This is a genomic window from Parabacteroides sp. Marseille-P3160, assembly GCF_900162725.1.
GTDB lineage: Bacteria > Bacteroidota > Bacteroidia > Bacteroidales > Tannerellaceae > Marseille-P3160.
This window is the reverse complement of the sequence record NZ_LT799418.1, coordinates 3241019-3298689: the sequence shown is the minus strand read 5'-3', so window position 1 is coordinate 3298689 and position 57671 is coordinate 3241019. Positions and strand designations below refer to the sequence as shown.

Here is a 57671-nt window from a genome sequence, read left to right as displayed (position 1 = left end):
TAATCTTTACCTCCATCAGGAGCACCGTACAAAGCAAAGTGTTTCATACATGCCAATATATTAGTATTTTGAGTTAAGTCTCCTTGATATCCTCGCACATAGGCTTTTGCTACTTCACTTCCTAAGTACGGATCTTCGCCTGCACCTTCGGCAACGCGTCCCCAACGAGCATCGCGACTGATATCTATCATCGGACTAAATGTCCAACAAATACCCATTGCACTCGCTTCCACCGCAGATATACGAGCCATCTCTTCGATGCAATTCATATCCCAAGTGGCAGCTAGAGCTAGCGGAATAGGGAAAATAGTTTTGTAGCCATGAATAACATCCATTCCAAAGATTAGAGGGATTTTGTTTGGACTATTATCTAATGCTAACTGTTGCACTTCTCTAATCTTTTTGGCATCCTGAATATTCAGGAATGCTCCAACTTGATTGTTTCTTATTCGTTCGCCTGTATGGGTATCTTTCGCAGGTCCAGTCAATACGGCACCTTCTATATTAGGCATATTTAGCTGACCTATTTTTTCTTCAATAGTCATTTTATTCATTAAATCGTCAATGAAGTGACTCATCTCTTTGTCTTCTTTGTTCTTCTGATATTTTATATCCGATTTGCAACTACTCAGTATTAGAGTAGAGAATAGGAGTACTAAAATAAAGCTTATTTTCTTATTCATAGTTCTTTGTTATTAATTAATAATTATTGATTTTCTTTTCCAAATATCAATTTTCCATTTGCATCATATACTCTATTTGATTTGTCAAATACGATTGGAGCACATTCTATTGTTTGCTCGTTTGTTAGTAAATGAATTTCACAGTTTTTTATGACACCTTCGTTTGCGGGTTTTCCTACACCAAAAACTTTATTTACATAGTCGCCATCTGTGCTCCAATTGTTTCCGAAGATATAGCAACTGTCCACTACATTGCCCGTATTAGCTCCTTTCCAGCTGTCACCATAATAAAGTATAGCGGGTCCTTCGTTGTCTAAGAATTTGCACCTGCGGACTGTTACATTATGAACATCAGCTTCGAAATCGAATCCTTGTCCGTCCGGACTGGTTCCTTTTATTGTGTTCTTAAACACACAGTCTTCAACGATGTAATTGCTTACTCTGGCGCATTGGAAGGCTGCAACTCCCCACCACATACCAACACCTTCATATCCGGTTTCGCTAATGACTATATTCTTAGCAATACCACCAGTTATACAATAGAGCATTACTCCTCCTGTTCTATATGATCGTAAAACTTCACAATCCGAAATATGTACATTTCTAAATGCTTTAGCCGAGATTTTATCATGTAAGTGGCGTTTCCATTCTCCTGTTTCATCATGGTCGCGTCCTATAATCTCAATTCCAACGTCACACCTATCAAATTTACATTTCCTAATTGTTATGTCTGATAAGAGTGTTCGTCCCCCAAATGCGTCCGATCCTGCAATGCTTATTCCCATAGCGTAAATAAGGTCTGGAGTTGCAGGACGTTTCTTTTCTCCTCCATGTATAGGCTCATCTTTATCTGTAATATTGTGTAAATAGCAATCATCTATTACCAAATATTTGCAATCATAAATATTCTCAAGCCAAACAACAATACCACCATAACAATCAGAAACCTCAATTCCACGAATTTCATAGCCATCATTATTAACGATTCTTATTCCATAAATAAGATCTTTTCCCGGTTTAATATGAGGTTTTTCTCCTTTTCCATATGAGGAAATAGTTATTGGCTTCTCCGGTGTTCCATTTCCTTGAGGAAGAAATGTTTCTGCTTCCCAGATATCTCCAGACATAAGTAAAACTTTATCTCCAGCTTCTAGTCTTAGCTCAGACGCTTTAGCTAATGATCTAAGAGCTTTTTTTTCACTTAGTCCATCATTTTTGTCATTTCCTTGGCTTGAACTTATATAATAGATTTTTCCTTTTGAAGATAAGTTGCATGAGTAACCCATTAAGGAGTGGACTACGACCCATATTGTTAGTATATATTTTAGTTTCATTACGATATTTTGTTATTTTATTTTTATCTCTAGCTGGGCTTCTCTTAACGACTCTGACTTGGCCTTTAACCGGATTACTCCTTTTTTATTTGTACTTTGAACGACAACCAGAGCTTTACCATTAAATAAATTTCGCTCAGGTTTTTTCAAGGATACATGATTGGTTGCGTCGCCATTGTCAGTTCCGGCAATGATGCCTTCTCCTTCAATTTCAAATTTGATAAGGTTATTTGCTATCGGTACAGGATTTCCTTCTGCATCCAGAACCTCTACGGTAATGAACGATAAATCTTTTCTGTCGGCTGTTATAATATTTCTGTCGGCAGTCATCCTTATAGATGCAGGTTTCCCGGCTGTTTGTATTTGTTGGGAGAGTACCTCTTGTCCATTTCTTCTTAATATTGCTCTCAATGTTCCTTTTTCGAATCGAATTTGCCAAAACACATGTTGTTGGTCTCCTTGTTTAGATTTCACACCTAACGACTTGTTATTCAGAATCAATTCCACTTCATCGGCATTGTTGTAGTAAGCCCAGACGTCAACAATTTCTCCTTCAGTCCAATTCCAGTGAGGGAAAAGGTGGAGAACAGGTTTATCTGTCCACATGCTTTGATATAAATAATATGCATCCTTTGGAAATCCAGCCATGTCAACTATACCAAAATAGGCACTGCGAGTTGGCCACCAATAAGGTGTCGGTTCTCCGAAATAGTCGAATCCCGTCCAAACATAGATACCGGATATATGGTCTAATTTTTCACTCAAGACCAAAGATGTTTCATGGCTAGATCCCCATGGCACAAAGCTGTTGTCGTATGCCGAACATTGATTTAGTCCATCTTTCGATGTATTATAAGAAGTTACCGGACGAATAAACATGCTATCTGAAGGCATTTCATAAAAACCGCGTGACATAATAGATGACGTCGACTCTGTAATTATTATCCTTTTGCCCGGATACATTTCCGGCAATTTTGCCCAAGAACTGTGACTATAATTGAACCCCAATATATCAAGGGCTCCAGAACGTATCAGATGATTGTTATTTTTGATTTCATTGCTGCCAGCAGTTACTAGACGTGTTGTGTCTAATGATTTTATAATATCGACAAGTCTTATGGTCAATAATGAATTGAAGTGTAAATTATCAGTTTTAGCTTTGTCTCTGTTGAGCGTACTGGCAAAATTGAACATTATATTTGCATCTTTTGCCGACAATGTATCCGTATTTATATCGGTCCATTGTTCTAACACTTCGTTTCCTATGCTCCACATGAATATGGATGGATGATTCCGATCTCTTAATATCATATCTCTCAGATCTGTTTCATGCCATTCGGGAAAATCCCACGAATAATCATAATCAGTCTTTCGTTTACGCCACATATCAAATGCCTCATCCTGTACAATAAATCCCATTTTATCACATAAATCCAATAATTCGGGAGCCGGAGGATTATGGGCCGTGCGGATACCATTACATCCCATATCTTTTAGTATCTGGAGCTGTCTTTCTATGGCTCTGGTGTTAATAGCAGAGCCCAAGCACCCCAAATCATGATGTAGACAAACTCCTCTTATTTTTAGATGTTTTCCGTTCAAGAAAAATCCTTTCTCTGAATTGAATTCAAAAAATCTGACTCCTAATGGGGTTTCATAACTATCGATTGTTTTCCCATTACTTTTGACTTCAGTCAGTACTTTGTACAGATAAGGATTATCAACAGACCAAAGAATAGGGTCAGATAACTGTATATTTTGTTTTATCTCTGATACTTTATCTGCTTCTATACTTAGCATACCTTTTGTTGAGGCCTGTTCTTTTCCCGTTGCATCTATTATTTTTGATACTAATTGTATTTGAATTGGCGCCGATGTTTTATTCTCCACTTTGGTTTCAACTAATACCATAGCAGACTTTTCTGTTATATCTGAGGTAGTTATATATGTACCCCAATGTGCTACATGCACTTTGTTTAAGGTAACTAACCACACATTGCGATAAATCCCCGATCCGGAATACCATCGAGAATTAGGTTGTTTTGAATTGTCGACACGTACAGCAATGGTATTTATTTCTCCAAATTTGAGATAAGGTGTAAGATCATACCGGAATGAACTATACCCATAAGGTCTTTTACCTATATATTGTCCATTAATCCAAACTTCACTGTTTCTGTACACACCATCAAAATCTATGTAGATATCCTTATTTTCATTTTCCTTGGGTACTATAAAGGATTTTCGATACCAACCTATTCCGCCGGGTAAAGCTCCACCCAAAGCTGTTGCTGGAACGTTTTCTGCAAAATCAAACTCTATGCTCCAATCATGAGGAAGATTTAATTGTCTCCATTTAGAATCGTCATATTCAATATTCGAAGCAAGGCTGTCATCATTGTTGGTAAATCTCCAATCTGTGGTGAAATCTTCTCTAAGTCTTGCATGTTCATTTTGTGAACAAGTTGCTGTAGTAAATAATCCTAAAATTGCTATTGAGAGTTTTAATATATTTATTTTCATTATGCATTCACTTTATGATTAATGTTTGAAGGCCTCCTTTTAATTCATATTCTTTGCCTTTCCATACAAATAATCCATTAATGGAGGAAGGGATTACTATAGTTGCTTTCAATACACCTTTTTTGTCAATGTTGTAATCTACTGATATTTCTCCTAAGGGATGCGGCATTGATCCTGAGATTTTTTTTATCCCATTTAATGAAGGCTTAATCCTTATTTTTTTAAATCCAGGAGCATCGGTGTCTATTCCTAATAATATACGGTAGAACTCAATATTAGGGCTTGCTCCCCATGCATGACAATCAGATCGAGATGGCTCAGGACGCTCAGCCCATGTGGTCAGTCCTAATGCCATCTGATCTTTCCATATCTGTAGATTATCTAACAGTTGATCGCCCATATCGGCTTTTTTTAAAGCCTGATTTACATAATACCTAAAATAGATAGTTGCTTGAATCAAATCCTTATCATTCAGTATATTATTCATAATCGATCGAGTTTCTTCTCTTTCTGTGAGGTCTGCAAGAATGGCAAGAGCATTTACATGTTGGGAGAAACTTCTTTTGTCAAAAGTGTCAGCAAAAAGCCTTCGATCAGAATCCCAATATTTTGCTTTGAATGATCCACGTATTTTATTAGCTATCGCTTTGTAATGGTTTGCCATAGCGGGTAGCCCAAACGCTTCTTCCATTTTGGCAGCATTTTCTAAAGAAAGGAGATATATGACATCCTGCATTGCTGAATTTCCGTCTTCGTCTCGTATGGGAGCTCCATTAGTTGCAGCAAAGCCATCTGCCCAATCGATAAAGAACCAATATGGTATATAATCAAGACTATTATTGGGTTTCAAGAATTGCTCATACCAGGCCAATATACTGCGATGAGCAGGTAACAGGCTCTTTACATACTCTTCATCACCTCTATACATCCAATAATCGTAGCTGATTCCAATCCACCAGAGAGAAAATGAAGGAATAAATTGGCGTGAATTGGTAGGATAACGAGCCATCGTGATTCCATCGGGACTCATCGATTGCCTTCCATGCTCGATCGCATTTTTCACCATATAATTGTCTGAAGTATTATACATCGATACCATTGTCTGGATTCTTGTATCGCCAAAATATTGAAGTTGTTCGTAATAAGGACAGTCCATATATGTTTCGTTAGCACAAAGTCGGGCAGTGCGCCAACCTATTTCAAGAATGTCTTTCAGGTAATTATATTCTTTTGTAACCTCAAATTTCGTTTTATTTTCGAAGGGATAGGCGGAATATATGCCATGCACATTTTTGAGTATTAACTCTTCGTTTTTTGTCTCGATGATAACTCTTATATATCTCCACGTGCGCCACCATAGGCTGTTGTATGTGCGATTGAGTCCACCATCTGCTATTATTTTATCTTCGTATCCGGCAAATAGTTTACCTTCTATTTCGTTTCTGTTTCCTTTTTCGCCAGTCCATTTGTCTGTATAATAGGCTTCTGCATAGCCTATTTTGATTTTAGCCCCTTTCCCTTTTCCGTACTCCAAAGCCATATAGGCAGTTGTGAGATACCCTTGATCCAAAACTAGTTCAACTTTCAAGTTTGCAGGAATGATGAGTTGTTCTTTCCCTTCAATAAAGTTTTGTGAGCATTTTATGTTTTCGGATTTTTTTACAGATGCAAAATATTCTTTCTTATTTTCCATTGGTGGAATCGGAGTCGGGACAAGTAAACGTCCGGGATAATCTACTCTGCCTTTTATTGATCCGGGCATACCTTGATTCGCTTTTGTCCATTTAGAATCATTATAATCTGTGGTTTCCCAATTCCAAAGATATTTTTGGGAATCAAATAATTCTCCGGGACCTGCCACGTAATATCCAAGTACGGGCGAATCGGAATTCCACGGACTGTAAGCTTGACTTTTTTCACAGAGCCATGTGTCGTTTGTATTTACGATTTCCTCGATGGGGCTATTCCCTTGAACAATCAGTTCCGTTTGCTCGAAGCTTATTTGTGCCAGTGGTTTCAAGTCAGCATAGTTCCATACTAATGCAGCCAGAACATTTTTCCCTTCTTTGAGGTACGGAGCTATATTGACAGTTTCGAAATTCCAATTTAGGATGTCGCCTCTTGCCGGTCCCAAAGATACTTGTTCTCCGTTTATAAATAATTTATACCGATTATCAGCAGATACATGTATGACGAATTTGTCCGGAACAGATTCCAAATTGAACGATTTTCGAAAATGATATACTCCATAAGCACCTTTTAGCTCATTGGGCAATGATATCCATCGGGCATTCCATAATTTTCTAAATAAATCAGGATTTATTTCTTTAGATTGATAACCCTCTAATCTTATTTGTGCTATAAGCGGAATGTTTAGAGTTACAATTATAGCGAATATTATAGACTTCAGTTTCATATCAGTATCGCTTTGAGTTTTATTGGATGTTGTAGAGTAATGTGGCTAGGTCAAAGAACTTGTTATGAGCTTCTCCACTTTTGGGCAATCCTGCTTCTTGAATAAAGTACATTACCACGTAACCCGATCTATATACACGAGTATCAGTGCCATAAGCACCCCCATGTCCATACCAGCTATTATTTTCTGTACAACACAATCCATAAGAATCGGGTACATTATCGGGTGTTTGTCTTCTAGATATTTCTGCTACAGATGCTTCGCTCAAATAGCGTATGCCATTGTATACACCTTTGTTTGCAAACATTTGATAAAATTTGACCAAATCGGAAGGAGTACAGAATAAGCCTCCGGCAGCTTCGGCAAAACGTTTATTCTTATCGCTCAATGGATATTGTAATTGATCGATTCGTATTTCCTCCAAGTTCTTATTTTCTCCCATCTTATAGGCCTTTGTCAGTTTTTCCAATTGTTTTTCCGTTGGATAAAATGTGGCACTTGGCATTCCTATAGGTTCAAAAAGTCTTTTTTGCAAGAAATCTTCAAATTTCATTCCTGATACACGTTCTACTATTGTTGCAGCCACATTTACTCCTTGATTAGAGTAGCTATACTTTTCTCCTGGTTCGAACCATAGTGGAGTCAAAGGGGTAGCATACAAGGCTAAGTTCATAGGAAGTATGTCGATTTTTCCTGCTTGTTGATTTACACTTGTGACCCATTGCATCCCACTGGTATGTGACAATAGATGACGCAATGTAATTGGTTTTGTAAGCTTCTCTTCAACTTGCCAGCCTTCACGCCAAACACGGGCTACTACCATACGGGTGAGCTCAGGAAGATAAGTTGTTATCGGTTCATCGAGATTAAGCTTACCTTCATCTACAAGCATCATTACGGCACAGGCTGTGATTGGCTTACTTTGAGATGCTATCCAAAACAGAGAATTCTCATCGATTTTTTTTGAGTTTTCTACATCCTGATATCCGGTTTTGGTGATCGAAAGAATTTTTTCACCATTGGCTACAATGCCAACTATGCCTCCTATGTCTCCATTTTCGATATAAGGATTCAATGCATTATAAATTTCTTTGTCGGCTTTTTGAGCATACAAACTACTGATTGTTGTAATGGATAAGAGGAAGAAGATAAATACTGTTTTTTTCATGTTAATTGTCAGTTCAAGAGTGCTTATTCAATTTGCGAAAGATGATATTATTCTAAAAACAAAGTAGCAAAGAGGCAAGAACTATCCTGAAAATAGGAGAGTACTGTCAAATAAAAACTCTTTTTTGTCAAGTGAAACGTCGATGAAATATTTAATCCCCAATAAGAACCTTTATTCGTTCATAAATGACAAAAAAGTTTAGATCATTTATTTTATTTATAAAGGGCAGACAAGAACATTATCGAATACAAAATCTCCATCCCCAACAGAGAATCCGGCAGAACCACCTGTCAGCGCAGAGTTTGTGTATGTTCCTAACAGATTGCCTATCAGATAGACGCTGACTACAGAATCTTTTATTTCGATACGAATCTTATAATCTGTGTTTTGTAACATACTTTGACATGAGAATTTTGCAAATGATGTACTTTCTGTACCATTTGTAACTTTGACAATATCAATATCGCTTCTATAGTTATCCCTTAAGTTGACTTTTGCCATATAATAGTTTTTGCCATCAGCACTGACATGGAAGATTATTCCTGCGACTCCTGTCTGTGTTGTACCTTTCAATTCAGTCTCAATAAAATAGTTTTTCCATGATGAACTATTCTTAGCATAAATATATTTGCCTTTATTTATACTAAGTTTTCCTCCCGACACTGAGGCATTGTTAGCATTCTCCCATTTTGAAAGATCCTTGGAAAAGTCATCACTCAACATAGGATTGTCTCTTGATGGACCTCCGGCATAAATCAATTGTCCATTAGCATTATACACTCGATTCGACTCGTCAAATGCAAGAGGGTAGGAGTAGAATGTTGTTGCCAGATTAGACATTTTTATTGTCGAATTCTTTACCGACCCATTATTAGCAGGTTTACCGATATTGAAGATTCGATTGTCTTCCACTCTGTTGTTTCCTTCAAAATAACAGCCATCTATAACATTGTTTGTATTTACTCCCGGCCAACTTTCACCGTAGCATAGTGTTCCGGAGCCATCGTTGTTGATGAATCGGCAATTTTTTACTGTTACGTTTGTACAATCGGCTTCGAAATCGAATCCTTGTCCATCAGGACTATTCCCTTTTATTGTATTGGAAAAAGTACTGTTTTCAACCAATACATTTTTTACCCGTGAAACTTGAAATGCAGCTACCCCCCAATACATCCCAACTCCGTTATATCCTGTTTCATCGACCAATACATCTGTGGCATGTACGTCAGAGACACAACTTAAACAGATACCTCCTGTGCGGAACGAACGGGTGACATTGCAATCCGAAATCTTGATATTGTTGAAATTGTTTGGCGAGGTCTTGTCCTTTCCATGATATTTCCATTCGCCCGAAGAATCATGGTCTCTGGAAATAATCATAATGCCTACATCGCAGCGATCGAATTTTGAATTTCGGATAGTGATATCTTCACAAATACGACTGTCTCCATAATTGTCCGAACCATTGATTATAATCCCTGTAGGCATAACCATATCCACCGGCATCACCTGGTCCCAGCCTCCGCCAAATCCTGTTGAAGTGCCTGAGATAAAGTTGAGGTAGCAATCTTCTATTAGAATATATTCGTGATTGTATGTATTCTCGAACCAAAAGACAATTCCCCCATAACAATTTCTTACTTCAATTCCTTTGATCTCGTATCCACTTCCATTAACAATTCTGATACCATATGTTTTGTCGAATGATGGGCTGATGATTGGTCTTGCTCCACTTCCATATGAGGCGATAATAATCGGGTTTTGCTTTGTTCCACTTCCCTCTAGTAGTAGATTGTCATTTGCCCATGCATCTCCGGCTTTTAGTAAGATTTTTGTCCCGGGTTTCAATGCGGTTTGTGATGCTTTGCTTAGAGTTTTGAATGGTTTTTCTTCACTCAGTCCATCATTCTGATCGTTACCTTTGCTCGAACTTACATAGTACGTTTTGTTGCCGACAGATGCAAAAACAAATTTGTCAGAATATTCAGCAGGAGTATCTTCATCATTTACAAACTCAATTTTGACCAGATAGCTGTCGTCAGCAATAGACTCGGGCAATGTAAGTGTTATATCTGCTTTATTCTTATTGATTGTACCTTCTTTTTTTATTGCATTTGGCAGTGGTTGCTTATCTGAATGCCGTATTAACTCTGCAACGAATCTTGTTCCGTCAGGTATTCTTTCTGTTTCGACAGCTACTTTTAAATCCATTGGTGCTTGGTCTGAAAAGTAGGTATTGAGTAAAATAGTTTTAACAGCTTGTGTCCGTCTGTATATCTCTATCTCGGATAATTGGACTATATATGAGTTATTCCAGTTTGTCCATTCGTTAGCAACAGCGGAGAGCTTTGTCATTTCTACCTTTACATACTTGGCCTTCGTGTTTTCAAATGAGCATTTGAGAGGTAGTGCGTTTTTGGGCGTTCCTTCCCCTTCTTTTGTAAAAACCTTTTTCCAACTAGAACCATCCTCCGAAACTTGTATATTATAATCTACTGGGAATCCATCGTGCGTGCCGTCATAACGCGGATATATCCATACCTCATTGATCTCATAGACTTTCTTCATATCTATTTGAATCCATTCCGTATGATTTTCGGATGTCCCGACACTGCTGTAATAGCCTTCGTTTACATTATTTTCTATTTTACCATCAATCAGAAATGAAGCCCCTCGTCCTTCATTGGCACTAGATGAACTTGCCTGGCCACCGATTGCAAGATTACCATCTTTTTGCTCAATAGGATTCTCCGGTTCAGGATCAAGGGGGGTACTTGGATCGTTGTTATCATCCGAACATTGGACGAATAAAAAGATTGATATCAAAATAACTAATAAAGTGTATGTTTTTTTTATCATATTTATTCGTTTGTTTTTTTACTCAGAATAATATTTCAGATTGCAATATATTCATCTGAGCAATAAATAAATTTGCTCAGATGAATATCAATATTATTATTTATTTTCACCACTAACTTGGTCTTTGAAGGCTTGGATCTCTGCTAATTGCATGAAGTATACTTCTTCCCAATTAGTCCACATGTTTGCGATGGACGAAAGTTTTGTTGCTGTCAGTTTTATATACTTAACATTGGTAGGAGTGAAGTTGAATATTTGCACATCGCACTCAGTTGGTACAGGATAATCTGTTTTATCAACTACTGTAGTCCAGTTTTCTCCATTTGTTGATATTTCTATCTTAAACTCTTTAGGGAAGCCTTCACCCGATGCATTACTACGCGGATATACCCATATAGAGCCAATTTCTGCTTGTTCTTTCATCACCAATTGTACCCACTCTTCGTGGTCGAATGTTTGTTGGAATGAACCATAATATTCATTTTCCCCGGTCAATACTCCATTTACAAGCATTGATGGTATAAATGTATCGCCTTGTTGGCTACTTGCTGTAACACTTGCTCCAAAGGCAAAGTTTGCAGGATTGGGATTTTGTTGTTCTACTTCTCCTTCATCATCATCATCTCCATCGCTTGGTCCATCTCCTTCTACTAGGTATACCTCTATTTCAGCCAATTGTATAAAGTATACTTCTTGCCAGTTAGTCCACATATTGGATGTATGAGACAGCTTAGTCGCAATTAATTTCACATAAGAAGCTTTTATTGCTTCAAAACTGAATTTCTGAATTTTAGTGTAATCTGCATCATAGTTAGTTTCTTCAACCACTGTAGTCCAGTCTTTCCCATTTTCAGATACTTGAAGTGTGAAATCGAATGGAAAACCTATGTCTGAATTACTTCGTGGATGAATCCAAATTGCATTGATCTTTTGTTTTTGCGACAATTTTATTTGCACCCACTCCTCATGATCAGATGTGGTTTGATTTGTTCCGAAGTATTCCTCTCCTCCAGAAACAACCCCATTAATAAGCAACTCGGGACCATGTGTATCATCTTGTTTACTGCTTGCAGTAATTGATCCTTCGATTGCTAGGTTCTCATTTACCTTTTCTGTAACGTCATCATCATTGTCATCGTTCAAATCTTCATCAGTATATATTTTCCCGGGAAAGTAACGTTCTTCGGAGCAACCGGTAGTCATATAATTAAATCCGACTGATAGGATTAAAACCAATGAGTAATTTATTATTTTACTTAATATATTGTGTTTCATCTTATTTGTTTTTTTTAGTTAACCAACATTTTACCAACCTGGGTTTTGAGTAAGATTTGGATTCAAATCTCTTTCTGCTTGAGGAATTGGCCATTTATAGAATTTTTCAGGAAATTTACGGGTAAATAATTTTTCGCCTGTAAATTGATAAACCGTTCCATTCAAGCCAAAAACAGGATCGGAAGTGTGTGCTGTTTTCCAACGGCGCACATCGAAGAATAAATGTCCTTCGCCTGGGAACTCATGAAATCTTTCTAAGCGGATAGCTTTTCTCATATTCTCTTTTGATAGAGAAGAAACAGGGTCTAGTCCGGCTCTGCCTCGAACATCATTTATTGCATCATACACACTTTGATCAGGAGCCGCTAATGCCTCGTTTTGTGCTTCTGCATACATCAATAATACATCAGCATATCGAATTAGAGGAATATCTGTCGGACCTTGATATGCCCAATATCCTTCATCACCTTCGCAAACAAATTTTCTCCATGAATATGTTGCGAAATTGTTGAACGTAACTTTTAGAGGTTCAGGGTTCTTGTCTAGATTACTTTCGTAAGGCCAGTACACTTTATAGTATTTATTGCCGTTTCCGAAGTATAGGGCAGAGGGCAAGATTAAATTAGCTCCAATACGTTTGTCTAATTGTTTTGGAGAAGAAATTACATCGGCATACCATTGAATAAGAGCATCGCCAAAAGATTCCTCTGTCGAATAATTCGACTTTTTAGGGCGCGATGATAAGTTGATTGTACTACCGTCTTTGTATGTTGATGTCTCGAAAGGAATATGCGACCCCAAAGCGTATGACTCTCCATTGATATAACATGAACGATTACCATACCAACTGTCATAGGCTGTTCCATATCCTAACTGAGCAATAAAGGTAACAGCATAGATATACTCAGAGTTGTTTTCACTTTTGTGATCAAATAATTTATTATATTCATTAAATAAGGCATATTTGAATGGGCTTTTTGTCAATTTTTCGAACTCTGTAGCAGCATTACTCCATTGTTCAGCATATAAATATGTTTTCCCTAGCATAGCTATGGCAGCTCCTTTGGTCGCTCTGCCTCGTTCACTTGCAGCATATTCAACAGGTAATAAATCTGCTGCATCTTTAAAATCTCCAATAATAAAGTTTTTTACTTCTTCTTCAGTATTTCTTGGTAAATAAGTTTCGGCCGGTGGAGTGGGTTTGTCTAATATGATCACACCGCCATATAATTGCCATAGGATGAAATAGGAGAAACCTCTCAGGAACTTAGCTTCGCCAATCATTCTATCTCTCAAATCTTCCGAAATATTAGTATTCCCAGTTAGATTGTAAATGGCTTCATTGCTTGCATGTATAATTCTATAATAATCGGTATATGCTACCTGAAAAATGCCATCACGTGTTGTTGCAGTAGCTAACTCTATTGATGAATTACGGAAATAGTCGTAACCATCGGGACCAAAGCAAGTGAAGTGATAAGCATAACCCTGCATTGTCCATCCATTTTTAGTCAATTTGTAAATTCCATTGATTTGCATCAATGCATTTTCGTCGGAAGTCCATATTGTGGATTCAGACAAATCATTATACGGGCTGCGATCCAAATCAATGCAATTCGATAATAGAAGAGAGACAGCCAGAATTATTATGGTATTTAATATTTTCTTCATGATATTTAAAACTTAATGTTAACACCTAATGATATTGTTTTTATGATTGGATAACCAAGGTCTCCATCCATCTCGGGATCCATTCCAGGATAATCTGTAATGGTGAAGAAGTTTTCCAGATTACAGTAAACTCTGATGCTATTTAGTTTGATGCGATCTCTAACACTGCTTGGTAGTGTATAACCTAACTGCATATTTTTTATACGTAAAAAACTGGCATCGTACAAGTAGTAATCAGAGATTTGATTATTCTTTTCATTTCCTGTATACAGTTTTGGAATGTTTGTATTTTTATTGGTTTCAGACCACTGATTTTTATATTTAGCTAATAACATACGTTCGTCAGAAGCATTGTTTAAGCTAAAGATACCCGAAGACAAATATCTATTCCAACCTGCAACTCCATTGAATAATAAGTTAAAGTCAAAGCCTTTGTACCCAACAGCAATAGTACCTCCATAGTTTACTAACGGAATAGGTTGTCCTTTGAGTACACGATCGTTGTCATCTATTTTTTTATCGTTGTTTAGGTCTTTGTACAAGAAGTCTCCAGGGCCGGGAGTTGATGGAGAGAAGCTATATCCCTCGCTGATCAGTTTGTCCACTTCGTCTTGACTTTGTATGATATGGTCAATCTCTCTGATATAGAATTTTCCTATTGGTTGTCCTTCTGTCCACACTGTTGCCCCACTTATTTCTAAGTAATCGCCTTTATAGCTAAGTATCTTGTTTTTGTTGTATGAACCATTAACTGTTGCTGAAATAGAAAAATCTCCAAATTGTTTGTTATATGATAGTTGACCTTCAAATCCTCTATTCTGCACTTTCGCACTATTCATCATCGGTGCCCCTAATCCACCATTCACTAGAGGAATAGGATTTCGGAACAAAATTCCATGAGTATTTTTATTATAAAAATCGAAAACCAGATTGAAGTCGTTTAAGAAGGTCAGGTCTAACCCAACATCCACAACATCAGTTTTTTCCCAAGATATATTTCTGTTTGCTATATTGTTAAGAACGATACCTTGTTGGATGTAGTCTCCAAACGATGTGTTTGCAGGGCTATAAACGCTCTGCCATTCATAATTTCCAATGCCATTATTCCCTAAGCGTCCCCACGATGCCCTTATCTTTAGATTGTTAATAATCCGTTTAGGATTTTCGAAGAATGATTCTTCAGAAATTCTCCATGCAGCTGAGAATGACGGGAAATTACCCCATCTGTTATTCTTGGCAAAACGAGATGAGCCGTCTCTCCTTATATTCATTTCCACTAAGTACTTGCCTGCATAGTCGTAGTTTAGTCGGCCAAAGTAAGATTGCATTGCAAAGTCATCTTTTCCTCCATCGGCAGACTGTAGCTCGGAAGCACCACTTAATACCGGAGTGTCGATGCTGATTAGCCCTGCCTTACGAGCATTGAACCACCAGCCTTTGTAATACTCTTGGTTATATCCCACTAGCACTCCGATAGTATGTTTTTGACTGAATGTTTTGTTATAATTGACAAATAGGTCGACAACTGTTCTTTCGGTGTTGCTATCTGTATTTGTAATAATTCCTTCTGATCCGTTTGTTGTTTGCTGATCAAGTTTAAAGTCCCATCGAGGAATATCTGTATTGATTATATTTTCTTTATAATTATACACATCTTTGAAATAACTGGCATTGATGGCTAAATCTTCGAAAGGAGTTACTATAGCATAAAACTTACCGGTAAAACGCTTTTTTCTCTTTTCTCCTTGTATGGACTTCAGTATCCAATACGGGTTGTTTTTACTTCCTGTGCTTGTTTGTCCGTCGCCATATCTCCCATCAGGAGAGATAGGAACCATAGCCGGAGAGGCAGACCATAACCAATTTAATGCTCCTCCTATGTCTCCAGGCTGATTCCTTCCTACCATTGCAGTTCCATTAACACCCAGTTTCAGCCATTTATAAGCTTGGTAGTCTGTATTCATTCTGATGTTCGTCGCTTCGTAAAGAGTGTTACTCATCAAACCATCATTTTTTTGATAGTTTATAGAAGCATAAGAAGAAATTGCTTTAGACCCTCCACGAACTGATACCTGATGACTTTGAATTATATTATTGTCTATCAAAGCATCCCACCAGTTTGTGTTTGGATATCGCAGACCGTCAGCCGAATTGTTTCTCCATTCAGTTATTTCAGTATCTGTATATAAAATAGTTCTATCCGAGTTGACTCCTATTTGATTCACCAACTCCATATAGTCCGCCGAGTTAGAAATAAATTTGGGTAACTTTGTCGCTTTGTTCCAACCCACATTTCCGGTATATTCTACATTAACCTTCCCATTCATGTCCGATCCGGTTTTTGTAGTTATCAATATAACACCATTAGAGGCACGTGAACCATAGATTGCAGCAGATGCAGCATCCTTCAGTGCAGTTATACTTGCAATGTCGTTGGCGCTTATTTGCCCGATTTCACCGGGCTGCCCGTCAATCAATATCAGCGGGTCTTGGCTGGAGTTGAGTGACCCTACTCCGCGTAGACGGAGTGATGCGCCATCAGCACCCGGAATGCCAGAACCTTGACGAACAGCTAAACCCGGCATTGTTCCGGCCAGTGCTGCTGACACATTTGTTATTGGGCGTGAAGCTATAACTTCATTGTCGAAATTGACACTGGCTACAGAACCGGTAAGATTGATTTTCTTTTGAACGCCATATCCGACTACTACTATCTCGTCTAACAGGTGATCATCTTTTTGAAGAATAATCTCAAGGTTGGTTTGATTTCCTACTTTAATATCAACAGGATGATAGCCAATGTAAGTAATGCTAAGGATGGCATCATCAGGAACAGCCAATGAAAAGGTGCCATCCATATCGCTAACTGCTCCTATAGTTGGTGCACCTTTTACTTGTATGGATGCACCAATGATCGATTCTCCATTCTCCTCTTTTATTATTCCATTGATTTGTTTTGTGCTTTGTTGTTCTGTTTTTGCTTTCTTCTGTGGAACTAGAAGGATTATACCTCCTTCTTGTTTTTCGAATGACACATTGCTTCCGTCCAATAGTTGTTGCATTGCAGCATCAATGGTTGCATTCGTAGTTTTAAGGGTAACAACTTTGTCTAAGCCTTTCAGGTCTTCGTTGTAGAAAAATTTAAAAGAACTCGCTTTTTCAATCTCTTTTAAAGCATCTTTTATTGGCATCTTTTTTATATCAACAGTTATCTGTGAAAATAAACTAGTCGATAGTAACGATAAGCAAAGAATGTATAAAATCCGCTTGAAGGAATTACACCTTTCTCTTTTCTGTGTTTTCTTTTTCATGGTCTAAATAATTTGTAATTAATCATGAGTATTGATTTTCTTTTTATCATACTATGTACAGCTGTCTCATTCTTTTTCGCTACTCACTTTTTAGATTTAACTTATTTTAATTGTTATATTCTTAAAAAAAAAGTGATACCTAAACTTAAGTATCACTTTTTAATATGTTGTGCAGAGACAAATTATTTATAATATTGGGTTTTGTCTTTATCTTTGTATAAGAATATTACACCATCTTTCACGTGATAATCTATAGGGGCTGTCAGTGATAATACTTTTAGAGCCGATTGGACACTCGTATTGTCTATAGTTCCGGTGAATTTTTGCTTAATCAGTTGAGCATCTTCAAAAACGATATCAGTATTGTGCATACGTGATATTGTCTTAATGATATTTTCTAAAGTTTCGTTTTCGAACCGAAGGCGATTATATCTCCATCCGATATAGTCTGACGCATCTACCTGTTCAGTATAGAGCTCTTTTGTGGTTCTATTATATGTTGCCTTTTCATTAGGGAGCATTGTGATAGTCTTATTAGGAGTTGTCAATTCTATTTTACCTGTATTGAGGACTATTGATATAGTATTATCGTCATCGTATGCATTTATGCCAAATGTTGTACCTAATACTTTTATTTTTATGTCGTTACATTGTACAATGAATGGTTTGGATGGATTAGGCTCTACCTCAAAATAGGCTTCTCCTTGCAATCGCAAAGTGCGTTCTTTTTTATTGTATGCAGTGCTGTATTCAATTTCAGAGGCGGCATTGATGGCAACTTTACTTCCATCAGGGAGGTCGATAGAGGCCTTTTCGCCCAATCCGGCAGAGACAATTAAATAATCCACCGGCTGAGGCTTGTAGTACATATAAATACTAATAGTCAATACAATAGGAAGTAAGATGGCCGCAATATTGGCAATCCAACGGATGTAGTGTTTATTTGTCTGTTTAAGCTTATTGTTATTAGGAATTTGATAATTCGTTTGTGAACGAATATTGTATAGTATTTCCATCTTCAGATCCATATCAATAGTTGAAGATGAGTTTGAAATCTGACTTTCTAACCAGTTATTCAAATGAGGGTCATTGTGAATGAAAGAGCACAAAGAGGCAATCTCTTCTGTCGAGGCTTGCTTTGATATGTATCGTTCAAATATGTCTAGACATTTGTCTTTATCCATTGTCCTTTATTGATTTCTAATATATAATTGTTCCCTGATACATCCTTTATACATTTAGCTATTGCTAATTCACTACCGGGACTCTCCCTTTTTGATTAATTAACAATATTGTGGAAAAGTATAATAAGCAATATGTCTTTATAATATAGTGACAGACGTTCTTTCATAAAAGCTAAGGCTTTCGAAAGCTGAGTCTGGATCGTGCTTTCGCTGATATTAAGTTTTTCTGCTATTTCTTTGTTCGATAACATTTCTTTCCTACTCATAACGAAAATTTGTTTACGGGCAGGAGGAAGCATTTCGGTCAATTGATCGATATATTCTTGCAGTAAATTTTTACTTAATACTTTCTCCGGAGTTACGTTGTCTTTGGTCGATAAATATTTAGACGCATATTCTTTATATAAAAATTCTGCTGTCTGATGTTGATATTCATTCATCAACATATTTCGTGCAATAGTACATAAATAGAAACCGAACGACTTGTTGGGATTGATCTGTGTATGAGTATCCCAGATTTTAATAAAAGTCCGTTGTACTATTTCTTCTGCAAGATATGTGTCTCCGGATGATAGCTTTAAGAGAAAATTATAAAGCTTTCCCGCGTATTGATGGAATAACCTTTCGAAAGCTTCGGCATGGCCTTGTTGAAGCAATTCTATATCATCTCTTTCGTTTACGACCACTTCACGAATATGTTTGGTTATACAAATATAACAGTAAATGTGCATAACAGATAAATCTGGCAATATGTTATAAAAGATCTTTTTTTGAAAAGCATTATATATTGACTAAACTGTTCATGTGAAATATCAGACAGATGTCCCATTAAAATCGGAAAATGATCTTTTAAATGTTTTAAATTTAGTTAGTTACATATTTTTTTCAAAAAACGGATTTCAATTCTGACCTTTGCAAATTCTAATAGACTTGCAATGCATAAGGATAAATTTGTTTTTGCTCAATTCACATCCTTTCTTGATAGGAATAAGTTCAATCGAATCGTTGCCAAGTATAGTGGGGACAAGTATGTGAAACACTTCACTTGTTGGAATCAATTGTTCGCGCTTATGTTCGGACAATTATCCAACAGGAAAAGTCTGCGAAATTTGATTATTACTCTGGGCACTCATCGCTCCCAATGTTATCATTTAGGGATGGATAAGAATGTGTCAAAATCATCTTTGGCTCGGGCGAATCAAAATAGAGATTACCTCATTTTTGAAGAGTTCGCTTACTTTCTCGTAAATGAAGCCGGGCAGAAACGTGCCACAGACATCTTCAAGTTGGGAGGAAACATATATGCTTTTGATTCCACAACAATTGACCTATGTTTAAATGTCTTCTGGAGGGCAAAGTTCCGAAAGAAGAAAGGAGGGGTGGTTGACAGATTTGATTCTGATTCCTTAAATAAATATTATATTTGCAGATAACATCTATCAGTAATAATCCAAATGGGAAAAAAAATCTGCATAATTCACAAATGGGCATCATCAAATCTGGTTAAGTACCTAAGAGACTTGTCAATAGTAATTGTTGGGGTATTTATAACACTTTGGGTTACTAACATTATATCAGACAGAACAAAGCAAAATGAAGTTAATAGAGTGATGGTGCTTGTCAAAACGGAGTTGGAGGAGAATTTGCAAAGTATTAAATGGGCTCAACAGAAATGGGAAACCGAACAACGTATATATAGTCTTGTCAGGAGAAATATTAATCATATTGATAAAATTCCTGCTGACACACTTGAAATATACAAAAAAGTGATTGGGGACAAACATTCTTTAGCCTTAAAAAATGATTCGTATGAAGTTTTCAAATCATCTTTATTAATGCAGTATATAAAAGATAAAGATTTTTTGCGTGAGTTATCTAAAATATACGGGTACCTTGAACTTATCAGCAGCAAACTGAATAATTATTCTAATCTGAAAGGAGCTGGAATAAATCATATGATGAATAATATCGATAAAAGAAGTATTGATACCTGGGCAAGCGGGAGCATTTATGATTATTACACAATACCATTGAAAGATAATGTTTTCAGGACGTTTGTTTATACAGGTGGCACGCTAATATCCTCGGATGAATTTGATGCGTGTGAAAAAGAAATTATTTCCATAATCAACAGGATTAATGAGAAGGGTGTTGATTTTAGCAATGATTAAATATGAAAAGGACTATAGTTTTCATTTTAATAATAGCGTCAACCTTTTCATATGGCTATTCTCAAAACCAAGCAGATTGTTTTAAGGAAGACTTAGAGTTTCTGAAAATAAATCTACCCCAAAAGCATGTAAACCTGTTCACGAAAATAAGCCAACGTGAATTTGAACAGCAAATAGCATCCATTGAATCTAAAATAGATTCGTTGGATGAAAAATCTTTTTTTTGCGAATTATTTCAGTTAATAACTGCTATTGGCGATGAACATACAAGAATTGAACCCCAACATCTTTTTAAGTACACCGTACCTATACGATTTACCCTATTTAAAGAAGGAATTTTTGTTACAGAAACAACACAGCCAAACATTATGTTAGCTAAATTGCTTGAAGTTAATGGAGTCGCAATTGAAGAAGTTATCAACCAATTTAGGAAAATCATTTACAATGAAAATCCCTCTTTTTTTGAAACAATGTTACTGTTTTACATGAACAATACATATATTCTCAAAGGGTTAGGGCTTACAAATTCAGCAGAAGAAGTATTATATACGTTTGAGACAAAGGATGCTGATACCATCAGCATCAAATTAAAACCATCTCAAAATCCCACAATGAAAAGAGCCGAAGCATTTTCATTATTAGAAGCCTATTCGGGAGAAGGTAATTACTGGTATCGGTATTATCCCGACAAAAACTGTTTATATTTTAACTATTTAAACTGCAAAGAGGATAAAAATTATTCATTTGAGAAATTTTGTTCACAGTTATTCGAATCAATTTCTATAAATAAACCGGAGAAATTAATTATAGACTTGAGATACAACGGAGGTGGTAATTCCAAAGTATTGAATCCCTTTTTAATCAGATTAAAAAATAATTATTTAAACGCAAATGGAAAACTGTATGTTTTAATCGGCCGAATGACTTTTTCCTCTGCATTATTAAATGCTCTTAACTTGAAACAGAATTTTAATTCGGTACTCCTTGGTCAACCCACTGCCGGAAGTATTAATCATTTCGGAGAAACGCTTACGTTCACTCTCCCTAATACAAAAGCAACAGTAGTTTATTCAACAAAGTATTTCGAGGAATGGAAGGGTCATAACGGAGCATTAACACCAGATATACAAATTGATTGCTCCGTTAAAGAATTCAACAAGGGTAAAGATGAAGTGCTTGAGTATGTTTATAGAGTAAAAGATTAAATGTTTTGTTATAGCCTGATCTGAACAATTCAAATCAGGCTATAATAATTACCGTTTTCTTTGATTATGCCCTTTTCCCTTTTTCAATATAGACTACTCATCCCACTTCTTTATCGTAGAAACATTGGTTATTCGTAAATTCAGGCATATCATCTTTCGGTAATTTGTATTTGCGTTTTGTACGGGACGAATATACTCAAAGAGGTTGTAAATGAGTCTAATAAATATACTCAAAGATCCATATTGTCTGAATTTTTGGTTGCATATTGTTGTCCCCATTTACATAATTCATCTAATATTGGAAGAAGTTTTGAACCATTATCAGTAAGAGTATATTCTATGCCGATAGGGGTGGAATCCGGAATAATATTTTTCATGATTAGAGCATCTTTTTCAAGAGCCTTTAATTGTCTTCCGAGTACCTGCTCAGATATGTTTTCCAAATTCTTGTGAAGTGTATGAAATCGATTGTGTCCCATATAAATGGACAAAAGAATTTGAGCTTTCCAGCGTCCACTGATTTTATTCAAAGCCAAGTTAAGCCCACAAGTAGCAAACAGATATTGTTCATTAATGAAGTTTGTGGATTGTTTTTTTCTCATATGCTTTATCACTAACAATTTTGTTCGTTATTGTAGGTTCTTTCCTATGACAATAACTTTGCCTTACAAAATTACAATATAATAAATAAAGATGATGAGAATTAAAGGTTTTATAATATTGATAGCTATGTTATCCGTAGGTTTTACAACTGTAGCCCAAGGCAGATGGACTATAAAATCTGACTATTTAAAATGCGATGTTCCTGCCCTGGTATTCAAACCAAGTAATTATGACCCAAAACGAGAATACCCGTTGGTTTATTTACTTCATGGTTATTCGGAAAATTACACCCAATGGAGTAGAACGATCGATTGTCAGGATTTGGCAAATAAATACAATACGATTATTGTTTGTCCGGAAGGATTTACTTCATTTTACATAAATAGTCTTTATGATGAAAAATTCCAATATGAGAGTTTCTTTTTCAAAGAATTAGTTCCCAAGGTACACGAAGAATTGAATATTGATGTCAGGAATATTTTTATAAGCGGACTATCTATGGGAGGATATGGAGCTTTACGGTATTTGATTCTACGTCCGGATTATTTTAATTCTGCAGGATCGACAAGTGGAGCCTTAGTTATTGATTTTCAACAATCACAAAAGATGAGTCAACTCTTTTGGGAGGATAATAGGCTAAACAATGATCTGAGCCAATTATTCGGGAATAATAATACGGATAACTGGAATAAGAACAGTATTATCAATTTGTTACGAGATAATTCCGATTTTAGTAAAATATTTATATTTGATTGTGGTACAGAAGATGTACTATATACAGCCAATTTAGAATTAAAATCTGTAGTTGATAGCATGAAAGTTCCAACTACGTTTATTTCTCAACCCGGAACCCACGATACGGATTATTGGAGTAAATCAATCGAACATCATTTTGTGTTTTTCGATCAGATCATAAAACGGTTGAACAGATAAAAATCTTTTGTTCAGATAAATATCCCCCTATTTGATATTTTGTAATTTTGCATCATGATAAAAGAATACTCTATAGCAGAAGTTCTTCCCGGTTCAGTCCTGTCGAAATCCTTTTATATAAGGCATTTTGAATCAATGGAAGATGTAGGGATAGAATGGCCTCATAGTCATTCCTTTTTCTCTTTTGTCTGGTTCACTAACGGAAGTGGATTTTATGTGATTGATTCAGAAGAATATGAAATAAAACCGCAGCGGGTATTCTACGTTGCTCCGAAACAAGTCCATAATTGGAGCTTATACGATAATACCCAGGGCTACATTATTTTTATTGATCAATTGGCCGGATTAGAGATGAATCTGAACTATGCATTTCCTTATATTGATATTGACGATACTGATGCGCTGTTACATACTTCTATCCTTGAGAATGTAAAGGAAGAGCTATCGCAAAAAGATGAACTATCAATTGAGAATATAAAAGCAGGGATCCAGTATTATTCTCATTTGTTATATCGAATAGCGAAAAAGAAACAGGTAAAGATCTATCAAAGCAATGCTTTAGTGGAACAATTTAAACGCTTGATCCTATCGGACTATTCAAAATTATGCACAATTCCTTATTATGCAGACATACTAAATGTTCGGGAAGTTAAATTGAATGACACATGTAAAAAGATACTCGGAATTTCAGCCAAACAATACCTCCTTAATCTTAAAATAACCGAAGCTAAACGCTTGCTGATATACTCCGAGCAAAATATAAATGAAATTACGTTTCGGATTGGCTTCGAGGATTCCTCCTATTTCGCTCGTATTTTTAAGAAGAAGACAGGATTATCCCCAAGCCTTTTTCTTAAAAAGTACCGAAAACTACCCTAAAAGTCCTGATATATATCTTTATAGTTCCCTTATCTTTGTCTCAGTTTTTATTGATTTTATCAATAATTAGTACATCTGTCAAACAAATAAAAGTAAGGATATGAAAGATTTTATATTATTATTCAGGCTGAATAAAGATTCGGAGATAAAGCCATCTCCCGAGCAAGTGAAGGAAAGAATGGCTTGGTTCGGAAATCTTGCTAAACAAGACAAATTGGCAGACAAGGGAAATACATTGTCTCCCTTGGGAGCAAAAACGATCCGTCCGGATAAGAGTATAACAGATAATCCTCATTCAGAAGGAAAAGAAATTGTGACCGGATATGTGATTTTGAAAACCGAAACAATTGATGAAGCTGTAGAAATAGCAAAAGCCAATCCTATATTTAAAGTAGGAGGTAGTGTGGAAGTTAGAGAAATTGCTAAATTCATAAAAGGCAACGATTGATTCCATAATATAAAGGGCATTAGGGCAAGTTTACAGTAAGCGTTTGCCCTTCTCTAATTTTTCGGTTTAAGATCGTTTTATTATTAGAGCTTATTTTCAACCCAATTTTGCCATTTATACGGTTTATTTCTACATCAAATATATTGCCAAAAGCCCGGATTCTACGAAGATTCATATGATCCCAATCTTTCGGCAAACGCGGCGTCATAGTAAAAGACCGTAAGCCTGTCGGACGAATACCAAATAATCCTTCTGTTATAATCCGGCAATATAATCCACTCTCGGCAGATAAATGACGTTGGTTACCTTCCGGCCAAGCCTCGATGGCATAAGGGACATGTTCACCCAGCAAACGTTGGGTAGAATAATATTCCAGATAATCAGTAGCCTTTTCCGTTTCACCGCAGGCATATACGCCTCTTAATGCGTAAAGGGTTGAACGATCCCAAAACGTTTCACTGCCTGCTTGCGTAAGTAATCCATTTTCAGTCCATAAGCGGGAGGAAAACAACGCATCAATAGTCGCGCCTTTCCTTTCATAAATTCCTACAGTCAAAGGGATACAGATCCATGAACGTAACACATCATTTCCTTTATAGTATCGATAGGTATTAAAGCCTTCTACCTGAGCACCAAAATATTTATCTATATTTTGACGGAGAATGACGGATTCTTTTTTATAATTCACGATTTGTGAGGCTGGCTTTCCTAACTCTTTTCCTAAGAAGACCGCGGAGCAAAGAGCATCATAGTAGAGTGAGGAAGTACATAAGTTAGCATTACCTGAAGGAAAACGATTTTCCAACTCGTCCGAATCAGAGGTTACGACACCTTCTTCATTCAGTTTTCTTTTGCAATACTCCAGACACCATTCGATTAATCCCCATAATTCTTCAGCTTCCGCCTTATCACCCCTGGCTAAGGCATAACGGGCAGCACCATAAGCCACCATAGCAGCATCCCCTCGGTCGCCGGCGCCACCCCACGTATCGGTCCCTTCCGCTATGATAGAACTTGGGAGTTTGGTATATTCAGGGTTTATATAACGGGCAAAGTGTCTATAAGCATTCAGCGCCGATTGATTACCGACCGTATATCCCAAATAAGGGAAAAAAGGATTGATATATTCTGCTTGATCATTTGCCCATATAGCGGCATAATAAGATTCTCCCCCCGGTCCATGAAGCAGTCCTCCCTTTGTATCATAGATACTTTCCGCTCCTCGTATTTTAGCAAAAGCAAACATTGTATTAAGTACGGAATCCGGAGTTTCCAATATAAGATTACTCCAAAAGTCGGTTATTAAATCCTGACGAGCCTTTAACTCCTGGTCAATATCAACCTTTATCTCACTCTCTGTATTTTTATATCCGGCAAATGTCGCACTGAAAGAAAGTTCTTCTCCCGGTTTCAGTTGTTTGGCCGTCTGTCCGTTTATTATAGAAACTAACTTGTAGCTACCATCGACTCCTTCATCTTCTGCTGTCATGACGATCGAGTGGGAGGAGGGTATTTCTATCGAAAGAACAGACTCCCCTACATTTTTAAGTACATATTTCTCACAAAACATAGGATTGGATACCGATGGAAACAGAATACGAGTTAATTCGAGTTTCCCTTTTCTCGATAAATCGAACTCACTTTGTGTAGACAGGATACCACGTAAAGAGATTTTTTTTACTTTTTCATTCGCAAGGGAAAGAGCGTTAACGGAAATCATATCTATTACATTCCACCCGAAACGCCGCATCAGGCTTGCATGGGTATTATTGGGGATTGTACGCAAGGTCGGCCAGACAAGGCTCCGGTTAAGAAGGAAAGAGCCGTTAGCATCAATTCCATATCTCAATACGGCTGAAATTTTCAATCCGCTCATTTCGATATGATCCGAATGGGGAAGTCGTTGGTCGATAATCCATGAGATTCCTCCATTGGCATCAATAGACCAACGATTTTCAGCATTACATTCCAAACTTCTGACGGATAAGAAAAGCAAAAAGCAAAAAAGAAGGTATTCTATTTTCATGTTTGGCATAATGTATTAATTAAAAGGTTTCTATAATGTAAGAGACAATGAGTAATACAAAGATATGGAATTCTCATTTGACTTACTGTATAAAACAGTTAAGATCAACTGTAGAAATTTTTAAGCACTCCGGTCTATTATTTGACCCAGGTTGGCTTGGTGGCCAACATAGGTTAGTCACCAGGTTAACCTGGGTTAATCAAAGTTAAATAATTTACTTAAAGTAGGTCCTGTCCTGAAATAGATCGACTCAGAAGATTTGTGAATTAAGTTCAGGGCGTTCGTCCTGATGCCAATATGGATATGCCTTAGGACTTACACTAGCTTCATCAAGGCGTTTTACCTGTTCGGCGCTTAACTTCCAACCCATGGCCTGTAAATTCTGTTTTAATTGCTCTTCGGTACGTGCACCAACAATTATACTGCTTACGGTCGGCCTTTGGAGCAACCAATTTAAAGCTATCTGCGCTACAGATTTGTTGGTCTCTTTTGCTATCACATCCAGTTCATCTACTATTTTATATAACCGTTCTTCTTCAGCTGCCGCGGCAGGTACAGTACTTGTTCCGGCAGCTATACGGCTATCTTTAGGAATAGGCGCGTTGCGACGATATTTACCGCTCAATCTACCCGATGCCAAAGGACTCCATATCAGCGAACCTATGTGCTGATCGATACCCAAAGTCATCAGTTCCCATTCATAATCCCTGTTGAGCAATGAATAATAAACCTGATGTGCCACATATTTATTCCAGCCATAACGTTCCGAAACGGATAAAGATTTCATCAGATGCCAACCCGAAAAATTGGAACATGCAATATATCTGACTTTTCCGCTTGTAACCAAATCATCAAGGGTACGAAGTGTTTCCTCAACCGGAGTATTCCCGTCGAAACCGTGCATGTGGTATATATCTATATGATCGGTGTTTAACCTTTTCAGACTGGCTTCGCAGGCCTCTATCAGGTGAAAACGAGATGAACCGTACTTATTCACGTCTTTGCCCATCGGGAAGGTTGCCTTGGTTGATATCAGCATCTTGTTGCGTATGCCTTCAATAGCCTTACCCAATACACTTTCCGAATCGCCTTGCGAATATATATCTGCGGTGTCGAACAAGTTGACTCCTTCATCCAGGCATAAATTAATCAGTTGATTAGCCTCCTTTACCTGTGTATGTCCCCATCCTTCGAAACCGTTTGTTCCTCCGAACGTTGCAGTACCAAAACATAATGCCGATACTCTCAAACCTGAGTTTCCTAAATTCCTGTATTCCATGATTTGCTCTTTTTAATGATTTATACTCAAAACAAAGACTTTACAAAGATAATGTATCCAGAGAATAGAATATGTCGCTATATTTGCAATGTGACAAGCTATATTTGCATCGGCTTTTTTTTAATAAGAAACATATGAGCATACTTGAACGAAAAATTGCACACGGTTCCATTTCATCCTTCAGCCATGTAGAATATTCGCAATTTCTGCTTCCGTGGCATAGACACGAGGAGTTGGAGATTATGATTTTCACAGGAGGTGAAGGGATACAGTTCGTTGGAGATGGTGAGGCCGATTATAAAAAGGGAGATATTGCATTAATAGGCAGTAATATTCCGCACTTACATTTATGCAACGACATAGCGACTGGGAAGAAAGAGAGTTCAAGTTCGGGCGAGGCATTGCAATTCACAATGGCGGTGTTTCCCAATCAGATGGATATTTTGCCCGATTTTATGGAGATAGATGCTTTGCTCCGAAAAAGTCAATATGGCATTCGTTTTTATGACGATGGGCTATGGCAGGAAATATACAACCTAGTGATGGCATTAGACAAAATGTATGGCATAGAACGCATTATACAGTTGTATGCCATACTGGATAAATTGAGTAAATCGACTAACTATCGGTTAGTCTCCGAGTCGATATATTATCAAGATAATATATTGGATAATAACAGTAGGCCTATCGATCTGGTTTTCAAATATTTGTTTCGTCATTTCAAAGAGAAAATCACACTGGCGCAAATAGCGGAATACGTAAATCAGGATCCCTCTGCCTTATGTAGGGCTTTCAAAAAAGGAACAGATAAAAGTATATTTAGATGTCTTGCCGAAATCAGAATAAAACACGCTTGCAAGTTACTTATAAATTCAAGCCTATCTATATCGCAAATTGCCTACGAATGCGGCTACGGCAGCTTATCTTTCTTTAACGAACAATTTAAAGAAATTGTGAATACGGCACCGACCGGGTATAAGAAAAAATATGAGAGATAGTGTAGTATCCTACTTTATTCTTTGTCCTTTCAATGCTGTGGTCGCGGGTGTCACCGGATAGAACCACCCATAATATCCAGCAATTCGTTGGTGATTGCAGACTGGCGGGATTTATTGAAGAGGACGGTCAAATCTTGGATTAAATCGTCGGCATTATCGGTTGCAATCTGCATTGCGAGCATACGGGCTGCATGTTCGGAAGCGTTGGAATCCAATAATACAGTATATAGCTTCAATGATAAGACTTGCGGCAACAAGGTGGCTATTAATTGCTCCTTGGAAGGCTCCACTATGTAATCGAGCGCCGTTTTTGAATCGGTTTCCGCTTCTGATTCCAATGTTATGGGGAGATACGTTTCTCTAACCAATATTTGTGAAGCAGTGCTCTTCATGTGATGGTAGATAATTTCTACACGATCTATTTCATGAGAAGCATACTGCTTCATTAATGATTGGGCCAATTCCGCCATTTCCGGATAGCTCGGCTTTTCTGCCAAGCGTTGGAAATTCCCCTGGATAGTTAATCCGGCTTTGCGACATGCATCTGCTATTTTACGGCCTATGGGATAGATAAGGATATTTTGCGTACCTAATGACTTATACTCATTGATCACGCTCCTCATCTGGCGGATTACATTGGCATTAAAAGCTCCGCATAAGGAAGAGTTGGAAGAAAAAACGACTAAGGCAATCTTCTCCAACGAATGTTCTTCGATGTATGGAGACTGGATAATTGTTTCTTCGGATAGAAAAGCAGTGAGCATAGAATGCAATTTCTGCTCGTAAGGTAACATGTTTGTTATTGCCGCCTGAGCGCGATGCAACTTCGCCGAAGCAACCATCTTCATGGCTGAAGTAATTTTCTTCGTGCTGTTTACCGAATTTATTCTACTTTTTATCTCTTTTAATGATGGCATACTTATTTCGCTTTATCATCCTTTTTTACTGCTGTAGTTTTGCGATACGGATTCCGCTACTTCCGTAAGAGTTTTTTCTATCTCTTCGTTGATTATTCCTTTTTTCAATGGATCCAATACATCCGTACGATGTTTGTTGTTTATCTGTAACAAAAAATCTCTTTCAAAGTCGTGTACTTTATCCAATGGGACATCTTGCAGCAATCCGTGTGTTCCGCAATATAAAATTGCAATTTGTTCTTCAACCGGCATGGGGTGATAGAGTGGTTGCACTAACAACTGGGTGTTTCTCTGCCCTTTGTTTATCGTAAAGGCGGTAACCGGATCCAAGTCCCCTCCGAATTTGGTAAATGCCTCCAGTTCCCGGAATTGAGCCTGGTCGATTTTCAACGTTCCGGCTACTTTTTTCATCGCTTTTACTTGTGCATTACCTCCTACACGGGAAACGGAAATACCCACATTGATTGCCGGACGGTTTCCCTGGTTAAACAGATCGGTATCCAAGAAGATCTGTCCGTCGGTAATCGATATCACATTCGTCGGAATATAAGCGGAAACGTCGCCCGCTTGCGTTTCGATAATCGGCAAGGCTGTCAGGGAGCCTCCCCCCTTCACTTTGCCTTTTAAGGCTTCGGGAAGGTCGTTCATCTGCTCGGCTACTTCCTGCTGTGCAATGATTTTGGCGGAACGTTCCAGCAAGCGGGAGTGCAAATAAAATACATCACCCGGATAAGCTTCACGCCCCGAAGGCCGGCGAAGGATCAAGGAAACCTCACGATAGGCTACGGCCTGTTTGGACAAGTCGTCGTACACAACCAACGCATGACGGCCGGTATCCCGGAAGTATTCGCCGATAGCTGCGCCCGCGAAGGGTGCAAAATATTGCATGGCAGCCGGATCGGATGCCGTTGCCGAAACGATGATCGTATAGTCTAAAGCGCCTTTTTCTTTTAGGGTATTTACAATTGTTGCAACCGTGGAACCTTTTTGTCCGATAGCGACATAGATGCAATACACCGGATCTCCGGCTTCGTAGTTGCTTCGCTGGTTAATGATCGTATCGATGGCAATGGATGTTTTTCCTGTTTGGCGGTCGCCAATGATTAACTCACGCTGTCCACGTCCGATGGGAATCATTGCATCCACCGCCTTCAATCCGGTCTGTAACGGCTGATTTACCGGCTGACGATATATTACACCTGGGGCCTTGCGTTCCAAAGGAAGATCCAGGGACTCGCCAGTGATTGCTCCTTTTCCGTCAATCGGATCTCCTAAGGGAGTGATCACACGTCCGAGCATGCCTTCACTTACCGGAATAGAAGCTATTTTTCCTGTGCGTTTTACCGTATATCCTTCCTTTATCTGGTCTGTGGGGCCAAGCAAAACCGCACCAACATTATCTTCTTCGAGGTTCATCACAATTGCTTTGATGCCATTGTCGAATTCCAACAATTCACTGGCTTCCGCATTGTTTAGTCCATAGATACGTACTACTCCGTCACTTACCTGGAGTACCGTTCCTACTTCGTCGAATTTAAGTTGTGTCTCTATTCCTTCGAGTTGCATACGCAACACATCGGAGACTTCACTTGCTTTTATATTTTCAGACATAATTCTTTTTTTATATACTTTTTCTGTTTTTCTCCATAAACTGGCTCTTCACCTGTTTAAGTTGGGTGGCGATACTTGCGTCCATTTGATATGTGCCTATCCCTAAGATAAATCCGCCTATGATAGAGGGATCTGTTTTGGTCTTGAATTCTAACGTTCCCTTCATCTTTTTGGCAATGATCTTTCTTATTTCCTCTTCTTCTTTTGGCCCGACTTTCGTTGCCGTCGTTAAATGGGCGGTAAAGATATCCTTTGAAAGTCGGAATAAATCAATGTAAACCAAAGCAATGTTGTGAAGATATTTCTCTCGTTTTTCCCGGATTACCAAATCAATAAAACGCGTGAACACCTGACTTACGTTTTTCCCCGCTGCATTCGTTATTAATTGTCGCTTGTTTTCCGTCGATATCACAGGATTATCCAGCGCCGAACGCAGTTGCGGCACTTCAAAGAAACTTTGGGAAAGCGTTTTCATTTCTTCATACACTTTTTCTCCTTCTCCTTTTTCCTGAGCATAAGCAAGTAACGCTTTAGCATAACGCTTGGAGATAATGCCTGTATCCATTTGCTTTATGATTTAGATGCGGAAATTTCATCAAGGAGGCGGTCGATCAATTCCATCTGTTCCGGTCCTTTTTCCAAATTCTTGCGAATGATTCTTTCAGCTATTCCTATCGATAGAGAGGCGATCTCCCTTCTTGCTTCCTGGATAGCGGCATTCTTTTCGGCCTCTATCTGAAGCCGTACTTCATCCAGTTGCTTTTTGGCAACAGCCTGTGCCTCTTCTTTGGCCTCTTTTATGATTCGTTCCCGCGTTTCCGATGCTTCTTTGAGAATCTTCACCTGGTCTTCACGGGCTTGGGCCAACAGCGCTTCGCTATTGGCTTTTATTCCGGCCAGTTGCGCATTTGCCTCGTCCGCTGCCTGCAGGGATTTGTCAATGAATTGCTTGCGATCATTTACCATTTTTGTAATGACCGGGAAGCCAAACTTTGCCAATACGATGAAGACAACGACAAAGGAAAGGAGCATCCAGAATAATAGTCCTGATTCAGGTTGCAGTAATCCCATCTTTTTAGAGTGCTAAGAAACAAACTACAACAGCAAACAGTGCTACACCTTCAACCAATGCTGCAATGATAATCATATTCATACGAATATCGCCGGCTGATTCCGGTTGACGGGCAATTGCTTCCATAGCGGAACCTCCGATCTTTCCAATACCGATACCTGCCCCGATTACAGCTATACCTGCGCCTATGGTGGCTCCTAATTTCCCTAATCCTGCACCTGCTGCCACTTGTAGTAATATGGCTAAAATTGTACTTAACATAGTCCTTTAATTTGTTTATTAATATGATTTATTTTTAGATACTTTCTTTGACTTCTCCGACAGAATGCTCAGCATGCTCAGCCGTCGACAGGCCGATAAATACGGCTGACAACATCGTGAATACGTATGCCTGGATGTAAGCTACCAGCAATTCCAGACAATTCATGAAGATTCCGAATAAAACGGAAACAACCGTCATTGAACCGTTCATGGCCGGCCCCATGCTTGCCGTGATGAAAACAAGGCAAACCAGACTCAAAATGACCGAGTGCCCCGCCATGATGTTGGCAAAAAGACGAATCATCAAGGCAAATGGCTTTGTAAATATCCCGACGATCTCAATCGGAATCATAATTGGCTTAAGCAGTAACGGGACCTCCGGCCAGAAGATTTCTTTCCAATACTCTTTTTTACCGTTTAAATTGGTTACGATGAATGTACAACAAGCCAGAAACAGGGTAATTGCTATATTTCCCGTCACATTGGCTCCACCTGGAAAAATGGGAATCAACCCCATTATATTATTTATGAAGATAAAGAAAAAGACTGTTAGCAAATAGGGAGCATACCGTTCGTATCCCTTGCCGATGCTTGCCTTTATCACATTATCATTGATGTCCATGATGAACATCTCCATGAATCCGACAAACCCCTTGGGAGCTTTATTCTTGTTCTTTTTTGACCAATGGGCCACACTAAGGATGATGATACATAGTAAGATACTGTTGAACAGCAAAGCGAATGCTGTCTTTGTCAGGGATAAATCCAACGGGCGGACTTCTTCGTCCGAGGCGTTCTTCTCAACGATCTTGCCTGCGTAGGGAGAATTGCCGGAAGCGATATAAAAACTATCGTATACTCCATCGGGAGAGTGATGGAAAGCGGATGACAGAAAGCAATGCCATCGTCCGTCGTTTCCTCTGAGGATAACCGGTAACGGAACCGTAACATGAGTTTTCCCCCATGTGGTGATATGCCATTCATAAGAATCCCCAATGTGTCCGAAGACTACGTTTTTCACATCCATTTCACCTTCCTGTATTGCAGTAGGCTCATTGGCCGAAAGGGATAGTATGGGAATCATTGCGATCAATAGAATCGCGATGCGTTTTTTAGTCCTGTTTATTAAACTTATCATCCGTCTGTTTCATCTTTTTTAAACTCTTCTCAAATGTAAAGAAGAATTTAGTTTCCAGTATAAGGTATACTATATAAAATATACCGATTGTTAATAGAAAACTTTCTCTATGATCTTCTACGTAAAAAACGTAGAGAATCATCAATATAATAGTCAAAAACAATTTTAAAACACGAGTCAGCAAATAGATGTTCAACATCATTTGATTTGACTGCTTCTCACAATATTTCAATATTGCAATCAACATGATCCCCATCGTGATATAAAATAATGGAATCCAAGGATACCAGATAAAATACTCCGATGGAAGAAGGTCGTACAATATTACTCCGCCAATAATTCCGCCTCCGCCGATAATTGCGAGTAACTGTAAGAAGAAATTTCTTCTCAATCGTTTCATAATAGTATTATTAAGTAAGTTAAAGAAAAAACTCCGAAAGAACTCCGCAGGTTGTATTTTTTATGATACATCCTGCTATTCGATGCACACAGAAATCATGTTTTTCTTTACTTCCGTAAATCCTCCCTTGACATCTACTTCACATTCTTCCCCACTTCCGGAAACCTTATACTTTATCTTTCCGGCCTGCAACGCCGATATCAAAGGCGCGTGATTCTTTAAAACCGTGAACGAGCCGACAACGCCCGGCAGTGTAACACTGTCGACATTCCCTCCGAACAGAGAGCCTTCAGGCGATAAAATATCCAGTCTCATTCTTTTTTAGTTTGAGCCAATAATTTTTCTCCTTTTGCTATCGCATCTTCGATCGTACCTACATTCAGGAACGCTGATTCCGGCAGGTAGTCGACGTCTCCATTCATAATCGCTTGAAAGCCCTTGATCGTATCTTCGATCGGAACCATGATCCCTTCCACTCCCGTAAACTGTTCGGCTACGGTAAAAGGTTGGGACAGGAACCGCTGGATACGGCGGGCCCGGTTGACCAACAGACGATCTTCGTCCGACAATTCTTCCATTCCGAGAATGGAAATGATATCTTGTAATTCTTTATTTCGTTGCAGGATTTGTTTTACTTTCTGGGCTGTATCATAATGCTCTTGTCCTACGACAAGAGGGTCCAGGATACGCGACGTCGATTCCAGTGGGTCGACGGCCGGATAGATACCTAACTCCGTAATCTTACGGCTCAATACGGTTGTCGCATCCAAATGGGCGAACGTGGTAGCCGGAGCCGGGTCTGTCAAGTCGTCGGCAGGTACATAAACCGCTTGTACGGAAGTAATGGAACCGTTTTTGGTAGATGTGATCCGTTCCTGCATGGCACCCATCTCCGTCGCCAACGTCGGTTGGTAACCTACGGCGGAAGGCATTCGCCCTAAAAGAGCCGAAACTTCGGAACCGGCCTGAGTAAAGCGGAAAATATTATCGATGAAAAACAAGATATCTTTCGAAATGCCTTCGCTTGCCCCTGAATCGCGGAACGATTCGGCGACAGTCAATCCCGAAAGGGCTACGGATGAACGTGCGCCCGGGGGTTCATTCATCTGGCCGTATACCAATGTCGCCTGGGATTTCTTTAATTCTTCATAGTCTACTTTGGACAAATCCCAGTGCCCTTTTTCCATCGCTTCCGTAAATTCTTTCCCGTAGCGTATGACACCGGATTCAATCATTTCACGGAGCAAATCGTTTCCTTCGCGTGTACGTTCTCCTACGCCGGCGAAAACGGAAAATCCATTGCCCTTTTTTGCAATATTATTGATGAGCTCCATAATCAATACTGTTTTTCCTACACCGGCTCCACCGAACAAACCGATTTTACCTCCTTTGGCATAGGGTTCCAGCAGATCAATAACCTTGATGCCGGTAAATAAGACCTCGCGGGTTGTCGTCAGATCTTCAAACTTGGGCGGTTCCCGATGGATAGGGTAGGAACCTCTCCTGTCAAGATCAGGCATGCCGTCAACCGCATCCCCGATTACATTCATCAAGCGTCCCTTCACTTGATCTCCCACCGGCATCTGTATGGGCGCCCCGAGGGAAACGGCCTCCAGTCCTCTTTTCAGCCCGTCCGTACTGTCCATTGCTACGGTACGAACCGTATCTTCTCCAATATGTTGCTGGACTTCAACGATCAGTTTTTTTCCATCGGGCCGATTAATTTCCAAGGCGTCATGTATGCTGGGTAGCTGAAGCGTTTCCGTTTCGTCCGGAAGCTCAAAACTAACATCTACTACCGGGCCTATGATTTGTGAAATATGCCCTTTGATCTGTGACATAAGCTATATTATTTGTTATTCTTTCAATTCTTTTAGTGCCTTACAAATATACTAACAATTCATTATGGCAATTCCTTTTTTGCTAATATTTTAATGTGGAAACTTTTTTTACCATTGTGTCTTTTATGTTAACATTTATTTATTTCAAACACTATCTTTAGATTCCAAGAGAATTTTCCGGTAGAAATTAAAGAGTTTCCCGGTTAAATAACTATACATTTTAGTTATTTAACTGTATTAATTAGTTGATCAACTAAAAAGTATAGTTATTTGTGGAAAATAACGAATGAGATGATACGATTAACAGCAAAAGAAGAAGAGGTAATGAGTTTTTTCTGGAAAGAAGGACCTTTGTTTGTAAAGCAACTCCTGGATTTTTATGAAGAACCCAAACCCCATTTTAACACACTCTCAACAATAGTACGAGGCTTGGAGGAAAAGAATTACCTGACACACGTCAGTTTTGGGAACACGTATCGTTACGAAGCGATTGTTTCGGAGGACGAATATCGGAATCGAACCTTGAAAAATGTCATTGCCAAATATTTCAATAATTCGTACATCGGGGTAGTGTCTTCCTTGATAAAGGAGGAGGATATTTCGATAGAGGAACTTCGTCAGTTGATTCGGAAAGTCGAACAGAAAAACAAATAAACGGTTATGGGAGCGTTTTTTATTTATATTGTCAAGTCATCGGTTTGCCTGTTGCTGTTTTATTGGTTTTACAAACTCTTGTTAGGCCGGGAAACTTTTCACCATTTCAACCGGGTGGCTCTTTTGGGTATTTTGCTCTTATCTGTTTGTCTCCCGTTTTGTATGTTCCGGACGGAGGAGACAGCCGGTTGGCAACAATCTTTCATCAATTGGGAAGAGTTGTTGACTGCAGCTGTCATGGAAAAAGGAGACGTTCGCCCCAAGGGAGACTTTTGGATTCAAGGGCTGTTACTCCTTTATTATATAGGTGTCTTTTTTTTCCTGTTGCGCATGATTTATTCTTTTGTTCAGATGTACCGGTTGATCCGCACCGGAGAACGCCGGAAGTTGGGCAATAGGACAATAGTCATACAAACCGGGCATCCTATCGCTCCTTTCAGTTGGATGAATTACATTGTGATCAGCCGGGAAGATTGGGGAGAGGACCGGAACGCGATTCTGATGCATGAATCGGCGCATATTCATTTCCATCATTCCTGGGATATCTTATGGGTTGAATGTTGCGTTGCCTTGCAATGGTTCAATCCGGCGGTTTGGTTGCTGAAAAAAGAGATACAGCACATACATGAGTACGAAGCGGATGCGGAAGTGCTCGGACGGGGCATGGATGCGAGGCAATACCAACTTCTCCTGATCAGGAAAGCGGTAGGGGCCGGACGTTTTTATTCTGTTGTCAACGGATTTAATCAAAAAGGACTAAATAAAAGAATTACTATGATGTTAAAAACTAAATCAAATGCTTGGGCAAGGTTGAAGTACCTTTATGTACTTCCATTGAGTGTTGCGGCGATGTCTGTTTTTGCCCGTCCCGAAGTTTCCCGTGAATTGAATAAGGTTTCTGCTGTCCATTCTGTTAGTGATTTTGCTCTTTTACAGAATGCTGTAGTTCCTGTTGATACTTCATCCAATCATCAAAAGATAGGAAAGAAAACAAAATGGGCGATTGGAATAGATTCCACATCTCAAACGAATGTATTTAAAATGATGAGCAAGGAAAAATCTTCTCCTTGGACTGTCTCCAAAGATAGCGTTCTTTATATTATTGATGGGGTGGAGGCGACTACGGAAGATTTAAAGAAACTTTCCCAGGAGTCGGTGGATAATATCTCCGTATTAAAAGATGAAGCGGGAAAAGCCAGCTATGGGGAAAAAGGGAAAAACGGCGTGATTCTTATACAAACCAAATCAGTTAAGAAGACTACGGCAGAGCCCTTAATTATCATAGACGGACAACGAGCCGACAAAGAACAGATGAAAGAGTTGGATCATAGTCAGATTGAATCCGTTTCAGTGTTAAAAAATAAATCGGCCACTGAATTATATGGTGATGATGGTAAGAACGGCGTTATTTTGATTACGACGAAAAAGTAGGCTGATCTCCTGTTTGTTTTATCGGATTATTTGTGTAATAGCAACAGATTCACTAGATATCTTGTTTTATTAAAATAATATTTTCTTCTAAAATCTGATTTTTATAATCCGAATTTCATCCTGTTTTTGTATGCTATTAAACCGGTATTTCATCCTTTTAGAAGTAACATTTATTATATTAAAATATTTGTTTATCAACTACGGGACCGTTTCCTTTATATAAACGTAAAGTTACGATTTCAAGGATTTTACTCATTATTATAAACTTAATTCTATGAGATTATGAATATAAGGGCTTTTTTTTATTTGACCTTAACAAGTACATTCTTTTTATTAAATGCTTGTACGAATTTAGAAGATGAGCCACCGGGAAGACTTACTCCTCTTCATTTTAATGAAACAGAAAGAACAATAGATTGTAAAAAGCAAAATGTTGTTTTTTCTTCTCAAGAGACAGAAGTAGCTTGGGCTATTGGCTACATTAAGGAAGTTATGGGGACTGATACATTAAGTTACTTTACTACTTATAATAAAAATGAGGTAATTGAAAGAGATTGGTATAAAGCAACTATTGTTAGAGATAAACTAACAGTGGAAATGCAAGAGAACCAGAGCGATGATATGCGAGAATTAATTTTGTATATATCGGCTCCAACTTTTACAGAGGTAACATTAAAAATTATCCAAAACAATAAATAAACCTTTTAAGTTATGAAAAAATCATTTTACTTTTTACTATCATTGCCTTTTTGGTGTTAAATTCCTGTTATAATGCTATATTAGATGAAATATCATCTGAAAAACAAGTCGAAAATACAGAGGAAAAGGGAAAAGCTATTGAGCTTGTGAAAAAAAAAAAAATTGAACCGCAAGAAAGCCCTAATTTAAGATCATCAAAAATTGATGAAGATGTAAAAATACAGCATTGCGCCGCCCTGAAAATCCAGTGCACTCATTTATAAAATTCAGTGCACTGGATTTTCCGTACAAATCACGGCTTTTGAACAACCTCTTTTGGAGGTTAACGATCGAATTTGCCGGAATCTATTTTACATCTATGGTAAGTTCCGTTCCTTTCAACCAGGGGGAGGTAAAGCGGATATGCGCCTGCCCGGCCTTGCCGGTTGCCTGTATATAAGCCAACAGATGCCCGTGATAGACCCGTTGCTTGTTATCCGTATAGTCGCCCATATCCTCATTGTTCCCGGCTTCAAGGCCTAATAACTTCGCCGGCCCTGCGATTTCACAAGTTACTTCATTGTCGGAAATCCTTACCGGTATTCCGTTTTCATCCACTACCTGAATGACCACCTGGGCCAATCCTTTTTCCTTGCCGATGCTTGTTTCCGACTGAACTACCTTCAGGGCGTATGGCTGTTTGGAAGATTGGATCGCATGGCGGACCAGCTCTTGTCCGTCCTTGTTCAGACCTGTTACCTCCAGTTTCCCAGCTTGGTAGGGGATGTCCCAAAAGATGATGCCGGAATTAGTATCATATTCTTTGGGAGAGCCGACGGCCTGCCCATTCAGGTATAACTGCGCTTTGACCGTATTGGTATAGCATACGACGCGTATGGACTGCCCTTCTTCATAGTTCCAGGTCGGCCAAGCGTCCATTGAAGGCGTTTTTTCTTCATAATCCTTGTTATTTGCAGCTTCCAATTGCGACCATACGTCTTTCATCTGGTTGCGGCTTCCCTTTCCCGGAGTAGGATAGGTTCCCAAGTATGCCATCGGAGCCGTTGTCCATAAAGACTGGCGGAAATAACCGCGCGGCTTGATGAAACTTCCGAAATCCAATAGTCCGGAATAGAACCCGCGGGAAGGCCAGGCGCCTGATTCTCCCAGATAATCGATGCCGGTCCATAGGAATTGTCCAAAGATATGTTCGTTGTCCGTAACGGCTTTCCATGTGCTCAGTTCGTGGCGGGTTTCACTGCCGAAGATAACGCGATCGGGATATTTCTGGTGGTCGGATTGGTAACGGCTCTCCGTATAGTTATAGCCGGTGATGTCCAGAGCGAAAGGAAATTCCGTTTCGTTCGACATGGCGACTCCGGCCAGTCCGGCTGTAACCGGGCGTGAGCGATCGTATTGCTTGACTATGGCGACCATCCGTTTGGCGATGTCTCCCAAGCGCTCTGCATCCGGGGCGTCTTTTTTATATCCTCCGTAAATCGCTTGTGTGAACCCGTTCTTGGTATCTCCATTTAATATCGGGTGGGAATATGGATCATTCGGATAGTCGACTTCATTGACGATGCTCCAGGCAAAGACCGAGGCATGATTCCTGTCACGGCGCACCATGTCGGCCAGGTCTTTCTCTCCCCATTCCTTAAAGAACTCATAGTTCCCTTCGAATCCTGGTTTTCCCAGATTCCAGCCGACCAGCCATTTGCGTTTCGGAAACTCCCATTCGTCGGAAGCTTCATTCAATACTAAAAACCCCAATTCATCACATAATTTATAAAAGTCAGGCGATTGCGGGTTGTGGCTCGTACGGATTGCATTGCAACCGACCTCTTTCAATGTCAGCAATCTTCTTTTCCAGACTTCACGGTAAAATTCTGCACCCAGGACTCCAGCATCGTGATGCAGGCAGACGCCTTTTACTTTCATCCATTTGCCATTCAAAGCAAAGCCTTTGTTCGGGTCGAATGTGAAACTGCGTATGCCTGTCGAAGTATGAGTCGAGTCGATGATTTCTTTCCCTTTCAGTACTGTTGTCTTTAAGGTGTAGAGATGAGGTGTCTCCAAATCCCATAATTGAGGACTCTTTACTTTCAAATCCATAGATAATTTGCCGTTCTGCTTGCCTTGTATGGTGATCTTTTGGGATGTTTTGCCCACTTGCTTCCCTTCGGGAGACAAGAGTTCGTTTTGGATGGTCAGGTTGACCGTCTCCCCGGAACCGTTCTCTATTTCCGTTTCCACGCTTACTACGGCCTGCTTGGCAGAAGCGCTTTTCGGATAGGCATAAACACCCCATTGGGCGATATGGACCGGGTCGGCATAGACCAACCAAACGTTGCGATAGATACCCGAACCGGTATACCAGCGTGAATCTGCTTGTTTGCTATGGTCTACACGCACGGCGATTGCATTTTCTTCTCCATATTTGATGAAGGAAGTCGCGTCATAAAGGAAAGACACATATCCGTTCGGACGTTTTCCGAGTAACTGTCCGTTCAGATAAACCTCGCTGTAATTGTACACTCCTTCAAAATAAAGGTACACTTTTTCTCCTTTTTTTTCTTCCGGTATCAGAAGGCTTTTGCGATACCAGCCGATTCCCCCCGGCAGATAACCCATACAGCTTGCCAAGGTGGGGCTTAACGGTTGTTTCACACTCCAGTCGTGGGGTAAATCCACGGATTGCCAGGAAACATCCTTAAAGGTCGCGGACTCAGCTCCCTTGGAGTCGGACAATGTGAATTTCCATGTGTCATTGATAAGTTGAGGTTCTCCGAAAGATACTTGCGCATGCAGGCTTACTGTGAGAAACAAGCCAATCCACAAAATTGATATACATTTCCAGTTCTTCATGTTTAATAAAAATATTATTGATACATTTTTTATATAGTGCAAAATTAGAGATTAGCAATTTGCCGTAGGAGGTCTATTCGTTCGAATAGATTAAATAATCGTTCATTTACGGATTTATTCCTGTAAAAACAGCCAATTCCCGGAGTCGGACAAACTTTCTTCGTAACGGAATCCTTCCCATAGGAAGTTCTTCAGAAGCTCGGGATCTTCTATTTTGTTTTTTATGATATAACGGGTCATTTCTCCGCGGGCCATTTTTGCGTAGATGACCACCGTCGTATAATTCCCGTTTTTGTTTATTTTAAATTCCGGTGTGATAATCCGGACCGACTGCTCCGCTTTTTTCCAGTCGAACGCAGGTTGTACGTCCTTGCTTGCCAGGTTGAGTAAAAGCCCTCCGGTTTGTTTTACTTCGTTTATTAAAAAATCGGTTTGCCTGTCCCGCCAGAATGAATACAGGTTGCCGTCTCCCGCTTCCGGTAGTTTTATATTGTACTCCATTCGATAAGGTTTGATCAGGTCGAAGGGACGGAGCAACCCGTAACAGATAGACACCATCCGAAGGGATTTTTGTGCGAATAAGAAATCCTCTCTGGAAAAGTCTTCGGGACGGATATGTTTGAACACAACGCCGGTATAGGCAAGTAAAGCCTGTAAAGGAGCTTCTTCCGGCGAATGAAAGTTCTGAAAGCGCATATAGGTCTCTTTGGCCAACTGGGGATTTAACTTTAATATTTTTCTCAGTTCGTCCGGAGAGAACTGAGACATATAAAGCGCCATTTCGTTTGCCTCCTTCTGAAATTCAGGGCGGGTTTCTCCGGGAGCCCGGACTGCTGATGTGGCAACCATTGTTTTTGCCGGTGATAACAGGATTAGCATCTTTTTTTCTGATTTCGCCCAAAGATAGGATAAATCGTGTTTTGTTCAAAACAGAATTTATGTTGCGTCGTGATTCGTCCGCCTCTTTTGGAGGAGAAATCAAAAATTATCGCTTATCCACTAAAAATTGATAACCTTGAATAATCATTTAATTTATTACTTTTGTGAAAAAGAGAAAACCTATGAATATTGTTCGAAATTGTTTAGTTTCCGCTTTGTTCCTTTTATCCTTCGGTACTGTATGTGGCGAAAATGTGGAAAAACAACCGGTTGATTTTGTGAATCCTTATATGGGAAATATCAGTCATTTACTGGTGCCTACTTTCCCGACGGTACATTTGCCTCATGGTATGTTGAGAGTTATTCCCGAAAGGGGAGATTATACGGGCGGCCTGCTTCACGGCTTGCCGTTGATTGTGACCAGCCATCGGGGCCGCTCCGCTTTCAACCTGAGCCCTTATCAGGGACGGAGCGAAGGAATCGCTCCTGTATTATCATATAGTTATGATCAGGAAAAACTGAAACCTTATTATTATGAGGTGTACCTGGATGACCAAGAAACGGAGGTCCGATATGCTCCTTCGCATCAATCGGCTATTTACCGGATAAAGTATACGCAAAGCAATATGCCTGTTTACCTTATTCTTAATTCGCACGATGGTGAAATGAAGGTGGAAGGAAATAAGGTCAGGGGAGTTCAAAACCTGGGAAATAATACCCGGGTCTATCTCTATCTGGAAATCGAACAGATGCCTTTGCAAGCGGGGAGATGGAAAGAAAATGCAATCGACGGCTCCTCTAAAGTGGCGCAGGGACGGGATGCATATGTCGTCTTATATTATGGCGACCGCCCGCAGACGCTGAATCTACGTTATGGCATCTCTTTTATTAGCGAAGAGCAGGCCGAAAAGAATGTAAGGAGGGAACTGGATGATTATAATGTGGAGGCGTTGGCCGGGAAAGGGTATGACCTGTGGAATGAAGCGCTAAGCAAAATCAAGGTGGAAGGGAAAAGCGAGACGGACAAAACCGTATTCTATACCTCTCTATACCGCTGCTTCGAGCGCCCGGTCTGCATCAGTGAAGACGGCCGTTATTTCAGTGCCTACGACGGGCAGGTGCATGAGGATGGCGGTAAACCATTCTATACGGATGATTGGCTTTGGGATACCTATCGGGCGGCACATCCTTTGCGCGTACTGATCGATCCGGAGAGGGAAACGGATATCATCCGTTCCTTTTTGACGATGACCGACCAGTCGAAGGAGGGATGGATGCCTACTTTTCCCGGAGTGACCGGAGACTCGAGGGGAATGAATTGCAATCATGGCGTAGCGACGGTGATCGATGCCTACCGGAAAGGATTGCGGGGATTTGATTTGGAAAAGGCCTATCTGGCATGCAAGAAAGGGATAGAGGAAAAGACACTTATCCCCTGGAGCGGAGCCCCTGCCGGCTGGCTGGACGAATTCTATAAGAAGAATGGATATATTCCGGCGCTTTCACCCGGCGAAAAGGAGACGGTGCCCAATGTAGGTCCCTTTGAGAAAAGGCAGCCGATTGCCGTAACGCTGGGAACTTCGTACGATCAGTGGTGCCTTTCCCGGATAGCGGAAGCGCTGGGCAAAGCGGAAGAGGCGGCTTATTATTTAAAATGTTCATATAACTACCGGAATGTATTCAATGCCGAAACCGGTTTTTTCCACCCGAAAGACAAAGATGGGAAATTCATCGAACCATTTGATTATCGCTTCTCCGGCGGAATGGGTGCGCGGGATTACTATGATGAGAATAACGCTTGGATTTATCGTTGGGATGTACAGCATAATATTGCGGACCTGGTCAACCTGATGGGAGGGAAGGAAGCCTTTGTAAAGAATCTGGACCAAATGTTTGTCGAGCCGTTAGGGAAGAGCAAATACGAGTTTTACGCCCAGCTGCCGGACCATACCGGCAACGTGGGACAATTTTCTATGGCGAACGAGCCTTCGCTGCATATACCTTATCTATATAATTATGCCGGTCAACCTTGGAAAACCCAGAAACGTATCCGCGCTTTGCTGAAGCAGTGGTTCAGGAATGACCTGATGGGTGTGCCCGGTGATGAAGACGGAGGTGGTATGTCGGCCTTTGTCGCCTTTTCGATGATGGGCTTTTACCCGGTTACTCCCGGTATGCCGGCCTATATTATCGGAAGCCCAGCCTTCGAACGGGCGACGCTTGATTTGGGCGGCGGGAAATACTTTGAGATTGAAGCCGTCAATTGTTCAGATGAAAACAAATATATTCAGTCGGCTACCTTAAACGGTAGAAACTGGGATAAGTCCTGGTTCAGCCACGATGATATCAAAGCAGGAGGCAAGCTGGTCCTCCTCATGGGTAACCGCCCCAACCGCAATTGGGGCATTGCCTCCCCGCCTCCCTCTGCAGCCCAAGAATAACGGAGGTTATTATAACAGAAATAATATATAAGCAGTGAAAACAGAAAACCCGGGCAATTAACAACGAATTGCCCGGGTTTTTTCTTGAGGTACCTGGCGGAATCGAACCGCCGTGGACGGTTTTGCAGACCGGTGCCTAACCACTCGGCCAAGGTACCCTTTGTTTGGGTGGTGCAAATTAAAGGAATCTTTTTGGATTGAGCAAATATTCCCTTGTGTTTCTGTTGCCAGAGCCGGGATCTATTCTAGAAACCCGGGATTAAATATCAGATATCCAATGTTTAGCCCTACGTTAAAGTTTTGTTTCGGATAGCTGTATCCATTGACGAAAAGGCTGACCGAAACAAAGGGCAATTGAAGTACCAAGGCCGTTTCACCCATGTATTTAAGGGAATTTAGAAAGTTACCATAATAAGGAAGATAATTCGTCGTATTTTCTACCAGGCTGCCCTTTTTTATTTCATACAAGGGAGCAAACAGAAACAGATCCGTACGCCAATGAAGTAGTTTGCCGATTTTAACGATCGGAGAGAGTCCTGCCGCCCCGTATTGGTTTGCCCGGAACGCTTCGTTGAAAAGTATTTTGCTGTGGGGTGTCGGGGTGAACGCGGGAGCCTGGAGGACAGATGCTGTGTAATTGCTTAGCAGGTTTTTGCTGGAGAGCACCAGGTCTGCGTGATAACCTAACGTGAAATGCTTGCTTATGTCAATATATTGCTCCCAACCGGCATTAATTTGCAGCCAGCTTTGCGTATGCTTTTCCTGATTCCTCTTCAGGGTGGAAGTGTTGTAAGGGCTGAAATGTTCCGTTCCGGTTATAAACTGGGCGTTCAACAGTTGGCGGCGCCCTGATATAGGATACTGTTTCGCGTCGAATGAGTTGCGTTCGATACGGAAGGACGCTTTGAAGAGGTCATATTGGCTGTTGTCAAACTTCGATTCTGCGAAGTTGATGTCCGAGGTTTGGTAATATTGGTCGTCCAGGTTTCCATATCCAACCCCGATAATAGCCTTTGCTTTGCTCAGGAAAGGCAGTCCCAGGTCGGCTTTTATATATTTTTCCCTTTGTTTGATAAAGGCCGGGACGACATCTTCATAGAACAAGCTTTGGCTTTCCGAATATTTCCTGTAAGAGAAGGCAGCCTGTAAGTTTACGTAGGAAGGAATCCTGGTCTGAAGGAAAAAACGTGCGTTCAGCAGCGCTCCGCTGAAGGAGTTTCCCATCTGTAAGTCAGCGTTCAGGTCGGCGGCATACTGTCCTAAACTCCTATATCCGAGTCCCAGGTAGAGTTGGTTGGCCTGATGTGAAGATACATTCCCTCCGAGGCTGACCGTCACTTCATCGTCGATGTTGACATCCAGGTAGAGGTCGAACTTCTTCTCTTTCCGGTTGTATACGGCGCGTGGAATGATTTCTTTTATCTTTGAGTAAGAGAGGATCTTGAAGTAAGCTTTCCTGAAATCTTCCATTGAGAACTCGTCGTTTATGTCACGGTGTAACTGTGATTCGATATACTTGCGTTGCAATTCGTTCACTCCGGTGATATAAATATTCTTGAACATGAGCGGAGGAAGGTTCCTTCTGTATGCTTCACGCCGGGCTTTCAGTTCGTCGAACGGCATTCTGCGGGGAATGCGCTCCTTGATGGAATCCATAATGGCGAGAGTCCTTTGGTAGCCGATCTTCATTATTTCTTCACTCCGCTGAAAGTCCAGCAGGTTGACATCTCTCAGTATAAACTCCAGGCCGATGCCATCTTCTTCCTGAATGGTATAATCGGTCTTTTGCATGATCATGGTTTCTATCTGGCTATAGATGTTTTCCGAAGGCTTCTTTTTCCCGTCTGATACGGCTGAACCGAAGATGAAATCGGGGTGGAAATCTGTTTTCATCGTACTGACCGGGAAATTATCATAGATTCCTCCGTCAAAAAGTGGGACACCTTCTTTCCATATTGGCTTGAAAAATAGGGGGAAGGTCATGGAAGCGCGCACGGCCTCGCCCAAATCTCCGTTTCTAAATATGATTGGTTTCTTATTATATACATCCGACGCGATGCAACGGAAAGGAACGAACAAGTTATCAAAGTTCCATCCGGCTTTGGCCGTAGCCTGTGCGTATAGTTCCATGAAGGCCTGGTTCATTTGGATTGGGTTGATTAGACTTGTCGGCAACAGATTGGGCTTTACCTGCAGCGAATCGGTCAAGTCGAAGGAAAAATGGGCGATATCCGGCGTCGGGTCGGGCATCTTGAAATAATAGACATATTCTTTTTCTATGGTTCCGGTTTGCCAGTAGCCAAATTCATCCGACAGAAAAAGGGTCAGGATATCATCCGGCGAATATCCCATGGCGTATAAACTGCCCACGATTGCCCCTGCAGAAGTCCCGGTAATATAATCGATTGGGATGTCATTTTCCTCCAGCGCTTTAATTACGCCGATATGGGCCGCCCCCTTTGCACCTCCTCCGCTCAAAACCAAACCCACCTTTTGTGCCGATGTGTAAGAAGGCATTAGGGAGTATGTTAAAAAAGCGGATAAAAAGAGGATCAAGTATTTTTTCATGTTCAATGTCTTTGCAGCACCAAAAGTAATGAATTTAGGGAATTATATGGAATTTTTTTCCCGGAACCGTTATTCTAAATATCCGTAAAATGATAGAGGATAATTGTTAATATATAATGAGAGGATTAACTAATCCATGAATCGTTTGTTAAATTAGTAGTAGAAGCTTTTTTATCTGTAAATTTAATAATCATGGATTTTGATATAGCAATTATTGGAGGTGGGCCTGCCGGATATAATGCGGCAGAAAAAGCGGCAGCCGGCGGTTTGAAGGCGGTGCTCTTCGAACGCGGCGCCATTGGCGGGGTCTGTTTGAATGAAGGGTGTATTCCTACCAAAACACTCTTGTATTCCGCTAAACTGTTGGATACTATCAAAGGTGTAGAGAAATACGGTGTAACAGCCGATCCGAATCCGTCGTTTGATTTAAAGAAAATCATTACCCGGAAAGATAAGGTGGTCCGGAAGTTGACAGCCGGCGTGCGGGCGAAACTGAAGTCGAACGGGGTGGAAGTCGTGCAGGGTACGGTGGCCATTACCGGAGAGGAGCAGGATCTGGTTCTTCTATCTTGCGAAGGGGAAACCTATCGCGTAACCTATCTTTTGGTCTGTACCGGCTCCGAAACCGTGATCCCGCCCATTCCGGGATTGTCGGAAACACCTTACTGGACTTCCAAGGAGGCCTTGGAAGCGACGGAGTTGCCCCAATCGTTGGTAATTATCGGCGGTGGGGTGATCGGCATGGAGTTTGCCTCTTTCTTTAACAGCATGGGCGTTAAGGTGCATGTGGTCGAAATGATGCCGGAAATTCTCGGGGCGATGGATAAGGAGACTTCCGCCATGTTACGGGCCGATTATACCCGCAGGGGAGTGGATTTCCGCCTGAATGCAAAAGTGACTGCTGTTTCAGCCCAAGGCGTAGAGATCGAAAAGGACGGCGCCTCGCAGACGATCGAGGCTGACCGCATTCTGTTGAGTGTCGGCCGCCGGCCGGTTACCCGTGACCTGGGTTTGGAGAAACTCTCCATCGAGTTAAACCGGGGAGGTATTAAAGTGAATGAATATATGCAGACAAGCCACCCGAGGGTTTATGCCGCGGGGGATGTGACCGGCTTTTCCCTTTTGGCGCATACCGCTATTCGCGAGGGTGAAGTGGCGATTTCACATATCTTGGGGGAGGACGATCCAATGAGTTATCGCGCGATTCCGGGTGTCGTATATACCAATCCTGAGATTGCAGGCGTAGGAAAAACCGAAGAGGAATTGGCGGCCGAGGGCGCGTCGTACCGTGTACTTAAATTGCCGATGGCCTATGCCGGGCGGTTTGTCGCTGAAAATGAGACGGGCAATGGCTTGTGCAAAATCATAACGGATGCCGACGGCCGGATTATCGGATGCCATTTATTGGGGAATCCGGTGTCTGAACTGATTGTGATTGCCGGCATAGCAATAGCCAACGAGGATACGGTCGAGTCGTTCCGCAGGCATGTCTATCCGCATCCGACAGTGGGTGAAATTATTCATGAAACTTTGTTTGCATAAAGAAAAAGCATGCTTTGCATAGATAACCGACATACTGACGCGTATTTTAATTTGGCTGCCGAAGAGTATCTGTTGAAGAACTTTCGGGAGAACTTGTTTATGCTCTGGCAGAACGAGCCGTCGGTAATTATCGGGAAACATCAGGAGGTCTGGCATGAGGTGAACAGCCAGGTGGCTCAGACTGATAATCTGAAAATTGTACGTCGTTTTTCGGGTGGAGGCGCCGTGTTTCATGATGGCGGAAATATGAACCTTACCTTTATTGAAACGACAGGGAATGCGGATTTCGACCGCTTTTCCGGAGAAATAGCCGCCATGCTTTCACGGATAGGGATCGAAGTCCGGACGGATGAGCGGCGAGGGCTTTATATTGACGGATATAAAGTTTCGGGAAGCGCCCAATGCATCCATAAGGATCGGGCGATGTATCATGCCACTTTGCTCTTTTCAACGGATTTGAACCGGTTGGTTTCGTCTTTGGAGGCGCTTCCAGCGGGAGACGAAGTTCAGGGGAAGCACCGGATTACGGTTCGGTCGGTGAAAAGCCCGGTCGCCAATTTGGTGGATTATCTCCCCGGAAGATGGACACTGGGGGCATTCAGGCAATATATATTGGATTATTTTTTGAGTAAGGATCCGGGTAATCGTCTTTACTCGTTTACGGTGGAAGATCTGTCCGCGATTACCCGTTTGGAAACAATAAAATATGCAACTTCCATATGGAACTACGAAGGTAGCTTCTGTCGGCAGTAATAATAAAAACCGCCATCCTCTTCTCTTCTTTTTGTGTGAAATAAATGTGTTTAATAATAATTGTACTATGGCAACATTTGAAATAAAAATGCCCAAGCTGGGAGAGAGCATTACGGAAGGAACGATTATTTCCTGGTCTGTAAAAGTAGGGGATCACGTCAATGAAGACGATATCCTGTTTGAAGTAAATACGGCGAAGGTGAGTGCGGAAGTGCCCTCTCCGGTCGCGGGGAAAGTTCTTGAGATTTTGGCAAATGAAGGAGATACTGTAGAGGTCGGCGTCGTAGTTGCGCTGATTCAGTTGGATGGCGACGAAGGGGAAGAAACTCCCGCAACGGAACCGGCTACCGGAAATCAAGAAACGCCGGAAGCGCCTGCCGGAAAAGAGCCGGAGCAAGTGGCGGTAAAAAGTGAGCCGGTTCCTGCCGAAAAGGTAACCAAGGGAACGGAGGACCGCTGGTATTCGCCGGTCGTCCTGAGCAAGGCGCGTGAAGCCGGCATCGGGAAAGAGGAATTGGATGCCATTCCGGGCACCGGATACCTGGGCCGATTAAGTAAAAAAGATATTGAATCCTATTTGGAACAGAAAGCCAAGGGAGGAGTTGCTTCGCCTGCGCCCGCTAAGCCGGCCGCACAAAGCGTATCGACGGCTCCGGCTGCATCGCAAGCTGCTTCGCCTGCTCCGGCGGAACGTCCTGCTCCGGTCGCCATTTCACTGGAAGACGAAGTAATCGCCATGGATCCGGTACGGCGTATCATTGCGGACCGGATGACGGCCTCCAAGAAGATTTCGCCGCATGTGACCAATGTGTTAGAAGTAGATGTAACGCGCTTGGTACAGTGGCGTGAGAAAAACAAAGATGCTTTTAAGAAGCGCGAAGGCATCAGTCTGACTTACATGTCCCCCATCGCGGAAGCGACAACCAGAGCGTTGAAGGATTTTCCGCGCGTTAATTCTTCAGTCGACGGATATAATATCATCCAGAAGAAACGGATTAATCTGGGTATTGCGGTTTCACTGAACGACGGCAACCTGATCGTTCCGGTTATCAAGGATGCTGATAAGCTGAGCCTGAGCGGATTGGCCTCCTCTATCCATACCTTGGCCGCGAAGGCGCGTGCCAGCAAATTGTCGCCGGATGACATACAGGGCGGTACGTTTACGATTACGAATTTCGGCTCGTTCAAGAGTCTGTTCGGTACGCCGATCATCAATCAGCCGGAGGTGGCCATCCTCGGCGTGGGAGTGATCGAAAAGAAACCGGTGGTCCTTGAAACCGCCGAAGGAGATGTGATTGCCATCCGCCACCGTATGTACCTATCCTTGTCTTATGATCATCGGGTGATCGACGGTTCTTTGGGCGGCGAATTCCTTCGCCGGATTGCGGATTATTTAGAGAATTGGAGTGCATAATTAATAAATGAAAAGAGAGATGAAAAGATACGATATAAGAACGACAGATCAGGAATTACTGAAGAAATGGTTTCATTTGATGACGCTCGGACGGGCGATCGACGAGAAGGCGCCCTCTTATCTGCTGCAGTCTCTGGGTTGGTCTTACCATGCGCCTTATGCGGGGCATGACGGCATACAACTGGCGGTCGGCCAGGTATTCCGCAAAGGAAAGGATTTCCTCTTTCCTTACTATAGGGATATGCTGACTGTGCTTTCGGCCGGTATGTCGGTCGAGGAGATTCTCCTGAACGGCTTGTCCAAGGTGACGGACCTGACAGGTGGAGGGAGGCATATGTCAAACCACTTTGCCAAGATTTCCTGGCATATCGAAAATGTATCCTCGGCCGTCGGTAGCCAGGATACTCATGCGGTGGGAGTGGCGAGAGCCATGGTTTACTATAAGCACGAGGGAGTTGCTATCACCCTGCACGGCGAGGCGACGGTTTCGGAGGGTTTTGTGTACGAGGCGATCAATGGGGCCAGTACGGAGCGCCTGCCTGTCATTTTTGTCATACAGGACAATGGATACGGAATTTCGGTGCCCAAGAAGGACCAGACGGCCAATCGTCGCGTAGCGGAAAACTTCTCGGGCTTTAAGAACCTGAAGATCATCAATTGTAATGGGAAGGACGTTTTCGATTCCATGAATGCTATGGAGGAAGCGCGGGAATACGCTATCGAAACGCGCAATCCGGTCATTGTACAGGCCAACTGTGTCCGAATCGGTTCCCACTCCAATTCCGACAAACATACATTGTACCGGGATGAAGACGAGCTGTCTTATGTCAGAGCGGCCGACCCGCTGCTTAAATTCCGGCGAATGCTCTTGCGTTACAAACGGTTTACCGAAAAGGAGCTTAAGCAGATTGAAGAAGAGGCGGCCAAGGAATTAAAGGCGGCTAACCGGAAAGCGATCGCTGCGCCGGATCCTGATCCGAAAACAATTCTCGACCATGTCATTCCTGAACCTTACCATCCGCAACGTTATCCCGAAGGAATCCATTCGGCGGAAGGGGAGAAGAAAAATATGGTGACGGCTATCAATGAAACCTTAAAGGCCGAGTTCCGGCTCAATCCGGATACTTTTCTTTGGGGACAGGATGTGGCGAACAAGGATAAAGGCGGTGTCTTCAATGTCTCGAAGGGTATGCAGCAGGAGTTCGGCGAAGCCCGCGTCTTCAATGCGCCCATCGCCGAAGATTATATTGTCGGTACGGCCAATGGAATGTCCCGCTTCGACCCAAAGATACGGCTCGTGATCGAAGGGGCTGAGTTTGCCGATTATTTTTGGCCGGCAATGAATCAGTATGTGGAGTGTACGCACGACTATTGGCGAAGCAACGGGCAGTTTTCACCTAATATCACCTTGCGCCTCGCTTCCGGCGGCTATATCGGCGGCGGCTTATATCATTCCCAAAACCTGGAAGGCGCCTTGACAACCTTGCCGGGGGCCCGGATCGTCTATCCCTCGTTTGCTGATGATGCTGCCGGGCTCTTACGTACGAGCCTGCGTTCGCGGGGACTGACGGTTTTCATGGAACCGAAAGCGTTATATAACTCTTCGGAGGCGGCAACTGTCGTGCCGGATGATTTCGAAGTACCGTTCGGTAAAGCCCGCATTCGCCGGGAGGGGAAAGATATGACCGTCATTACCTACGGAAATACCACCCACCTTTGCCTTGCGGTAGCAGAACGTTTGGCAAAGGAAGGCCATGGAAGTGTCGAAGTAATCGATCTACGGTCGCTTCTCCCGTGGGACAAAGAAACAGTCTTTGCATCTATAAAGAAAACGAATAAAGTTTTAATTGTCCATGAAGACAAGGTCTTTTCCGGATTCGGTGCGGAAATAGCCGCAACGATCGGAACCGAAATATTCCAGCATCTGGATGCTCCCGTCCGGCGGGTTGGTTCTACTTTTACGCCGGTAGGATTCCATCCGAACCTGGAGAAAGCGATCCTTCCGGGAATACCTTTAATCTATGATGAGGCAAAACGGTTGTTGGAATATTGATTATGCATAAATAAAAATAAAAAGAGAAGAAATGAAAAAGACAGGTTTGTTTTACGGTGTAAACACAAAGAAAACGGCACAGATAGGAAAGCAGATACAAGAGGCTTTCGGAACGGATCAGGTGGATATTGTCCCCATCGAAGAGGCTTGGAAAACGGATTTCGAGCATTATGACAATTTGATTGTAGGCGCTTCTACCTGGTTCGACGGAGAGCTCCCGACTTATTGGGATGAATTGATTCCGGAACTCGTATCTCTGGACTTGTCCGGAAAGAAAGTGGCTATTTTCGGCTTGGGAGACCAGGCCGGCTATCCCGATAATTTTGTGGATGGCGTTGGCATTCTGGCCGATGCCTTTGAATTGGCAGGTGCTACTTTGGTCGGGTTTACCTCTACCGAAGGCTACGATTTCAATAAATCCCGTGCTGTTCGGAATAATCAATTCCTTGGCTTAGTCCTCGATTTAGAGAATCAATCCGATTTAACAGCAAAGCGAATTGCTGCCTGGGTGAAACAATTAAAGAAGGAATGGGCTGAATAGAGTTTCCAGAAACTATATCCTTATTAAATGTCCCGAAGTCTTCAAAGGCTTCGGGCTTTTTTATGGTATGCATAAGTATGTTGATAAAATATGAAAAGCACAAACCCATACACTTTCTTGTTGATTTCTTACCTGTCCGACGCCTGTGATTTGTATCTGGTAAACGGTTCCCTGCTTAGTGATTTCCGGGACAAAGACAATCTTTGTCAGCGGCTGTTCTGAAAAATTCAGATATAATTCGCCCAGACGGAAGATTTTCATCAGCCCATCGGCGTCCACCACATTCACATTCGACTTGTATTTATTAAACTTGCGCATATAGTATATCGAGAATAAATCTGATTTGACGGCAAAGCGAATTGCTGACTGGGTGAAACAGTTGAAAAAAATGGAGTAAATAAGGTTAGATGATTTTTTCGTAGGAGGGAGAGAGGCCTGTCATAAAGTATGGAAAAGAATTTTATTTTTGTCGGAGGGTAATGATAGTTTATAGGGAGCTCTCGTTAAATTAATAAAAAGAGAAAGTCCATAATTTTATTATATTGTCCTATTTCATTATTTTTAGTGTATGATAATAAGTGCAAGCCGACGAACTGATATTCCCGCATTTTATCCGGAATGGTTTTATAACCGGATAAAAGAAGGATTTGTATATGTGCGCAATCCGATGAATTTCCAGCAGGTAAGTAAAATTCTTCTTACAACTGATGTTGTAGATTGTATTGTTTTCTGGACTAAAAACCCGGCAGCAATGTTACCTCGTTTGCATGAAATTGATCCCTTTCATTACTATTTCCAATTTACCATCAATCCATATAATCAACAAATGGAAGTTTTAGTCCCCCGTAAAGCCGGTGTGATAGAAACATTCAAAAAATTATCGGACAGAATCGGAAGTGACCGGGTCATCTGGCGATATGATCCTATATTACTTTCTGAAACTATAGATATATATTATCATACTCAATCATTTGAAGCAATCGCCCGGAGATTATCATCTTATACAAACCGTTGTATGATCAGTTTTATCGACATGTATAAAAAAACAGAGAGGAATATGAGGGGAACAACCATCCGGAGTTTGACAGAAAAGGAAATTCTTACTGTATCCAAAAGTATTGTCGATATAGCAAAAACATACAATATAGAAATACAATCCTGTTCAGAAGAAATCGATCTGCAACCTTTCGGCATCAAACAAGGCAAATGTATCGACAATGAGATCATTGAAAAAATGACCGGCTATCCTCTTCTATCCCGAAAAGACAAGAACCAACGCGCCGCTTGCCATTGCATAGAAAGTATCGATATCGGTGAATATGATTCCTGTCCACACAATTGCCTCTATTGTTATGCCAATAATAACAAGAAGGTAGTGATGGAAAAAGTACTTCGTCATAATCCTTCCTCTCCTCTATTGATCGGTCATATTACGGAGAAGGATATTATAAAGAAACGAACTGTTCTTTCACTACGAAAAACTCTGCTCTTCGATTGATTTCTTTTTGTTTGTCGATAGCTTAAAAAATTATCTCATATATTCGTAAATCGACAACTTATGTCAAACAATTACAACACGCATTGAACAGGAAAATACAATATGGGTATAAAGAAACATTGAATAATAAACAAGAATAGTTTTTCAATATCTTGAAGGTTTAGAATTCGTCTTTTCGAAGATATAAAAGAGAGTATCCATTTTTAACTTTTTGGATAGTCTTTTTTTGAAGATCCCTTGTTTTTTGTTTATAATAGAGTCCTAATTATTTTTTATTTCTTAAGAATTGCTATATTTGAAGACATCGTAAATAATTAAACCTCTTAAATCTATTGCCTTATGAGACCGATTACTTTATATTCACTCCAATGGGGAGACCTTTCTTTAGAAACCGTTTGCCAAAAGGCCCATTCTTTTGGATATGATGGCATTGAAATCGGACTGCCCGATCATTTGGATGTACATCGAACAGACGAAGCTTATTTCCAAAATATAAAGGACCTATTGAATGAATATGGCCTTCAACTGCATACTCTTTCTTCTCATCTGATTGGTCAGGCTGTGTGTGATAGAATTGATGAGCGGCATAAAGCCATTTTACCCGATTTTATTTGGGGAGATGGAGATCCGGAAGGCATTCATCAACGAGCTTCGGAAGAACTGATATTGACAGCCCATGCGGCCAAAGTGCTGGGAGTAAAGACTGTGGTCGGTTTTACGGGGAGTTCTATCTGGCACCTGCTTTATTCGTTTCCTCCTGTCACCGAAGCAATGGTGAATAAGGGTTTTGATGACTTTGCCTGCCGTTTTACTCCGATTCTGGATGAATATCAACGCTTAGGCATCCGCTTTGCTTTGGAAGTACATCCTACGGAAATAGCATTTGATACTATTACCGCCCGCCGTGCTTTAGAAGCTATAGGCAATCATCAGGCTTTCGGCTTTAATTATGATCCGAGTCATCTGGGTTACCAGGGGGTGGATTATGTAGATTTTATCTATCAGTTCCCGGAGCGTATTTTTCATGTGCATATGAAAGATGTTTATTGGAGTGATACTCCTAAACCGGCGGGTGTATTTGGGGGCTATGTCCCTTTTGGGGATCCGCGGCGTTATTGGAATTTCCGTAGCTTAGGACGAGGGAAAATTTGCTTCGAAGAGATTATTCGTGCGTTAAATCATATTAATTATCAAGGTCCGCTTTCAGTAGAGTGGGAGGATAGTGCCATGGACCGGGAATATGGTGCGCGAGAATCTTACGAGTTATTGAAAAAACTTGACTTTCCACCTTCGGCGCATGCTTTTGATGCCTTCTTTGAGAAGAATTGATTGAATCATTCGTAATGATTCTATAGGGAGTGTTCCAATATCTTCATCGGTATATATTTTTCGTTTTGTGTTATTATGTAGATGAATTATTATTTGTAATATCTCTTTTTCAACCGGAAAGCGATGTTTACTAATAAGATAAGGGTAGGTACTTCGACTAAGCGAGTCTCCGGCCTCGCTATGATTCTCCTATTTTAAGGGCAGTCAAAGCAGGTGCTTTACTTCCAATACGCCGTAGTGAGGGCATTCCGCCGCATAAATGGGCCAATGCCTTTCCCCGTTTCCCCGTACTTGTTTTTTTATTACACCGTGGTGGGCCTGCAGACACACCAGGGTTGACCTGGTGGCCCATCATGGTGAGCCACCAGGCCCACCTTGGTAAAATAAAACATGGAGTACCTGAAAATACAGCACCGGATTGGCCGAATGATTCCGCTGGAAATGTAAATTACCCATAATCAATTTATTCCCATGGCATTGATGCAGTCAAAGGCTGTTTTTCCGCCGTTCTCCCGCTTTTTCCCCTTTCCTATGCCGGGAAGATAAAACAGCATTCCCCCGTTCAGAAAGAGCGTTTAATTATGCAGGGCCCCCCTTTCTATTCCATTCTATCCCATCCCTTTATCTTTTCCCTGCAAAAAAAGCTCAAAAAAACCGGTAAAAAGATTTGTACAAGCCAAAAAGAAGGTTTACTTTTGCACCCACGTTCGACAATAACCAGGCGGACGCAAGCAAAAGAGTTCATTGAAAGACTGATCATAAAACAAGATGTAGTACAAGGGTTTTGCCCATTCTTTTTTCCGGTGACGAAAAGAA

The 57671-nt window shown here is 40.8% G+C and carries 45 protein-coding genes and 1 tRNA gene (1 of these 46 cut by a window edge); 18 read left to right on the top strand and 28 right to left on the bottom strand.

What is annotated here, in order from left to right; translation table 11 throughout:
• From bglX to BQ8014_RS13085, 11 genes are all read right to left on the bottom strand, one after another.
• A protein-coding gene (bglX, locus tag BQ8014_RS13135; protein WP_080904743.1) for a beta-glucosidase BglX crosses the window boundary here: on the bottom strand, nucleotides 1–683 show its beginning. The gene continues 1627 nt to the left of window position 1, outside the view; 683 of the gene's 2310 nt are visible here — the first part of the coding sequence; the start codon lies at nucleotides 681–683; its stop codon lies off the left edge, out of view.
• A gap of 23 nt (nucleotides 684–706) precedes the next feature.
• On the bottom strand, nucleotides 707–2017 hold the full coding sequence (locus BQ8014_RS13130; RefSeq protein WP_080904742.1) for a right-handed parallel beta-helix repeat-containing protein: 1311 nt from the start codon (nucleotides 2015–2017) through the stop codon (nucleotides 707–709).
• Between the two features lie 12 nt (nucleotides 2018–2029).
• Nucleotides 2030–4540 (bottom strand): glycoside hydrolase family 2 TIM barrel-domain containing protein, encoded by a 2511-nt coding sequence (locus tag BQ8014_RS13125; RefSeq protein WP_080904741.1) that lies wholly within the window; start codon nucleotides 4538–4540, stop codon nucleotides 2030–2032.
• Nucleotides 4541–4547: 7 nt separating this feature from the next.
• The gene (locus BQ8014_RS13120; protein ID WP_087880512.1) at nucleotides 4548–6956 is read right to left on the bottom strand and encodes an alpha-L-rhamnosidase-related protein; all 2409 of its coding nucleotides are present in this window, start codon (nucleotides 6954–6956) and stop codon (nucleotides 4548–4550) included.
• 19 nt (nucleotides 6957–6975) lie between these two features.
• On the bottom strand, nucleotides 6976–8124 hold the full coding sequence (locus BQ8014_RS13115) for a serine hydrolase domain-containing protein (RefSeq protein ID WP_080904740.1): 1149 nt from the start codon (nucleotides 8122–8124) through the stop codon (nucleotides 6976–6978).
• Between the two features lie 216 nt (nucleotides 8125–8340).
• Nucleotides 8341–10983 carry a discoidin domain-containing protein gene (locus tag BQ8014_RS13110; RefSeq protein WP_080904739.1) on the bottom strand — a complete coding sequence of 881 codons (2643 nt, stop codon included), beginning with the start codon at nucleotides 10981–10983 and terminating at the stop codon, nucleotides 8341–8343.
• 96 nt (nucleotides 10984–11079) lie between these two features.
• Nucleotides 11080–12258 (bottom strand): discoidin domain-containing protein, encoded by a 1179-nt coding sequence (locus tag BQ8014_RS13105; protein WP_080904738.1) that lies wholly within the window; start codon nucleotides 12256–12258, stop codon nucleotides 11080–11082.
• Nucleotides 12259–12288: 30 nt separating this feature from the next.
• Nucleotides 12289–13929, bottom strand: a complete 1641-nt coding sequence (locus BQ8014_RS13100; RefSeq protein WP_080904737.1) for a RagB/SusD family nutrient uptake outer membrane protein — start codon at nucleotides 13927–13929, stop codon at nucleotides 12289–12291.
• Nucleotides 13930–13934: 5 nt separating this feature from the next.
• On the bottom strand, nucleotides 13935–17240 hold the full coding sequence (locus BQ8014_RS13095; protein ID WP_080904736.1) for a TonB-dependent receptor: 3306 nt from the start codon (nucleotides 17238–17240) through the stop codon (nucleotides 13935–13937).
• Between the two features lie 182 nt (nucleotides 17241–17422).
• Nucleotides 17423–18424: a FecR family protein gene (locus BQ8014_RS13090; protein WP_080904735.1), complete on the bottom strand. Its 1002-nt coding sequence runs from the start codon at nucleotides 18422–18424 to the stop codon at nucleotides 17423–17425.
• Between the two features lie 95 nt (nucleotides 18425–18519).
• Complete coding sequence (locus tag BQ8014_RS13085) at nucleotides 18520–19155, bottom strand: RNA polymerase sigma-70 factor (protein ID WP_080904734.1); 636 nt, start codon at nucleotides 19153–19155, stop codon at nucleotides 18520–18522.
• Between the two features lie 204 nt (nucleotides 19156–19359).
• Here BQ8014_RS13085 and BQ8014_RS13080 point away from each other — a divergent pair, with 204 nt between their 5' ends.
• From BQ8014_RS13080 to BQ8014_RS13070, 3 genes are read left to right on the top strand one after another with little or no spacing between them, the layout of a single operon-like run.
• A complete protein-coding gene (locus BQ8014_RS13080; protein ID WP_080904733.1) occupies nucleotides 19360–19857 on the top strand; it encodes a DUF4372 domain-containing protein in 498 nt (165 codons plus the stop codon).
• A gap of 21 nt (nucleotides 19858–19878) precedes the next feature.
• Nucleotides 19879–20595: a hypothetical protein gene (locus BQ8014_RS13075; RefSeq protein ID WP_080904732.1), complete on the top strand. Its 717-nt coding sequence runs from the start codon at nucleotides 19879–19881 to the stop codon at nucleotides 20593–20595.
• Nucleotides 20596–20597: 2 nt separating this feature from the next.
• The gene (locus BQ8014_RS13070; RefSeq protein ID WP_080904731.1) at nucleotides 20598–21800 is read left to right on the top strand and encodes a S41 family peptidase; all 1203 of its coding nucleotides are present in this window, start codon (nucleotides 20598–20600) and stop codon (nucleotides 21798–21800) included.
• Nucleotides 21801–22030: 230 nt separating this feature from the next.
• Here the strand turns inward: BQ8014_RS13070 and BQ8014_RS13065 are convergent, their stop codons facing one another.
• Complete coding sequence (locus BQ8014_RS13065) at nucleotides 22031–22402, bottom strand: winged helix-turn-helix transcriptional regulator (RefSeq protein ID WP_080904730.1); 372 nt, start codon at nucleotides 22400–22402, stop codon at nucleotides 22031–22033.
• 91 nt (nucleotides 22403–22493) lie between these two features.
• Between BQ8014_RS13065 and BQ8014_RS13060 the strand changes: the two genes are divergently transcribed.
• The 3 genes from BQ8014_RS13060 (at nucleotide 22494) to BQ8014_RS13050 (ending at nucleotide 24663) form a co-directional block, all read left to right on the top strand.
• On the top strand, nucleotides 22494–23336 hold the full coding sequence (locus BQ8014_RS13060) for an alpha/beta hydrolase (protein WP_234998042.1): 843 nt from the start codon (nucleotides 22494–22496) through the stop codon (nucleotides 23334–23336).
• Nucleotides 23337–23390: 54 nt separating this feature from the next.
• The gene (locus BQ8014_RS13055) at nucleotides 23391–24215 is read left to right on the top strand and encodes a helix-turn-helix domain-containing protein (RefSeq protein ID WP_080904729.1); all 825 of its coding nucleotides are present in this window, start codon (nucleotides 23391–23393) and stop codon (nucleotides 24213–24215) included.
• Nucleotides 24216–24315: 100 nt separating this feature from the next.
• On the top strand, nucleotides 24316–24663 hold the full coding sequence (locus BQ8014_RS13050; protein ID WP_080904728.1) for a YciI family protein: 348 nt from the start codon (nucleotides 24316–24318) through the stop codon (nucleotides 24661–24663).
• A 19-nt stretch (nucleotides 24664–24682) separates the two neighbouring features.
• Here the strand turns inward: BQ8014_RS13050 and BQ8014_RS13045 are convergent, their stop codons facing one another.
• Complete coding sequence (locus BQ8014_RS13045) at nucleotides 24683–26698, bottom strand: glucosidase family protein (protein ID WP_080904727.1); 2016 nt, start codon at nucleotides 26696–26698, stop codon at nucleotides 24683–24685.
• A 241-nt stretch (nucleotides 26699–26939) separates the two neighbouring features.
• Nucleotides 26940–27968 carry an aldo/keto reductase gene (locus BQ8014_RS13040; RefSeq protein WP_080904726.1) on the bottom strand — a complete coding sequence of 343 codons (1029 nt, stop codon included), beginning with the start codon at nucleotides 27966–27968 and terminating at the stop codon, nucleotides 26940–26942.
• Nucleotides 27969–28102: 134 nt separating this feature from the next.
• Between BQ8014_RS13040 and BQ8014_RS13035 the strand changes: the two genes are divergently transcribed.
• Nucleotides 28103–28966, top strand: a complete 864-nt coding sequence (locus BQ8014_RS13035) for an AraC family transcriptional regulator (protein WP_080904725.1) — start codon at nucleotides 28103–28105, stop codon at nucleotides 28964–28966.
• 50 nt (nucleotides 28967–29016) lie between these two features.
• Here the strand turns inward: BQ8014_RS13035 and BQ8014_RS13030 are convergent, their stop codons facing one another.
• The 9 genes from BQ8014_RS13030 to atpD all read right to left on the bottom strand — a co-directional run bounded on the left by BQ8014_RS13030 (nucleotide 29017) and on the right by atpD (nucleotide 36206).
• Nucleotides 29017–29883, bottom strand: coding sequence for a F0F1 ATP synthase subunit gamma (locus BQ8014_RS13030; RefSeq protein ID WP_080904724.1), 867 nt, complete (start codon nucleotides 29881–29883; stop codon nucleotides 29017–29019).
• A gap of 15 nt (nucleotides 29884–29898) precedes the next feature.
• Nucleotides 29899–31494 carry a F0F1 ATP synthase subunit alpha gene (gene atpA, locus BQ8014_RS13025; protein WP_080904723.1) on the bottom strand — a complete coding sequence of 532 codons (1596 nt, stop codon included), beginning with the start codon at nucleotides 31492–31494 and terminating at the stop codon, nucleotides 29899–29901.
• Between the two features lie 10 nt (nucleotides 31495–31504).
• Nucleotides 31505–32059 carry a F0F1 ATP synthase subunit delta gene (locus BQ8014_RS13020; protein ID WP_080904722.1) on the bottom strand — a complete coding sequence of 185 codons (555 nt, stop codon included), beginning with the start codon at nucleotides 32057–32059 and terminating at the stop codon, nucleotides 31505–31507.
• Between the two features lie 5 nt (nucleotides 32060–32064).
• Nucleotides 32065–32565 carry a F0F1 ATP synthase subunit B gene (atpF, locus tag BQ8014_RS13015; RefSeq protein WP_080904721.1) on the bottom strand — a complete coding sequence of 167 codons (501 nt, stop codon included), beginning with the start codon at nucleotides 32563–32565 and terminating at the stop codon, nucleotides 32065–32067.
• Nucleotides 32566–32569: 4 nt separating this feature from the next.
• Nucleotides 32570–32827, bottom strand: a complete 258-nt coding sequence (gene atpE, locus BQ8014_RS13010; protein ID WP_080904720.1) for an ATP synthase F0 subunit C — start codon at nucleotides 32825–32827, stop codon at nucleotides 32570–32572.
• A 34-nt stretch (nucleotides 32828–32861) separates the two neighbouring features.
• A complete protein-coding gene (atpB, locus tag BQ8014_RS13005; RefSeq protein WP_234998125.1) occupies nucleotides 32862–33911 on the bottom strand; it encodes a F0F1 ATP synthase subunit A in 1050 nt (349 codons plus the stop codon).
• Nucleotides 33912–33939: 28 nt separating this feature from the next.
• The gene (locus BQ8014_RS13000; RefSeq protein WP_080904718.1) at nucleotides 33940–34365 is read right to left on the bottom strand and encodes a hypothetical protein; all 426 of its coding nucleotides are present in this window, start codon (nucleotides 34363–34365) and stop codon (nucleotides 33940–33942) included.
• A 75-nt stretch (nucleotides 34366–34440) separates the two neighbouring features.
• The gene (locus BQ8014_RS12995; RefSeq protein ID WP_080904717.1) at nucleotides 34441–34680 is read right to left on the bottom strand and encodes a F0F1 ATP synthase subunit delta/epsilon; all 240 of its coding nucleotides are present in this window, start codon (nucleotides 34678–34680) and stop codon (nucleotides 34441–34443) included.
• The gene (gene atpD, locus BQ8014_RS12990; RefSeq protein WP_080904716.1) at nucleotides 34677–36206 is read right to left on the bottom strand and encodes a F0F1 ATP synthase subunit beta; all 1530 of its coding nucleotides are present in this window, start codon (nucleotides 36204–36206) and stop codon (nucleotides 34677–34679) included. Before atpD ends, BQ8014_RS12995 begins: the two co-directional genes overlap by 4 nt.
• A 291-nt stretch (nucleotides 36207–36497) precedes the next feature.
• Here atpD and BQ8014_RS12985 point away from each other — a divergent pair, with 291 nt between their 5' ends.
• From BQ8014_RS12985 to BQ8014_RS12975, 3 genes are all read left to right on the top strand, one after another.
• Nucleotides 36498–36860, top strand: a complete 363-nt coding sequence (locus BQ8014_RS12985) for a BlaI/MecI/CopY family transcriptional regulator (protein ID WP_080904715.1) — start codon at nucleotides 36498–36500, stop codon at nucleotides 36858–36860.
• Between the two features lie 6 nt (nucleotides 36861–36866).
• A complete protein-coding gene (locus tag BQ8014_RS12980; protein ID WP_080904714.1) occupies nucleotides 36867–38291 on the top strand; it encodes a M56 family metallopeptidase in 1425 nt (474 codons plus the stop codon).
• Between the two features lie 282 nt (nucleotides 38292–38573).
• Nucleotides 38574–38990, top strand: coding sequence for a hypothetical protein (locus BQ8014_RS12975; protein WP_080904713.1), 417 nt, complete (start codon nucleotides 38574–38576; stop codon nucleotides 38988–38990).
• Nucleotides 38991–39335: 345 nt separating this feature from the next.
• Here the strand turns inward: BQ8014_RS12975 and BQ8014_RS12965 are convergent, their stop codons facing one another.
• Both BQ8014_RS12965 and BQ8014_RS12960 read right to left on the bottom strand, forming a co-directional pair.
• Entirely contained in the window at nucleotides 39336–41837 is a 2502-nt protein-coding gene (locus BQ8014_RS12965; protein ID WP_080904711.1) for a glycoside hydrolase family 2 TIM barrel-domain containing protein, read from the bottom strand.
• A gap of 114 nt (nucleotides 41838–41951) precedes the next feature.
• On the bottom strand, nucleotides 41952–42716 hold the full coding sequence (locus tag BQ8014_RS12960; RefSeq protein WP_080904710.1) for a YaaA family protein: 765 nt from the start codon (nucleotides 42714–42716) through the stop codon (nucleotides 41952–41954).
• A gap of 182 nt (nucleotides 42717–42898) precedes the next feature.
• On the opposite strand from BQ8014_RS12960, the gene BQ8014_RS12955 reads away from it, so the two are divergent.
• The gene (locus tag BQ8014_RS12955; RefSeq protein ID WP_080904709.1) at nucleotides 42899–45157 is read left to right on the top strand and encodes a GH92 family glycosyl hydrolase; all 2259 of its coding nucleotides are present in this window, start codon (nucleotides 42899–42901) and stop codon (nucleotides 45155–45157) included.
• Nucleotides 45158–45244: 87 nt separating this feature from the next.
• On the opposite strand, the gene BQ8014_RS12950 is transcribed toward BQ8014_RS12955, so the two are convergent.
• Both BQ8014_RS12950 and BQ8014_RS12945 read right to left on the bottom strand, forming a co-directional pair.
• Nucleotides 45245–45315 (bottom strand) — tRNA-Cys (locus BQ8014_RS12950).
• Nucleotides 45316–45397: 82 nt separating this feature from the next.
• Nucleotides 45398–47725 (bottom strand): patatin-like phospholipase family protein, encoded by a 2328-nt coding sequence (locus tag BQ8014_RS12945; protein WP_080904708.1) that lies wholly within the window; start codon nucleotides 47723–47725, stop codon nucleotides 45398–45400.
• A 192-nt stretch (nucleotides 47726–47917) separates the two neighbouring features.
• Here BQ8014_RS12945 and lpdA point away from each other — a divergent pair, with 192 nt between their 5' ends.
• From lpdA to BQ8014_RS12920, 5 genes are all read left to right on the top strand, one after another.
• Nucleotides 47918–49267 carry a dihydrolipoyl dehydrogenase gene (gene lpdA / locus BQ8014_RS12940; protein ID WP_080904707.1) on the top strand — a complete coding sequence of 450 codons (1350 nt, stop codon included), beginning with the start codon at nucleotides 47918–47920 and terminating at the stop codon, nucleotides 49265–49267.
• Between the two features lie 9 nt (nucleotides 49268–49276).
• Nucleotides 49277–50020 (top strand): lipoate--protein ligase family protein, encoded by a 744-nt coding sequence (locus BQ8014_RS12935; protein WP_080904706.1) that lies wholly within the window; start codon nucleotides 49277–49279, stop codon nucleotides 50018–50020.
• Nucleotides 50021–50087: 67 nt separating this feature from the next.
• Nucleotides 50088–51434, top strand: coding sequence for a dihydrolipoamide acetyltransferase family protein (locus tag BQ8014_RS12930; RefSeq protein ID WP_080904705.1), 1347 nt, complete (start codon nucleotides 50088–50090; stop codon nucleotides 51432–51434).
• A gap of 19 nt (nucleotides 51435–51453) precedes the next feature.
• Nucleotides 51454–53487 (top strand): alpha-ketoacid dehydrogenase subunit alpha/beta, encoded by a 2034-nt coding sequence (locus tag BQ8014_RS12925; protein WP_080905964.1) that lies wholly within the window; start codon nucleotides 51454–51456, stop codon nucleotides 53485–53487.
• 31 nt (nucleotides 53488–53518) lie between these two features.
• Nucleotides 53519–54028, top strand: coding sequence for a flavodoxin (locus BQ8014_RS12920; RefSeq protein ID WP_080904704.1), 510 nt, complete (start codon nucleotides 53519–53521; stop codon nucleotides 54026–54028).
• A 60-nt stretch (nucleotides 54029–54088) separates the two neighbouring features.
• Here the strand turns inward: BQ8014_RS12920 and BQ8014_RS12915 are convergent, their stop codons facing one another.
• Nucleotides 54089–54346, bottom strand: a complete 258-nt coding sequence (locus BQ8014_RS12915; protein ID WP_080904703.1) for a hypothetical protein — start codon at nucleotides 54344–54346, stop codon at nucleotides 54089–54091.
• Between the two features lie 250 nt (nucleotides 54347–54596).
• On the opposite strand from BQ8014_RS12915, the gene BQ8014_RS12910 reads away from it, so the two are divergent.
• On the top strand, nucleotides 54597–55526 hold the full coding sequence (locus BQ8014_RS12910; RefSeq protein WP_080904702.1) for a DUF1848 domain-containing protein: 930 nt from the start codon (nucleotides 54597–54599) through the stop codon (nucleotides 55524–55526).
• A 339-nt stretch (nucleotides 55527–55865) separates the two neighbouring features.
• On the top strand, nucleotides 55866–56855 hold the full coding sequence (locus tag BQ8014_RS12905; RefSeq protein ID WP_080904701.1) for a sugar phosphate isomerase/epimerase family protein: 990 nt from the start codon (nucleotides 55866–55868) through the stop codon (nucleotides 56853–56855).
• The last annotated feature ends 816 nt before the right edge of the window (nucleotides 56856–57671 follow it).

Bases quoted from the DNA above. Each gene is read 5' to 3' on its own strand.
- BQ8014_RS13130 (WP_080904742.1), bottom strand. From the start codon at position 2,017: ATGAAACTAAAATATATACTAACAATATGGGTCGTAGTCCACTCCTTA.
- atpB (WP_234998125.1), bottom strand. From the start codon at position 33,911: ATGATTCCCATACTATCCCTTTCGGCCAATGAGCCTACTGCAATACAG.
- BQ8014_RS12965 (WP_080904711.1), bottom strand. From the start codon at position 41,837: ATGAAGAACTGGAAATGTATATCAATTTTGTGGATTGGCTTGTTTCTC.
- atpD (WP_080904716.1), bottom strand. From the start codon at position 36,206: ATGTCACAGATCAAAGGGCATATTTCACAAATCATAGGCCCGGTAGTA.
- BQ8014_RS13095 (WP_080904736.1), bottom strand. From the start codon at position 17,240: ATGAAAAAGAAAACACAGAAAAGAGAAAGGTGTAATTCCTTCAAGCGG.
- BQ8014_RS13120 (WP_087880512.1), bottom strand. From the start codon at position 6,956: ATGAAACTGAAGTCTATAATATTCGCTATAATTGTAACTCTAAACATT.
- BQ8014_RS13030 (WP_080904724.1), bottom strand. From the start codon at position 29,883: ATGCCATCATTAAAAGAGATAAAAAGTAGAATAAATTCGGTAAACAGC.
- atpA (WP_080904723.1), bottom strand. From the start codon at position 31,494: ATGTCTGAAAATATAAAAGCAAGTGAAGTCTCCGATGTGTTGCGTATG.
- BQ8014_RS13000 (WP_080904718.1), bottom strand. From the start codon at position 34,365: ATGAAACGATTGAGAAGAAATTTCTTCTTACAGTTACTCGCAATTATC.
- BQ8014_RS13020 (WP_080904722.1), bottom strand. From the start codon at position 32,059: ATGGATACAGGCATTATCTCCAAGCGTTATGCTAAAGCGTTACTTGCT.
- BQ8014_RS12955 (WP_080904709.1), top strand. From the start codon at position 42,899: ATGAATATTGTTCGAAATTGTTTAGTTTCCGCTTTGTTCCTTTTATCC.
- BQ8014_RS12980 (WP_080904714.1), top strand. From the start codon at position 36,867: ATGGGAGCGTTTTTTATTTATATTGTCAAGTCATCGGTTTGCCTGTTG.
- BQ8014_RS13105 (WP_080904738.1), bottom strand. From the start codon at position 12,258: ATGAAACACAATATATTAAGTAAAATAATAAATTACTCATTGGTTTTA.
- BQ8014_RS13050 (WP_080904728.1), top strand. From the start codon at position 24,316: ATGAAAGATTTTATATTATTATTCAGGCTGAATAAAGATTCGGAGATA.
- BQ8014_RS13115 (WP_080904740.1), bottom strand. From the start codon at position 8,124: ATGAAAAAAACAGTATTTATCTTCTTCCTCTTATCCATTACAACAATC.
- BQ8014_RS12920 (WP_080904704.1), top strand. From the start codon at position 53,519: ATGAAAAAGACAGGTTTGTTTTACGGTGTAAACACAAAGAAAACGGCA.
- BQ8014_RS12910 (WP_080904702.1), top strand. From the start codon at position 54,597: ATGATAATAAGTGCAAGCCGACGAACTGATATTCCCGCATTTTATCCG.
- BQ8014_RS13055 (WP_080904729.1), top strand. From the start codon at position 23,391: ATGATAAAAGAATACTCTATAGCAGAAGTTCTTCCCGGTTCAGTCCTG.
- BQ8014_RS12985 (WP_080904715.1), top strand. From the start codon at position 36,498: ATGATACGATTAACAGCAAAAGAAGAAGAGGTAATGAGTTTTTTCTGG.
- BQ8014_RS13110 (WP_080904739.1), bottom strand. From the start codon at position 10,983: ATGATAAAAAAAACATACACTTTATTAGTTATTTTGATATCAATCTTT.
- BQ8014_RS13125 (WP_080904741.1), bottom strand. From the start codon at position 4,540: ATGAAAATAAATATATTAAAACTCTCAATAGCAATTTTAGGATTATTT.
- BQ8014_RS13060 (WP_234998042.1), top strand. From the start codon at position 22,494: ATGATGAGAATTAAAGGTTTTATAATATTGATAGCTATGTTATCCGTA.
- BQ8014_RS13045 (WP_080904727.1), bottom strand. From the start codon at position 26,698: ATGCCAAACATGAAAATAGAATACCTTCTTTTTTGCTTTTTGCTTTTC.
- BQ8014_RS12960 (WP_080904710.1), bottom strand. From the start codon at position 42,716: ATGCTAATCCTGTTATCACCGGCAAAAACAATGGTTGCCACATCAGCA.
- BQ8014_RS13090 (WP_080904735.1), bottom strand. From the start codon at position 18,424: ATGGATAAAGACAAATGTCTAGACATATTTGAACGATACATATCAAAG.
- BQ8014_RS12995 (WP_080904717.1), bottom strand. From the start codon at position 34,680: ATGAGACTGGATATTTTATCGCCTGAAGGCTCTCTGTTCGGAGGGAAT.
- BQ8014_RS12905 (WP_080904701.1), top strand. From the start codon at position 55,866: ATGAGACCGATTACTTTATATTCACTCCAATGGGGAGACCTTTCTTTA.
- BQ8014_RS13100 (WP_080904737.1), bottom strand. From the start codon at position 13,929: ATGAAGAAAATATTAAATACCATAATAATTCTGGCTGTCTCTCTTCTA.
- BQ8014_RS13040 (WP_080904726.1), bottom strand. From the start codon at position 27,968: ATGGAATACAGGAATTTAGGAAACTCAGGTTTGAGAGTATCGGCATTA.
- BQ8014_RS12915 (WP_080904703.1), bottom strand. From the start codon at position 54,346: ATGCGCAAGTTTAATAAATACAAGTCGAATGTGAATGTGGTGGACGCC.
- BQ8014_RS13080 (WP_080904733.1), top strand. From the start codon at position 19,360: ATGCATAAGGATAAATTTGTTTTTGCTCAATTCACATCCTTTCTTGAT.
- BQ8014_RS13035 (WP_080904725.1), top strand. From the start codon at position 28,103: ATGAGCATACTTGAACGAAAAATTGCACACGGTTCCATTTCATCCTTC.
- BQ8014_RS12975 (WP_080904713.1), top strand. From the start codon at position 38,574: ATGAATATAAGGGCTTTTTTTTATTTGACCTTAACAAGTACATTCTTT.
- BQ8014_RS13070 (WP_080904731.1), top strand. From the start codon at position 20,598: ATGAAAAGGACTATAGTTTTCATTTTAATAATAGCGTCAACCTTTTCA.
- BQ8014_RS12945 (WP_080904708.1), bottom strand. From the start codon at position 47,725: ATGAAAAAATACTTGATCCTCTTTTTATCCGCTTTTTTAACATACTCC.
- lpdA (WP_080904707.1), top strand. From the start codon at position 47,918: ATGGATTTTGATATAGCAATTATTGGAGGTGGGCCTGCCGGATATAAT.
- BQ8014_RS13085 (WP_080904734.1), bottom strand. From the start codon at position 19,155: ATGCACATTTACTGTTATATTTGTATAACCAAACATATTCGTGAAGTG.
- BQ8014_RS13075 (WP_080904732.1), top strand. From the start codon at position 19,879: ATGGGAAAAAAAATCTGCATAATTCACAAATGGGCATCATCAAATCTG.
- BQ8014_RS12930 (WP_080904705.1), top strand. From the start codon at position 50,088: ATGGCAACATTTGAAATAAAAATGCCCAAGCTGGGAGAGAGCATTACG.
- BQ8014_RS12925 (WP_080905964.1), top strand. From the start codon at position 51,454: ATGAAAAGATACGATATAAGAACGACAGATCAGGAATTACTGAAGAAA.
- BQ8014_RS13065 (WP_080904730.1), bottom strand. From the start codon at position 22,402: ATGAGAAAAAAACAATCCACAAACTTCATTAATGAACAATATCTGTTT.
- atpF (WP_080904721.1), bottom strand. From the start codon at position 32,565: ATGGGATTACTGCAACCTGAATCAGGACTATTATTCTGGATGCTCCTT.
- atpE (WP_080904720.1), bottom strand. From the start codon at position 32,827: ATGTTAAGTACAATTTTAGCCATATTACTACAAGTGGCAGCAGGTGCA.
- BQ8014_RS12935 (WP_080904706.1), top strand. From the start codon at position 49,277: ATGCTTTGCATAGATAACCGACATACTGACGCGTATTTTAATTTGGCT.